Annotated in this window: 46 protein-coding genes and 2 pseudogenes (2 of these 48 cut by a window edge); 34 read left to right on the top strand and 14 right to left on the bottom strand. The window is 61.0% G+C overall.

Features of this window, described 5'->3' with window-relative positions:
- Positions 1-404, bottom strand: the 5' portion of a protein-coding gene (locus ACZ89E_RS20855) for a tRNA (cytidine(34)-2'-O)-methyltransferase (protein WP_133837827.1). The gene continues 52 nt to the left of window position 1, outside the view; the window shows 404 of its 456 coding nt (coding positions 1-404); the start codon lies at positions 402-404; its stop codon lies beyond the left edge, outside the window.
- On the opposite strand from ACZ89E_RS20855, the gene ACZ89E_RS20850 reads away from it, so the two are divergent.
- Complete coding sequence (locus ACZ89E_RS20850; protein ID WP_463259137.1) at positions 403-843, top strand: hypothetical protein; 441 nt, start codon at positions 403-405, stop codon at positions 841-843. The genes ACZ89E_RS20855 and ACZ89E_RS20850 overlap by 2 nt on opposite strands.
- Before the next feature lie 558 nt (positions 844-1,401).
- Here ACZ89E_RS20850 and ntrC read toward each other — a convergent pair.
- The 5 genes from ntrC to glnA form a co-directional block, all read right to left on the bottom strand.
- Positions 1,402-2,838, bottom strand: coding sequence for a nitrogen regulation protein NR(I) (ntrC, locus tag ACZ89E_RS20845; RefSeq protein ID WP_133837829.1), 1,437 nt, complete (start codon positions 2,836-2,838; stop codon positions 1,402-1,404).
- Entirely contained in the window at positions 2,835-3,920 is a 1,086-nt protein-coding gene (gene glnL / locus ACZ89E_RS20840; protein WP_149659111.1) for a nitrogen regulation protein NR(II), read from the bottom strand. Before glnL ends, ntrC begins: the two co-directional genes overlap by 4 nt.
- 231 nt (positions 3,921-4,151) lie before the next feature.
- Entirely contained in the window at positions 4,152-4,763 is a 612-nt protein-coding gene (locus tag ACZ89E_RS20835) for a DUF4124 domain-containing protein (RefSeq protein ID WP_476257066.1), read from the bottom strand.
- 11 nt (positions 4,764-4,774) lie between these two features.
- Positions 4,775-5,284: a DUF4124 domain-containing protein gene (locus tag ACZ89E_RS20830; RefSeq protein ID WP_149659113.1), complete on the bottom strand. Its 510-nt coding sequence runs from the start codon at positions 5,282-5,284 to the stop codon at positions 4,775-4,777.
- Between the two features lie 291 nt (positions 5,285-5,575).
- The gene (glnA, locus tag ACZ89E_RS20825) at positions 5,576-6,982 is read right to left on the bottom strand and encodes a glutamate--ammonia ligase (RefSeq protein ID WP_149659114.1); all 1,407 of its coding nucleotides are present in this window, start codon (positions 6,980-6,982) and stop codon (positions 5,576-5,578) included.
- 330 nt (positions 6,983-7,312) lie between these two features.
- Here glnA and thiI point away from each other — a divergent pair, with 330 nt between their 5' ends.
- On the top strand, positions 7,313-8,767 hold the full coding sequence (thiI, locus tag ACZ89E_RS20820) for a tRNA uracil 4-sulfurtransferase ThiI (protein ID WP_149659115.1): 1,455 nt from the start codon (positions 7,313-7,315) through the stop codon (positions 8,765-8,767).
- 139 nt (positions 8,768-8,906) lie between these two features.
- Positions 8,907-10,727, top strand: coding sequence for a translational GTPase TypA (gene typA / locus ACZ89E_RS20815; RefSeq protein ID WP_064675456.1), 1,821 nt, complete (start codon positions 8,907-8,909; stop codon positions 10,725-10,727).
- 201 nt (positions 10,728-10,928) lie between these two features.
- On the opposite strand, the gene ACZ89E_RS20810 is transcribed toward typA, so the two are convergent.
- The gene (locus ACZ89E_RS20810; RefSeq protein WP_149659274.1) at positions 10,929-11,369 is read right to left on the bottom strand and encodes a YkgJ family cysteine cluster protein; all 441 of its coding nucleotides are present in this window, start codon (positions 11,367-11,369) and stop codon (positions 10,929-10,931) included.
- 260 nt (positions 11,370-11,629) lie between these two features.
- Here ACZ89E_RS20810 and ACZ89E_RS20805 point away from each other — a divergent pair, with 260 nt between their 5' ends.
- From ACZ89E_RS20805 to ACZ89E_RS20785, 5 genes are all read left to right on the top strand, one after another.
- Complete coding sequence (locus tag ACZ89E_RS20805; RefSeq protein WP_149659116.1) at positions 11,630-14,080, top strand: glycogen/starch/alpha-glucan phosphorylase; 2,451 nt, start codon at positions 11,630-11,632, stop codon at positions 14,078-14,080.
- A gap of 259 nt (positions 14,081-14,339) precedes the next feature.
- Positions 14,340-17,966 (top strand): DUF2339 domain-containing protein, encoded by a 3,627-nt coding sequence (locus ACZ89E_RS20800; RefSeq protein WP_476256360.1) that lies wholly within the window; start codon positions 14,340-14,342, stop codon positions 17,964-17,966.
- The gene (locus ACZ89E_RS20795) at positions 17,963-19,336 is read left to right on the top strand and encodes a DUF3999 domain-containing protein (RefSeq protein WP_476256359.1); all 1,374 of its coding nucleotides are present in this window, start codon (positions 17,963-17,965) and stop codon (positions 19,334-19,336) included. The genes ACZ89E_RS20800 and ACZ89E_RS20795 overlap by 4 nt, the downstream gene beginning before the upstream one ends.
- Before the next feature lie 286 nt (positions 19,337-19,622).
- On the top strand, positions 19,623-20,633 hold the full coding sequence (locus ACZ89E_RS20790; protein ID WP_149659120.1) for a class 1 fructose-bisphosphatase: 1,011 nt from the start codon (positions 19,623-19,625) through the stop codon (positions 20,631-20,633).
- Positions 20,634-20,636: 3 nt separating this feature from the next.
- A complete protein-coding gene (locus tag ACZ89E_RS20785) occupies positions 20,637-21,239 on the top strand; it encodes a DUF924 family protein (RefSeq protein WP_476256358.1) in 603 nt (200 codons plus the stop codon).
- A 125-nt stretch (positions 21,240-21,364) separates the two neighbouring features.
- On the opposite strand, the gene ACZ89E_RS20780 is transcribed toward ACZ89E_RS20785, so the two are convergent.
- Both ACZ89E_RS20780 and ACZ89E_RS20775 read right to left on the bottom strand, forming a co-directional pair.
- A complete protein-coding gene (locus ACZ89E_RS20780) occupies positions 21,365-22,129 on the bottom strand; it encodes a methyl-accepting chemotaxis protein (protein ID WP_371927683.1) in 765 nt (254 codons plus the stop codon).
- Positions 22,130-22,222: 93 nt separating this feature from the next.
- Positions 22,223-23,245 (bottom strand): annotated as a pseudogene (locus ACZ89E_RS20775) (HAMP domain-containing protein); the annotation flags it as partial.
- A gap of 297 nt (positions 23,246-23,542) precedes the next feature.
- On the opposite strand from ACZ89E_RS20775, the gene ACZ89E_RS20770 reads away from it, so the two are divergent.
- Together ACZ89E_RS20770 and ACZ89E_RS20765 are read left to right on the top strand one after the other, a co-directional pair.
- Complete coding sequence (locus ACZ89E_RS20770) at positions 23,543-23,797, top strand: outer membrane protein assembly factor BamE (RefSeq protein WP_149659123.1); 255 nt, start codon at positions 23,543-23,545, stop codon at positions 23,795-23,797.
- A gap of 31 nt (positions 23,798-23,828) precedes the next feature.
- Positions 23,829-24,398 (top strand): lipocalin family protein, encoded by a 570-nt coding sequence (locus ACZ89E_RS20765; protein WP_149659124.1) that lies wholly within the window; start codon positions 23,829-23,831, stop codon positions 24,396-24,398.
- Positions 24,399-24,531: 133 nt separating this feature from the next.
- On the opposite strand, the gene ACZ89E_RS20760 is transcribed toward ACZ89E_RS20765, so the two are convergent.
- Positions 24,532-25,896: a formimidoylglutamate deiminase gene (locus ACZ89E_RS20760; RefSeq protein ID WP_476256357.1), complete on the bottom strand. Its 1,365-nt coding sequence runs from the start codon at positions 25,894-25,896 to the stop codon at positions 24,532-24,534.
- A gap of 146 nt (positions 25,897-26,042) precedes the next feature.
- On the opposite strand from ACZ89E_RS20760, the gene hutC reads away from it, so the two are divergent.
- The 24 genes from hutC (at position 26,043) to ACZ89E_RS20640 (ending at position 54,189) form a co-directional block, all read left to right on the top strand.
- The gene (gene hutC, locus ACZ89E_RS20755) at positions 26,043-26,753 is read left to right on the top strand and encodes a histidine utilization repressor (protein ID WP_154505298.1); all 711 of its coding nucleotides are present in this window, start codon (positions 26,043-26,045) and stop codon (positions 26,751-26,753) included.
- A complete protein-coding gene (locus ACZ89E_RS20750; protein WP_149659126.1) occupies positions 26,750-27,319 on the top strand; it encodes a HutD/Ves family protein in 570 nt (189 codons plus the stop codon). Before hutC ends, ACZ89E_RS20750 begins: the two co-directional genes overlap by 4 nt.
- Positions 27,320-27,807: 488 nt before the next feature.
- Complete coding sequence (gene hutU, locus ACZ89E_RS20745; protein ID WP_149659128.1) at positions 27,808-29,505, top strand: urocanate hydratase; 1,698 nt, start codon at positions 27,808-27,810, stop codon at positions 29,503-29,505.
- Between the two features lie 147 nt (positions 29,506-29,652).
- Entirely contained in the window at positions 29,653-31,125 is a 1,473-nt protein-coding gene (locus ACZ89E_RS20740) for a purine-cytosine permease family protein (protein WP_476256356.1), read from the top strand.
- 70 nt (positions 31,126-31,195) lie between these two features.
- Positions 31,196-32,164 carry an ABC transporter substrate-binding protein gene (locus ACZ89E_RS20735; RefSeq protein WP_476256355.1) on the top strand — a complete coding sequence of 323 codons (969 nt, stop codon included), beginning with the start codon at positions 31,196-31,198 and terminating at the stop codon, positions 32,162-32,164.
- A 70-nt stretch (positions 32,165-32,234) separates the two neighbouring features.
- The gene (locus ACZ89E_RS20730) at positions 32,235-33,086 is read left to right on the top strand and encodes an ABC transporter permease (protein ID WP_133837848.1); all 852 of its coding nucleotides are present in this window, start codon (positions 32,235-32,237) and stop codon (positions 33,084-33,086) included.
- Positions 33,083-33,913: a quaternary amine ABC transporter ATP-binding protein gene (locus ACZ89E_RS20725; RefSeq protein WP_054054680.1), complete on the top strand. Its 831-nt coding sequence runs from the start codon at positions 33,083-33,085 to the stop codon at positions 33,911-33,913. The genes ACZ89E_RS20730 and ACZ89E_RS20725 overlap by 4 nt, the downstream gene beginning before the upstream one ends.
- Before the next feature lie 158 nt (positions 33,914-34,071).
- Entirely contained in the window at positions 34,072-35,595 is a 1,524-nt protein-coding gene (hutH, locus tag ACZ89E_RS20720; RefSeq protein ID WP_476256354.1) for a histidine ammonia-lyase, read from the top strand.
- 114 nt (positions 35,596-35,709) lie between these two features.
- The gene (gene hutH / locus ACZ89E_RS20715) at positions 35,710-37,242 is read left to right on the top strand and encodes a histidine ammonia-lyase (protein WP_149659132.1); all 1,533 of its coding nucleotides are present in this window, start codon (positions 35,710-35,712) and stop codon (positions 37,240-37,242) included.
- Between the two features lie 145 nt (positions 37,243-37,387).
- The gene (locus ACZ89E_RS20710; RefSeq protein WP_476256353.1) at positions 37,388-38,797 is read left to right on the top strand and encodes an amino acid permease; all 1,410 of its coding nucleotides are present in this window, start codon (positions 37,388-37,390) and stop codon (positions 38,795-38,797) included.
- A gap of 16 nt (positions 38,798-38,813) precedes the next feature.
- A complete protein-coding gene (gene hutI / locus ACZ89E_RS20705; RefSeq protein ID WP_476256352.1) occupies positions 38,814-40,019 on the top strand; it encodes an imidazolonepropionase in 1,206 nt (401 codons plus the stop codon).
- 10 nt (positions 40,020-40,029) lie between these two features.
- The gene (gene hutG / locus ACZ89E_RS20700) at positions 40,030-40,830 is read left to right on the top strand and encodes an N-formylglutamate deformylase (RefSeq protein WP_476256351.1); all 801 of its coding nucleotides are present in this window, start codon (positions 40,030-40,032) and stop codon (positions 40,828-40,830) included.
- Between the two features lie 211 nt (positions 40,831-41,041).
- Entirely contained in the window at positions 41,042-41,989 is a 948-nt protein-coding gene (locus tag ACZ89E_RS20695) for a choline ABC transporter substrate-binding protein (RefSeq protein WP_149659136.1), read from the top strand.
- Positions 41,990-42,179: 190 nt separating this feature from the next.
- Complete coding sequence (locus tag ACZ89E_RS20690) at positions 42,180-43,097, top strand: alpha/beta hydrolase (RefSeq protein ID WP_476256350.1); 918 nt, start codon at positions 42,180-42,182, stop codon at positions 43,095-43,097.
- Positions 43,098-43,200: 103 nt separating this feature from the next.
- A complete protein-coding gene (gene pip / locus ACZ89E_RS20685) occupies positions 43,201-44,172 on the top strand; it encodes a prolyl aminopeptidase (protein WP_149659138.1) in 972 nt (323 codons plus the stop codon).
- Positions 44,169-44,606: a D-aminoacyl-tRNA deacylase gene (gene dtd / locus ACZ89E_RS20680; RefSeq protein ID WP_463259150.1), complete on the top strand. Its 438-nt coding sequence runs from the start codon at positions 44,169-44,171 to the stop codon at positions 44,604-44,606. Before pip ends, dtd begins: the two co-directional genes overlap by 4 nt.
- 275 nt (positions 44,607-44,881) lie before the next feature.
- The gene (locus ACZ89E_RS20675; RefSeq protein ID WP_149659140.1) at positions 44,882-46,705 is read left to right on the top strand and encodes a glucan biosynthesis protein G; all 1,824 of its coding nucleotides are present in this window, start codon (positions 44,882-44,884) and stop codon (positions 46,703-46,705) included.
- Positions 46,698-49,268, top strand: a complete 2,571-nt coding sequence (gene mdoH, locus ACZ89E_RS20670) for a glucans biosynthesis glucosyltransferase MdoH (RefSeq protein ID WP_463259152.1) — start codon at positions 46,698-46,700, stop codon at positions 49,266-49,268. The genes ACZ89E_RS20675 and mdoH overlap by 8 nt, the downstream gene beginning before the upstream one ends.
- Before the next feature lie 302 nt (positions 49,269-49,570).
- Positions 49,571-50,368 (top strand): transporter substrate-binding domain-containing protein, encoded by a 798-nt coding sequence (locus ACZ89E_RS20665; protein ID WP_149659143.1) that lies wholly within the window; start codon positions 49,571-49,573, stop codon positions 50,366-50,368.
- A 138-nt stretch (positions 50,369-50,506) separates the two neighbouring features.
- Positions 50,507-51,466: an amino acid ABC transporter permease gene (locus ACZ89E_RS20660; RefSeq protein ID WP_476256349.1), complete on the top strand. Its 960-nt coding sequence runs from the start codon at positions 50,507-50,509 to the stop codon at positions 51,464-51,466.
- On the top strand, positions 51,459-52,193 hold the full coding sequence (locus ACZ89E_RS20655; protein ID WP_123402566.1) for an amino acid ABC transporter ATP-binding protein: 735 nt from the start codon (positions 51,459-51,461) through the stop codon (positions 52,191-52,193). Before ACZ89E_RS20660 ends, ACZ89E_RS20655 begins: the two co-directional genes overlap by 8 nt.
- A 221-nt stretch (positions 52,194-52,414) precedes the next feature.
- Positions 52,415-52,618: a hypothetical protein gene (locus tag ACZ89E_RS20650; protein ID WP_476256348.1), complete on the top strand. Its 204-nt coding sequence runs from the start codon at positions 52,415-52,417 to the stop codon at positions 52,616-52,618.
- Positions 52,619-52,688: 70 nt separating this feature from the next.
- Positions 52,689-53,657, top strand: a complete 969-nt coding sequence (locus tag ACZ89E_RS20645) for a ThiF family adenylyltransferase (protein ID WP_427631553.1) — start codon at positions 52,689-52,691, stop codon at positions 53,655-53,657.
- Positions 53,658-53,718: 61 nt separating this feature from the next.
- Complete coding sequence (locus ACZ89E_RS20640; RefSeq protein WP_149659147.1) at positions 53,719-54,189, top strand: HIT family protein; 471 nt, start codon at positions 53,719-53,721, stop codon at positions 54,187-54,189.
- Between the two features lie 35 nt (positions 54,190-54,224).
- Here ACZ89E_RS20640 and ACZ89E_RS20635 read toward each other — a convergent pair whose 3' ends face one another.
- The 4 genes and pseudogenes from ACZ89E_RS20635 to tatC form a co-directional block, all read right to left on the bottom strand.
- The gene (locus ACZ89E_RS20635; RefSeq protein ID WP_476257065.1) at positions 54,225-54,929 is read right to left on the bottom strand and encodes a methyl-accepting chemotaxis protein; all 705 of its coding nucleotides are present in this window, start codon (positions 54,927-54,929) and stop codon (positions 54,225-54,227) included.
- A gap of 201 nt (positions 54,930-55,130) precedes the next feature.
- Positions 55,131-56,012: pseudogene (locus ACZ89E_RS20630) on the bottom strand (methyl-accepting chemotaxis protein); the annotation flags it as partial.
- A gap of 336 nt (positions 56,013-56,348) precedes the next feature.
- Positions 56,349-57,056: a 16S rRNA (uracil(1498)-N(3))-methyltransferase gene (locus ACZ89E_RS20625; protein WP_149659149.1), complete on the bottom strand. Its 708-nt coding sequence runs from the start codon at positions 57,054-57,056 to the stop codon at positions 56,349-56,351.
- A protein-coding gene (tatC, locus tag ACZ89E_RS20620; protein WP_149659150.1) for a twin-arginine translocase subunit TatC crosses the window boundary here: on the bottom strand, positions 57,053-57,671 show its 3' portion. It continues 182 nt past the right edge of the window; 619 of the gene's 801 nt are visible here — the last part of the coding sequence; its start codon lies beyond the right edge, outside the window; it ends in the stop codon at positions 57,053-57,055. Before tatC ends, ACZ89E_RS20625 begins: the two co-directional genes overlap by 4 nt.

Raw genomic sequence — 57,671 nt, 5'->3', positions numbered from 1 at the left:
TTCGACAGGTTCAGGCTGCGGCAGCCTTCGCGCATCGGCAGGCGCAGGCGTTGTTCGCCGGGCAGGGCGTCGAGCACGTCGGCGGGCAGGCCACGGCTTTCCGGGCCGAACAGGAAGGCGTCGCCCTCGGCGAAGCTGGCATCATGGAACGGTCGCGAGCCCTTGGTGGTGAACGCGAACAGCCGTGGATGGCCCAGGCTTTCCAGGCAGCTGGCGAGGTCGGCGTGGCGTTGCAGGGTGGCGTACTCGTGGTAATCGAGGCCGGCCCGGCGCAGGCGCTTGTCGTCCATCTCGAAGCCCAACGGCTCGATCAAATGCAGGTGGCAGCCACTGTTGGCGCACAGCCTGATAACGTTGCCGGTATTCGGCGGAATTTCTGGTTGGAAAAGGATGACGTGAAACATGCACGGCTCCGAAGGTAAAGATGAGCGGCATTCTACGCCGCCCGTGGACAACCGTTCGAAACTATTCCCGCGGGTGATCGGTTCGCTGGCGATTGTCGGGATGATGGTCGGGCTGATGATCGGTCGCCTGACCACTCCCGACCCCAGCGAATTGCAGCAGGTCGAGGTCACCGGCGATGGGTTGGTGGTGTGGTTCAACAACGAACCCAAGACCCACGGCGAGGTTGTGGACGGCAGCGTTGCGTTGCTGTTTGAGGCTGAAGGCAAGGCGCAGAAAGGCCAACTCAAGGTCAACGGCAAAGACGTGAACTGGCGCGTGCGGTTGAGTGATGGGGGGTTGTTGCTGACGGTGGTGGCGGCCCGGCCACTGCTGGGCGAGTGGGCCGGTCGCGAGGTCGACGACCGCTGGCGGCTGGAGATCCATCTCCGGGAGCAATAAAAGAGGGAATCCCCGGCCTGCCTGTACCAAGGTTCCCAAAACGGCAGGGACTCGCGCATTGCGTGCAAGTCCCGGTGTAAAGAAGGAACCCCTGACCTGCCTGTATCAAGGGCCCCAAAACGGGTTGGGCTCGTCGCCAGTGCGGTGTGAGCCCGATGTAAAGATGGGAATCCCCGGCCTGCCTGTACCAAGGTCCCCGAAACCGGGTAGTGAACTGAATCACTGAATGGACTATTGCAGGGGGCGTGCCAGGTTTTAATAAAATGAAACACAAAGCCGTGTTAAAGCGCTGAAAGCCCCGTTATCCGGGGCTTTGCCATTTTTGTAAGTTGGGTTTCATTGCGAGGGAAGGCGGGATTTGAGATCGGTCGCCGTGCGCGATTGCGGTTCACGGTGCATTGCGGCGGTGCACGATGGGCCCGCGAACACAATGATTGATCGTTCCCACGCTCTGCGTGGGAATGCCTCAATGGACGCTCTGCGTCCGCTTTGGGACGCGGAGCGTCCCGGGCTGCATTCCCACGCGGAGCGTGGGAACGATCAAGATTTAAAGGCTGTTTAACCCTCTTCCGCCTCATCATCATCCCCACCATCAACCTTCATCCCCAATTCCTTGATCTTGCGCGTCAGGGTATTGCGCCCCCAACCCAGCAAAACCGCAGCATCGCGGCGGCGGCCGGCGGTGTGTTTGAGGGCGGTTTCGATCATGATCCGCTCGAACGCCGGCACGGCGCTGTCGAGCAGGCTCGACTGGCCGCGAGCCAGTGCCTGATCAGCCCACTGGCGCAGCGCTTGCTCCCAGTTGGTCACCGGCGCCGAGTCCTGCGGCAGGTTCAGCAACTCCGGTGGCAGGTCGCTGATGTGCACTTCGCGACCCGAAGCCATCACCGTGATCCAGCGGCAGGTGTTCTCCAACTGACGCACGTTGCCGCCCCACGGCAGGTTCTTCAGGTATTCCTCGGTCTCGCTTTTGAGCAGCTTCGGCTCCACCGCCAGTTCTTGCGCGGCGCGGCTGAGGAAGTGCTTGGCCAGGGTCGGGATGTCTTCGCGACGGTCCGACAGCCGTGGGATGTGAATGCGGATCACGTTGAGGCGGTGGAACAAGTCCTCACGGAATTTCCCGGCGTGGACCAGGGTTTCCAGGTTCTGGTGGGTCGCAGCGATGATGCGCACATCGACCTTCACCGGCGTATGACCGCCGACGCGGTAAAACTCGCCGTCAGCCAGCACCCGCAGCAAACGGGTCTGGGTGTCCGCCGGCATGTCGCCGATTTCATCGAGGAACAGCGTGCCGCCGTCCGCCTGCTCAAAACGCCCGCGACGCAGGTTGGCCGCGCCAGTGAACGCGCCTTTCTCATGGCCGAACAGCTCGGATTCCATCAGATCCTTGGGGATCGCCGCCATGTTCAACGCAATGAACGGCGACGCCGCCCGAGGGCTGTGGCGGTGCAGGGCGTGGGCCACCAATTCTTTACCGGTGCCGGATTCGCCGTTGATCAGCACGGTGATGTTGGAGTGGCTCAAGCGCCCGATGGCACGAAACACTTCCTGCATCGCCGGCGCTTCACCGATGATTTCCGGGGTGCGGGTCAACGCGACCGGGACTTCCAGGCCTTGCTGTTCCTGAGCGTGCTGGTTGGCGCGCTTGACCAGGGACACCGCTTCATCGACATCAAAGGGTTTTGGCAGGTATTCGAACGCGCCGCCCTGATACGAGGCCACCGCGCTGTCGAGGTCGGAGTGGGCGGTCATGATGATGACCGGCAGCCGTGGGTGTTGTTCGCGAATCCGCGCCAGAAGGTCCAGGCCACTGGCACCCGGCATGCGGATGTCGGAGATGATCACGTCCGGCTGCTGGCGCGCCAGGCGGCTCATCACACCATCGGCGCTGTCGAAGCTTTGCGTGGTCATGCCTTCTTGCTGCAAGGCCTTTTCCAGGACCCAACGGATAGAACGGTCGTCATCGACGATCCACACGGTTTCACTACGGCTCATGTCGATGTGGCTCCTTGTTCCAGTGGCAGAAAGATCGAGAACGTGGTGTGGCCTGGGTGGCTGTCACACTCGATCAGGCCCTGGTGCTGGCTGATGATGTTCTGGGTAATGGCCAGGCCCAGCCCGGTACCGTCCGGGCGGCCGCTGACCATGGGAAAGAAGATGGTTTCCTGCAACTCCGCAGGGATGCCAGGGCCGTTGTCGATGATCTCGATCTTGGTCACCAGGCGATGGCGCACATGGCCGATGGTGAACTGGCGCATGGCGCGGGTGCGCAGGCTGATGCGGCCCAGGCGCAGTTCGTTCTGGCTGCTGATGGCCTGCATTGCGTTGCGCACGATATTGAGGACGGCCTGAATCATCTGTTCGCGGTCGATCAGGACGTCGGGAATGCTCGGGTCGTAGTCGCGCACCAAGGTGATGCAGCCCTGGCTTTCGGCCTCGACCAACTGACTGACCCGCTCCAGCACCTCGTGAATGTTGCACATGGCCAGGGACGGCAGCTTGTTCGAGCCAAGCATGCGGTCCACCAGGTTTCGCAGGCGGTCGGCTTCTTCGATGATCACGTTGGTGTAGTCGCGCAGGCTTTCTTCCGGCAGCTCACGGGCTAGCAGTTGTGCGGCGCCGCGAATCCCGCCCAGCGGGTTCTTGATTTCGTGAGCGAGGCCGCGCACCAGCATCTTGCTGGTTTCCTGCTTCGACAGCTGCGCCTCTTCCTTGGTGATGCGCAGCAAGCGGTCACGGGGATGCACTTCCAGCAACAGCATCGTGTCGCCATTGCTCAGGATCGGCGTGACCGCGTAATCGACGGTCAGGGTCTGGCCGGTCAGGGCGGTGAGCATCGCTTCGCGCTTGGTGAACGGGTGCGCCTGCTCGACCGCCTGGCGCAGGGAATTCAGCGCTTCGGTGGATTCGGTGAACAACTCACTGATGAACTGCCCATGGCTGCGCTGGCCGCTGATGGCCAGGAGCATCTCCGCCGCCGGGTTCATGTACTCGAGGCGCAGTTCGGCGTCGAGCAGGATGGTGGCGGTGGTCAGGTTGTCGAGTAATAGCCGATGCAGTGCGTCGCTAATGGTCATCCGGACCTCTTTTGGAGCAGGGGCGCGCCCATGAACTGAGCGCTGATGCGGGGAAAATGCAAAAACCAAACCAAAGCTCCGAAAAGAAGCGTTTAAGGCCTGAAACGGGCGTTTAGCGCTCGATCGCGTGGCGTTCTGCCAGCTTTCGCGGGTACTTTCGAACCAAAATGGGTTTCGATGTGGGTACGGTGCAACCGATTGCACCAATATAGTGCGCAAAGCTGAACGAGGTTAGAAGAACTTCAGGAAGGGGTTTTTTTCTTCAGGAGGTTTGTCTTTGAGCGGACATTCCGGCCGTTGGCCGTAGTCGGTGAGGGTGCAGGGCTTGACCTGGCGCTTCTGCGCCAGCGAGATGCGCAGCATGTGGAAGGGTTGATTGGCCGTGCGCTCGACGGTGCGACCCTGTTCGTCGAGGATTTCTACCGACAGGTTGTGACTGCCACGGTCGAGATTGCTCAGGGCGAACACCGGACTGAGGCCCGGCTCGGCGGTGGGCTGGCCGTCGAGTAGCAAACGGTAGCGATGCCCCGGTTGCAGGCCGGGTTCGCTGGTAACGCTGACAATCACCTCGCCGGCGCTGCTGCGGATTGTCGCGTCGGGTTCTGGCACCAGTACGCGCAGCATGTCGTAGTGGAACGGCGGTTTTACTTCGGACTTTTGTGCGGCGATCACCGGCGCTGCCTTGGTCGGGTTGGCCGACATGCGATTGCTGGTGGCCAGCGGCACACGCTTGGCGTTGCCGGGGCGCGGTTGATCGGTGAAGACCCGATTGCCCTGGGCGTCGACGTAGGTATAGACGTCAGCCATCGCTGTCAGGCTGCTGAACAAAAGCAGTGCGCCCATCAGCCAGCGGCTCAAGGCGTATGCACCCGCTGCACGGTGAAGGTCACGCTGGGGCTTTGCTGGATGACGTCCTCTCCGCTGATCACCTGGACCGCGAGGCTGTGTTCGCCGCGATCCACATTCACCAGTTGCAGGATCGGCACGTTGCTCGGCTGGCCATAAGGCTGCTCGTCCAGCAACAACCGGAACTGATGCGGGCCTTGCAGGCGCGGCTTGATCAGCACATTGACGGTGAAGGTGCCGTTGTTGGCGCGCAGGGCTTCGGTGGTGGGCAGGCCCGTCAACTCCAGCACCTCGTAGGCGTGGCGGGGTTGTTCACGGCTGCTGGCCTCGACGGGAGCGGCGGGCGGCGCCGAGGGCGCGACGCTGTTGAGCGGCGGCAACTCCACCGGCTGCGCTTTGACGCCATCGGGCGGTTGATTGCTGTAGGCGGTGTTGCCGTTGGCGTCGGTGTACTTATAGATCTGCGCTGCGGCGGGCAGGGCGATCAACAGCAGCATCAGGAGAAAACCACGACCCATAAAAATCGACCGGAAGCGAAGGCGTTGGGTTGCAGCATAGGTCAGGGCTGGCGATAGACCCAAGTTGTAAACATCTTGGAATGGAAAAGCAGGATTGATCGTTCCCATGCTCTGCGTGGGAATGCCTCAAGGGACGCTCCGCGTCCAGTGACGCGGAGCGTCACGGGCTGCATTCCCACGCGGAGCGTGGGAACGATCACCAACAGGGCGATCAGGTAAACGAGCGCCCACAAAAAAGGCCTCCCGAAGGAGGCCTCTTTTTGTCACGCCGCGTAGCGCAGCGCTACCGGATCAGCAGCTGTAGTACAGCTCATATTCCAGTGGGTGTACGAAGGTGCGGACCTTGATTTCTTCTTCGCTTTTCAGAGCGATGTAAGCGTCGATGAAGTCGTCGGAGAATACGCCGCCTTTGGTCAGGAACGCGCGACCCTTGTCCAGCTCTTCCAGGGCTTCTTTCAGGCTGCCGCAAACTTGTGGGATCTCTTTCGCCTCTTCAGGCGGCAGGTCGTACAGGTTTTTGTCAGCTGCGTCGCCAGGGTGGATCTTGTTCTGGATGCCGTCCAGGCCAGCCATCAACAGTGCAGCGAAGCCCAGGTATGGGTTGGCTGCCGGATCCGGGAAGCGGGCTTCGATACGGCGAGCGCGAGGGCTGGACACGTAAGGAATACGGATCGAAGCGGAACGGTTGCGCGCCGAGTAGGCCAGCATTACCGGAGCTTCGAAACCTGGGACCAGACGCTTGTAGGAGTTGGTCGACGGGTTGGTGAAGCCGTTCAGGGCCTTACCGTGCTTGATGATGCCGCCGATGAAGTACAGGGCGGTGTCGGACAGGCCGGCATAACCTTCGCCAGCGAAGGTGTTCTTGCCATCTTTGGCGATGGACAGGTGAACGTGCATACCCGAACCGTTATCGCCGTACAGAGGCTTAGGCATGAAGGTCGCGGTGCGGCCGTAAGCCACAGCTACGTTGTGCACGCAGTACTTGAGGGTCTGAACTTCGTCAGCCTTGGCGACCAGGGTGTTGAACTTCACACCGATTTCGTTCTGGCCGGCAGTCGCCACTTCGTGGTGGTGAACTTCGATGACCAGGCCCATTTCTTCCATGGCGTTGCACATGGAGGTACGGATTTCGTGGTCGTGGTCGAACGGAGGCACCGGGAAGTAGCCGCCTTTGATACCTGGACGGTGGCCGTGGTTACCGCCTTCGATGTCCTGGTCGGACATCCACGAACCCTGTTCGGAGAAGATTTTGAACATCGAGCCGGAGATGTCGGACTTGAACTTCACCTGGTCGAAGATGAAGAACTCAGGCTCTGGACCTACGAATACGGTGTCGCCGATACCGGTCGACTTCAGGTATTCCTCGGCACGCTTGGCGATCGCACGCGGGTCGCGATCGTAGCCTTGCATGGTCGAAGGCTCGATGACGTCGCAAACGATGATCAGCGTTGGGTCTTCGGTGAACGGGTCGAGAACGGCAGTGCTGTCGTCCGGCAGCAGGATCATGTCGGAGGCTTCGATGCCTTTCCAGCCAGCGATGGAGGAACCGTCGAACATTTTGCCTTCTTCGAAGAAAGCTTCATCCAGCGCATCGCGAGCCGGCATGGTCACGTGGTGCTGAGTGCCTTTGGTGTCCGTGAAGCGCAGATCAATCCACTTGACGTCATGATCTTTGATGAGTTGAACCGACTTCGACATAGTGTCCTCCGGGTGGCTTCGGGCTTAGTAGTGGATGCCCTTAGAATGTGGGTGATGCCGGCGCGAATACTCTGCCAAGGCAACCTGCCTCACAAGGGAGCAAATTGCATGCCAGTGCCCCACCATGGGTTTTTTGCCCCAATTTCACGCTTATAGAGGTGCAAAGCGTCGCAAAGCTGAAATAAGCGCCCTGTAATGTAGCGTCTATTTCCACAAATGACCCGTTTTGGTGCGCGCGAAACCTTCTGCATATTAACTGGTTAAACCTTGAGCAATTTCCGCTATAATCCGCGCCCCCCTTTTTCGGCTGGCCCAGCGCGCGCTGTTTTCATGAAACTAATCGTAAAAGTCTTTCCCGAGATCACCATCAAGAGCCGCCCGGTACGGATGCGTTTCATCCGCCAGTTGGCCAAGAACATCCGTGCCGTGCTCCGCGATCTGGACCCGGCTGTGGTGGTGAACGGTGTGTGGGACAACCTCGAGCTGGAAACCCGCGTCACTGAGCCCCGGGCCCTGAAGGAGATGACCGAGCGCCTGAGCTGCATGCCGGGCATCGCGCATTTCCTGCAGGTCGACGAATACCCGCTGGGTGACTTCGACGACATCGTGGCCAAGTGCAAAGCGCACTACGGCGATGCCTTGGCCGGGAAGATCTTTTCGGTGCGCTGCAAGCGCGGCGGGCACCACACCTTCACGTCCATGGACGTGGAGAAATACGTCGGCAGCCAGCTGCGTCGTCAGTGCGGCGCCGCCGGGATTTCCCTGAAAGAGCCGGAAATCGAAGTTCGCATCGAAATTCGCGACCAACGGTTGTATGTGATCCACAGCCAGCACAACAGCATCGGCGGTTATCCGCTGGGAGCGCTGGAACAGACGCTTGTACTGATGTCCGGCGGCTTTGACTCGACAGTCGCCGCCTACCAGATCATGCGCCGTGGCCTGATGAGCCATTTCTGCTTCTTTAACCTGGGCGGCAGGGCCCATGAACTGGGCGTCATGGAAGTCGCGCACTTCATCTGGAAGAAGTACGGCAGCTCCCAACGCGTGTTATTTGTCAGTGTGCCGTTCGAGGAAGTACTGGGAGAAATTCTCGGGAAAGTCGATAACAGTCATATGGGCGTAGTTTTGAAGCGTATGATGTTGCGCGCTGCATCGAAGATTGCCGATCGGCTCGATATCGATGCGCTGGTCACCGGTGAGGCGATCTCCCAGGTTTCGAGCCAGACGTTGCCGAACCTGTCCCTGATCGACTGTGTGACCGAGAAGCTGGTCTTGCGCCCGCTGATCGCCAGTCACAAGCAGGACATCATCGACCTGGCCAACGAAATCGGCACCGCCGACTTCGCCAAGCACATGCCCGAATACTGCGGGGTCATCTCGGTGAACCCCAAGACCCACGCCAAGCGCAACCGCGTGGAGTACGAAGAACAACAGTTCGACATGGCGGTCCTCGAGCGTGCGCTCGAAAACGCCAAACTGGTGCCGATCGATCGCGTGATCGACGAATTGGGCCAGGACTTGCAGATCGAAGAAGTCAGCGAAGCTCTGGCGGGCCAGATCATCATCGACATCCGTCACCCGGATGCCGCTGAAGACGAGCCGCTGGAACTGGCTGGCATTGAGGTACAGACGATGCCGTTTTATGCATTGAACGCTCGTTTCAAGGAACTGGACCCTACTCGCCAGTACCTGCTGTATTGCGACAAAGGCGTGATGAGTCGCCTGCATGCCCACCATTTGCTCAGTGAGGGGCATGCCAATGTGCGCGTTTATCGACCGAGCTAAGTGCCCGGGGCTGTTTGCCTGTGGCCTGCGTCACCGGCCCCCCGACGCCGCCGTCAAGCTGTAACGGCTTTGCCGGACTCTACTGTTAATCGCTGCCAAGACTTGTCAGCACACCGAATCCTCTGATCGAGATACACAAGTGATCGAAAATCTACGCAACATCGCCATCATTGCTCACGTTGACCATGGTAAAACCACCCTGGTAGACAAACTCTTGCGTCAATCCGGCACCCTGGAGCGCAACGAGCTCAACGACGAGCGCGTGATGGACTCCAACGACCAGGAGAAAGAGCGCGGTATTACCATTCTGGCGAAAAACACCGCCATCAACTGGAACGGCTACCACATCAACATCGTGGACACCCCGGGCCACGCCGACTTCGGCGGCGAAGTTGAACGCGTAATGTCGATGGTTGACTCCGTTCTGCTGCTGGTTGACGCTCAAGACGGCCCTATGCCGCAAACCCGTTTCGTGACCAAGAAGGCTTTCGAAGCCGGCCTGCGTCCAATCGTGGTGATCAACAAGGTCGACCGTCCAGGCGCGCGTCCGGACTGGGTTCTGGACCAGATCTTCGACCTGTTCGACAACCTCGGTGCTACCGAAGAACAGCTGGACTTCAAAGTCGTCTACGCCTCGGCCCTGAACGGCATTGCCGGTCTGGAACACACCGACATGGCTGAAGACATGACCCCGCTGTACCAGTCGATCGTCGACAACGTACCAGCACCGAAAGTTGACCGTGACGGTCCGTTCCAGATGCAAATCTCGGCACTGGACTACAACAGCTTCCTGGGCATCATCGGCGTTGGCCGTATCGCTCGTGGTCGCGTCAAGCCGAACACCCAGGTTGTGGCGATCGATGCCGACGGCAAGCGCCGTAACGGCCGTATCCTGAAGCTGATGGGTCACCACGGTCTGCACCGTGTCGACGTTGACGAAGCAGCTGCCGGCGACATCGTCTGCATCAGCGGCTTCGATTCGCTGTTCATCTCCGACACTCTGTGCGACCCACTGAACGTTGAAGCGATGAAGCCGCTGACCGTTGACGAACCAACCGTTTCGATGACCTTCCAGGTTAACGACTCGCCGTTCTGCGGCCGTGAAGGCAAGTTCGTCACCAGCCGTAACATCAAAGAGCGTCTGGACAAAGAACTGCTCTACAACGTTGCCCTGCGCGTTGAAGAAGGCGACACCGCCGACAAGTTCAAAGTCTCCGGCCGTGGTGAGCTGCACCTCTCGGTACTGATCGAAACCATGCGTCGCGAAGGCTTCGAAATGGGTGTTGGTCGTCCGGAAGTGATCATCCGTATGGTTGACGGCGTTAAGCACGAACCGTACGAAAACGTGACCATCGACCTGCCAGAAGAATCGCAAGGTTCGATCATGGAACAGATCGGTATCCGTAAAGGCGACCTGACCAACATGGTTCCGGATGGCAAGGGCCGTGTGCGCCTTGAGTACAACATCCCGGCTCGTGGCTTGATCGGTTTCCGTAACGAGTTCCTGACCCTGACCTCCGGTGCAGGCATCCTGACCTCGATCTTCGACCGTTACGACGTGATGAAGTCCGGCGACATGTCCGGCCGTCAGAACGGCGTGCTGGTTTCGGTGGCTACCGGTAAGGCGCTGACTTACTCGCTGGAAACCCTGCAAGCTCGCGGCAAACTGTTCCTGGGTCACGGCGAAGACGTGTACGAAGGTCAAATCGTCGGCATCAACAGCCGCGACAACGACCTGGGCGTCAACCCAACCAAAGGCAAGAAGCTCGACAACATGCGTGCCTCGGGTAAAGACGAAACCATCGCTCTGGTTCCGCCTATCCGTTTCACCCTGGAACAAGCGCTGGAATTCGTTCAAGAAGACGAATTGTGCGAAGTCACTCCTAAGTCCATCCGTCTTCGCAAGAAGATCCTGGGCGAAAGCGAGCGTACCCGCGCTGCCAAGAAGTCCGGTAACTGAGTTACTTAGTTAGCTGACAAAAAAACGCCCCCGACCGCAAGGTCGGGGGCGTTTTTGTTTGTCTGGCGGAAGATGATCGTTCCCACGCTCTGCGTGGGAATGCCTCAATGGACGCTCCGCGTCCGCTTTGGGACGCAGAGCGTCCCGGGCTGCATGCCCACGCGGAGCGTGGGAACGATCATCGGGCAGTGAGATTGCGGATCAGAATTTCTCGAGGGTACGCCGGCTCTCGCTGCTCTCACGCGCCACTGCTTTGGGCTTGTAAGCGCAATACCCCGGCCGCGGCCCGATTTTCGGGTGGTTGCGGCAAGTATCCGGGCGCTTTTCATAAATAGTGCACAGACGGCTCTTACGATCCAGGTACAGGCAATCGTTGTTGCTCATGCGCTGGAGAGTGAAGATCTCGGACTTCTGGTTGTAACGCTCGACGATCCCTTCCTTCTGCAAGCGCTTGGCGATGTTCTTCGCCGGCTCGCCACGTTCGAACTCGTCGACGATGCCGATGCGGATCAGATCCTTGATCTTGACCTCGACCGGCAAGGTGCAGCAGCTCGACACGCAGGAACCGCACATCGGGGCAGAATATTTGGCCCAGGTATCGAGGCGGTCGATCTCCGCGGCGGCGATCAGGTTGGACTTCATCATCGGTTGTTACCAGCGTGTGCATCAGGGCGCGCGATCATACCGGGACTGGTGGATTTTTGAACAACCTTTCGCCAGTTTTTTTCTGAAAGGCCCCATAAACACCGTTAATCCGGCACGGCCCCTGCATTGATTCAGGCACGTGCCAATGTAATGCCGACCTATCTCGCACTATCAGGAAAAACTGCCGAACCAGAGCCCATACCGCCTGTCAGACCGTCTAGGCTCAGACAACTCAAAGCTCGCTCGAGGTCTTATCGATGACTCAAGAACCACTTGTTCGCGAAGCAGAGGTGGCCGCATTCCGCGACGCCGTCTTGACCAAACTCACCTACGCGGTGGGCAAAGACCCGGACCACGCCTTCGACCACGACTGGTTCGAAGCCATTGCCCTGGCAGCGCGCGACCACATGGTCGAGCACTGGATGGACCACACCCGGCAGATCTACCGCAAAGGGCAGAAACGGGTGTACTACCTGTCCCTGGAATTTCTCATCGGCCGCTTGCTCTACGACAGCCTGAGCAACCTCGGCCTGCTCGACGTCGCCCGCGAAGCGCTGACCGAGCTCGGCGTCGACCTCGAACGCATCCGCCTGCTGGAGCCCGATGCGGCGCTGGGCAACGGCGGCCTCGGTCGTCTGGCCGCCTGCTTCATGGAAAGCATGTCGACCCTCGGCATCGCCGGCCACGGCTACGGCATTCGTTATGAGCACGGTTTGTTCCGCCAGGCCATCGTCGATGGCTGGCAGCAGGAGCAGACCGAACACTGGCTGGATTTCGGTAACCCGTGGGAGTTCGAACGGCCAGAGGTCGTGTACCCGATCGGCTTTGGCGGCAGCGTCGAAACTGTCACCGACGATACGGGCAAGTCCCGGCAAGTCTGGACTCCGGTGGAAACCGTGCGGGCGATTGCCTACGACACCCCGGTGGTCGGCTGGCGCGGTGCCAGCGTCAACACCCTGCGCTTGTGGCGCGCCCGCGCCGTGGAAGATTTGCACCTGGAACGCTTCAACGCCGGTGACCACTTGGGCGCCGTGGCCGAAGTCGCCCGGGCCGAAAGTATTTCCCGCGTGCTTTACCCGGCGGACAGCACCGAAGCCGGCCAGGAACTGCGCCTGCGCCAGGAATACTTCTTCGTCGCCGCGTCCCTGCAGGATTTGCTGCGCCGCCATCGCAACATGCACACCTCGGTGCTGACCCTGGGTGACCACGCGGCGATCCAGCTCAACGACACTCACCCATCAATCGCCGTGGCCGAGCTGATGCGTCAGTTGGTCGATGTCTACGATGTCGCGTGGGATGCCGCGTGGCAGGTCACGGTCGATACGCTGTCGTACACCAACCACACGCTGCTGCCGGAAGCGCTGGAAACCTGGCCGGTCGGCTTGATGGAACGCATGCTGCCACGACACATGCAGATCATTTACCTGATCAACGCCCAGCACATCGATTCGCTGCGGGCCAAAGGCATCCACGACTTCGACGTGCTGCGCGCGGTGTCGCTGATCGAGGAAGACAATGGCCGCCGCGTGCGCATGGGCAACCTCGCATTCCTCGGTTCCCACAGCGTCAACGGTGTATCCGCATTGCACACGCAACTGATGCGTAAAACCGTGTTCTCCGAACTGCACAAGCTCTACCCGGAACGGATCAACAACAAAACCAACGGCATCACGTTCCGCCGCTGGCTGTATCAGGCCAACTCCGAACTGACCTCGATGCTGGTCGATGCGCTGGGTCCTGACTTGCTGGATAACCCGGAAGAGCGCTTGCTCGATCTGCAGCCGTTCGCCGAGAAACCCGCGTTCCGCAAGGCCTTCGCCGAACAGCGCCTGCACAGCAAGAAAGCCCTGGCGTACCTGATTCACGAACGGCTGGGCATCGCGGTCAACCCGGCGGCGATGTTTGACGTGCAGGTGAAAAGGATCCACGAATACAAGCGCCAGTTGCTCAACCTGCTGCACACCGTCGCGCTGTACCAGGCGATTCGTGCCGAGCCGGAAATCGACTGGGTGCCGCGCGTGAAGATCTTCGCCGGCAAGGCCGCGGCGAGTTATCACCAAGCCAAGTTGATCATCAAGCTGACCAACGACATCGCCCGGGTGGTCAACAACGACCCGACCGTGCGCGGCTTGCTCAAGGTGGTGTTCCTGCCCAACTACAACGTCAGCCTGGCGGAGAGCATCATTCCGGCGGCGGATTTGTCGGAGCAGATTTCCACCGCCGGTTTCGAGGCGTCGGGCACCAGCAACATGAAGTTCGGCCTCAACGGCGCGCTGACCATCGGCACCCTCGATGGCGCCAACGTCGAAATGAGCGAGCGCATTGGCGTGGAGCACATGTTCATCTTCGGCCTCAGCGCGCAACAGGTCGAAGCGCGCAAGCAGAACCATGAGTTCAACGCCGCGCCGGACATTGCCGCGTCCCATCGCCTCAACGACGTGTTGCAAGCGATTCGCGGCGGGGTGTTCTCGCCGGATGATCCGTCGCGCTACACCGGGCTGATCGATTCGCTGATCGACTACGACCGCTTCCTGGTCTGCGCCGATTTCGACTCCTATTGGGACGCACAGATGCGCGTTGAAGCGCACTGGCATGACTCCCAGGCATGGTGGCGGTCGGCGGTGCTGAACACGTCGCGGATGGGCTGGTTCTCGTCGGATCGGACGATTCGTGAGTACGCGACCGATATCTGGAAGGCTTTGGAGTAACTTTTAGCAATAATTGCGAGCAAGGCCCAACGTACGTTGGGCCGGATCGATATACTAAGCGTCAGTTTTGCCGGATGTTTCAGTGGCGTCTGCGCGAACGCTTTCGCGGGCAAGCCTCGCTCCTACAGGTTTTGCGTGTGCCATGGATTGGGCCACGACACATAACCTGTAGGCGCGAGGCTTGCCCGCGAAGACGTCAGCACAGACGACGCCAGGCTTCTGGACTTGCCCGCCAATGGGCCGCTTAGGGATATCGACCATGCAATGGATTTTCATGCTGATTGGCTTGGTGCTCGGCTGGGTACTCGATGAGTCACTCAGCGATGCGCTGTTGGGCGGGTTGCTCGGGTTGGGCATTGGCCAGGCCATTCACATTGCCCGTTTGCACGCGCAAGCGGCCCGGCACCATCAACTGCTTGAGCAGACGCAGGTTGCGCTCAATACGTTGCTGCAACGGGTCAGGACGCTAGAGGCGTCCGGCGTCATGCCGCCGCACGCCACGCCAGCCGAAGCCGCTCAGGCTGACGTCAGCGAACCCGTCGCCACCCCCGAATTCATCCTCGACGACGTTCACCTCGACATCCCCGTCAAAGCCCCCGCCCAATCCCCGGAACTGGTGTGGACACTTCCGCCCGAACTCCAATCGATCACCGCCACCCCCACCGAGGCCAGCCGTCCGCTGCCCGCCGATGTCTGGACCCCGGAGCCGGTCGCCCGTGAACCGCGTCAACCGGCGGCCCCACGCGAACCTAATGTGTTCGACCGCGCGATCATGGGCGCGCGCAACTGGCTGTTCGGCGGCAACACCGTGCTGCGGGTGGGCGTGGTGCTGTTGTTCCTCGGTCTGGCCTTCCTGCTGCGCTACGCCACTGAAGGCATGGTGGTGCCGATCGAGATGCGTTACGCCGGGGTTGCCGCCAGTGCCCTGGGCTTGCTCGGTCTGGGCTGGTGGCTGCGCCATCGCAACAGCCAATACGCGCTGATGTTGCAAGGCACCGGGATTGCCGTGTTGTACCTGACGGTGTTCGCCGCCATGCGCTTGCATCCGCTGCTCGACCCAACGGCAGCCTTGGGCTTGCTGGTGGCGGTGACGGTGTTCTCGGCGATCCTGGCGATCACCCAGGATTCCCTGGCCCTGGCCTGCGTCGCTGCACTGGGCGGTTTCGCCGCGCCGATCCTGACGTCCACCGGCTCCGGTAACCACGTCGCGTTGTTCAGCTACTTCGCGCTGCTCAACACCGGCATCCTCGCCATCGCCTGGTTCAAGGCCTGGCGTCCGCTCAACCTGATCGGTTTTGTCGGCACCTTCGGCATCGGTTTCGCCTGGGGGGTGCGCTCCTACACGCCGGAACTGCTGTGGAGCACCGAACCGTTCCTGATTCTGTTCTTCCTGATGTACCTGGGCATTGGCCTGCTGTTTACCCGGCGCAAGCTGTTGGAGATGACCGACGCGCCGGAAGACGACAGCCGTCAGGCGTTGCTGCATTGGTCGGCGCGCAAGGGCGATTACGTTGACGGCACGATGCTGTTCGGGCCGCCGCTGGTGGGTTTCGGCTTGCAGTTGGCGTTGGTCCAGCATCTGGAATTCGCCGCCGCGTTCAGTGCGTTGGCGCTGGGCATGCTCTACATGGGCCTGGCCCGCTTGCTGATGGGCGGTCGCGCGTTGCTGCTGGCGGAAACTTGTCTGGCGCTGGGCGTGATCTTCACCAGCCTCGCGATCCCCTTGGGCCTCGACGCACGCTGGACCGCTGCCGCCTGGGCCGTGGAAGGCGCGGGGATTTTCTGGCTCGGCCTGCGTCAGCAACGGCCGCTGGCCCGGGCTTTCGCCTTGCTGCTGCAACTGGGCTCGGCGCTGGCCTTTCTCAGCGAATTGCAGCCCGGCGAAGGCAGCCTGTTGGACGGTTCCTGGCTCGGCGCGCTGATGCTCGGCGTGGCGTTGCTGTTCAGTTTCTACCAATTGCGCCAGGCCCCGCCGGAGCAGACTTGCGCCTGGGAACGCCAGGGCTTGCCGGTGTTGACATGCCTGGGCCTGACTTTCCTGTACCTGCTGGCGCCGTTGTTTTTCCTGACCCACGGCACCGCGATCAGTTGGGCGCTGGCCGGGCTGGCGACGCTGTTCGTCGGCCTGCGCCTGCAATCGCGCACGTTCCTGTTCACCGCGTTTGCCGTGCAATTGCTCGGCGGCGCGTTGTTCCTGCTACGGCTGAAAGGGGCGAGCGGCGATTCGGCGGCGGTGCTCAGCGCGGGCTGGAGCGGATTGCTCAGCGCCTCGCTGATCGGTCTGGCGTTGATCGGCGGCATGTTGCTGGCGGCTCGCGACGAGATGGTGCGCAACGATCCTCGATTGCTGCGCGGCTTGTCAGTGATCCTGCTGGCGGGTCTGGTGCTGATCAACCTCGCGGTGCTGTTCGTGCTGCCGTGGCAAACCGCGAGTGCGGTGTGGGCTGCCAGCGGGTTGTTCATCATCTGGCTGAGTCTGTACCTCAAGCAGCGGGTGAGTTTTGTCTTTGGCCTGCTGTTGCAGGTGATCGGTGGCGCGGCGTTCCTGTTCGCCGGGCCGGACCTTCTGGGGCCGCTGGCCAGTGAAGGCTTGAAGCCGCTGGCGCATAGCGGTTTCTGGACACCGTTGGTGCTCGGCCTGGCCGCGTTGGTCGGTGCGTGGCGCTTGCAAGTGGGCAATCATGCGTCGGCGTTTGATGCGCTGAGCCTGAATCGCTTGTCCGAATTGCTCCTGATGTGGGGCGCGGGCTGGTGGACGTTGGCGTGGCTCAGCGAAGTGCTGCGCTTTGCCCCGCTGAATCTGCAAGCGACCTTGCTGCTGGCCGTCGCGGCGCTGAGTGTGGCGCTGTGGACGGTGTTGGCGCTGCGCCTGAAATGGTCGGCGCTGGGCTTGCTCTGCACCTTGCTGATTCCGGCGGCGGGCCTGGTGCTGGTCGCCGCATGGCAGTCGCGTTATCACCCGGCGGCCAACTTCGGCTGGCTGGTGTGGGCGGCGGTGTTCGTCGTGCATTTCATCTCCCTGCGGCGCCTGGCGCCGATGCTGCCGGCACGCGCCCTCAGCACCGCCCATGTGCTCGGCTGCTGGCTGTTGCTCGGTGTGCTGGCCCTGGAGCTGCGTTATGGCTTGCTGCTGTTGTCCGAGCAGTACAACGCCTGGCGCTGGTTGGGCTGGGCGATTCTGCCGAGTCTGTATCTGGTGCTGGCTGCCGCGCCGCGTGCGTGGCCATGGCCGGTGTCGGCGTATTCCCGCGAGTACCGTGTTTACGCTGCGGCGCCGTTGGCGTTGTTGATGCTGGGCTGGTTCTGGCTGGCGAACGGCGTCAGCGACGGCACCGCCGAGCCGCTGCCGTACGTGCCGCTGATCAACCCGCTGGAATTGGGCCTGCTGTTCGCGCTGTTCGGGGTTTACGTGTGGTCGCGTAGCGCCGTGACGCAATTTGCCCTGCCGAAGGTGTACGCCGAGAACGCCACGCAGCTGATCGCCGGGGCTTCGTTGTTCGTGTTTTTCTCCGCCGTGGTCACGCGCACCGCGCACCATTGGGGCGGCGTGCCATTCGAGCTGGATCAACTGCTGGTGTCGATGCAGGTGCAGGCCGGTTTGTCGATCGTCTGGACCTTGATGGCGCTGGGCTTGATGATCGGCGGCCATTTGCGCCATCGCCGTGAGGTCTGGCTGATCGGTGCCGCGCTGATCGGGCTGGTGGTGGCCAAACTGTTCTTTGTCGAATTGAGTAACCGTGGCGGACTCGCCCGGATCGTCTCGTTTATCGGCGTGGGCGTGTTGCTGTTGGTGGTGGGCTATTTCGCCCCGTTGCCACCCAAGCGCGCCGAAGCCGAGCCGGAGCCTGAAAAACCGGCCCCTGAAACCGAAGGAGTGTCGTCTTGAGTCAGAAGCTGAACCTGGGGTGGTTGGGCGCTGTTGCGCTGGGCGTGGCGATGTCGGCCAGCGCCCTGGAAAAACCGTCGGACTTCAGCACCCAAGTGCCGTTGTCCGTGAGCGGCGAGGGGCCGTGGTATCGCCTCGAACTGCCGCTGAGCGTGCAACTGAACGCACGACAGACCGATCTCAGCGACGTGCGCGTGTTCAACGCGGCCGGTGAGCCCCAGGCCTATGCCTTGGCCCGGGAAACCGCGCAGTCCGCCGAAAGCCGTACCACCACCGACGTGAAATGGTTCCCGCTGTACAGCTCGGCAGATGCCACCGAACGTGCGCCGAGTGTGCGGGTGCAGTCGAGCGCCAACGGCACGCTGGTGGAAGTGCAGCCGTCGACTCAACTGGAGGCGGGCGAAGAAGTGTTGCGCGGCTGGTTGCTCGATGCCAGCGGGATCAAGGCGCCGTTGCAGCAGTTGATCCTCGACTGGACCAGCGAGCGCGAAGGTTTCCAGCGTTTCAGCATCGAAGCCAGCGACGACTTGCAGCACTGGCAGTCGTGGGGCGAAGGCCAGGTGGCGCGGCTGTCGTTTGCCGACGAGCGGGTCGAGCAACATGAAGTCGGCCTGCCGGGGCAATCGGCACGCTATCTGCGTTTGCTGTGGAACGCCCCGCAATCGGCGCCTACCTTGACCTCCGCACAACTGGAAAGCGCCAGCACCCGCAGCCTGCCGCTGCCGTTGGTCTGGTCGCCACCCTTGGCCGGCAGCAGCGCGAAGGCCGGTGAATACACCTGGCAATTGCCGATGGGCCTGAATCTCGAGCGAGTGCAGATCGAGTTGAATCAGCCTAACAGCCTGGCGCCAGTGACCTTGTCCGGGCGCCGCGAGAGCAGTCTGCCGTGGCAGCCGCTCAGTGGCGGTTTGCTGTATCGCCTGAACCAGAATGGTCAGGACGTGGTGCAGAACGAATTACAGCTGTCGGGGCAAACCGTGCAGCAATTGAAACTGACGGTGGACGAGCGCGGTGGCGGCTTGGGTGCTGAGGCGCCGAGCGTGAAATTCGCGGTGCGCTCGACGCAAGTGGTGTTCCTGGCCCGTGGCGCCGGGCCGTATACCCTGGCGCTGGGCAATGCCACGGTGAAGACGGCGAACCTGCCGCTGTCGACGTTGATTCCGGATTACAGCGCGGCGAAGTTTGCGTCGTTGGGCAAGGCCTCGGTCGAGGGCGGGGCGGTGGTCACGGTCGCGCCCCCAGCGGTGGCGGCGGCGACGGCGGACACCCACTGGAAGAAATTCGGGTTGTGGGCGGTGTTGTTGCTCAGTGTGCTGTTTTTGGCGGTGATGGCGTTCAGTCTGTTGCGCAAGCCGCCGGTCAAACCTTGAGAATGGCCGGCGCTGCGCGCCGTTCGCGGGCAAGCCTCGCTCCTACAGGTTCGCGTCGTGCCAATTTCCGCGAACGACACAAAACCATAGGAGCAAGGCTTGCCCGCGATGGCGTCCTTGGAGTCAGCAAAAATCTTGAAACCGCCATTTGATCTGGTCGGTTTCGAACTACGCTCAACCCCGCACATGAACTCTATTGGGCGTATCACGTCTGATAGGAGGAAATACGCCCCGACTCGCGTTAAACTGCGCGGGTTTTTAGCCCCCCATTCCACCGGAGCCTTCCATGTCCCGCGTTACCCTGAGTCGCTATTTGATTGAGCAGACCCGTAGCAATAACACCCCTGCCGATCTGCGTTTCCTGATCGAAGTGGTGGCGCGTGCTTGCAAAGAGATCAGCCACGCCGTGTCCAAAGGCGCCCTCGGTGGTGTTCTGGGCAGCATGGGCACTGAAAACGTCCAAGGCGAAGTGCAGAAGAAGCTCGACGTGATCTCCAACGAGATCCTGCTCGAAGCCAACGAATGGGGCGGTCACCTGGCCGGCATGGCGTCCGAAGAAATGGACAATGCCTACCAGATCCCGGGCAAATACCCGAAAGGCGCGTACCTGCTGGTTTTCGACCCGCTGGACGGTTCGTCGAACATCGACATCAACGCCCCGGTCGGCACCATCTTCTCGGTGCTGCGTTGCCCGAACGAATACCTGAGCCAGAACGAAGCGCTGAACGAAAAAGCCTTCCTGCAACCAGGTACCGAGCAAGTTGCCGCCGGTTATGCCATCTACGGCCCGCAAACCATGCTGGTACTGACTCTGGGCGACGGCGTGAAGGGCTTCACCCTGGACCGCGAAATGGGCAGCTTCGTGCTGACCCACGAAGACATCCAGATTCCGGAATCCACTCAGGAATTCGCGATCAACTCGTCTAACCAGCGTCACTGGGAAGCGCCGGTTCAACGCTACGTCAGCGAATTGCTGGCCGGCGATGAAGGCCCGCTGAAAAAGAACTACAACATGCGCTGGGTGGCCGCGATGGTTGCCGATGTGCACCGCATCCTGACCCGTGGTGGCCTGTTCATGTACCCACGTGACAGCCGCGAGCCCTCCAAGCCGGGCAAACTGCGTTTGATGTACGAAGCCAACCCGATGTCGTTCCTGGTCGAACAGGCCGGCGGCGCGTCCACCGATGGTCACCAGCGCATCCTCGACATCAAGCCCGATGGCCTGCACCAGCGCGTAGCGGTGTTCCTCGGCTCGAAAGAAGAAGTCGCCCGTGTCACGGCTTACCACAAGGAATAAACCATGACCGCGCCCTGGCAGCCGTTGCTCGAATGGTGGTTCGGAACCCTCGAATCCCCCAACGACATAGCGGCTGACAGAGGCAAGTTGTGGTTCGGCAAGCGCGATAGCCAGGACCGCGAAGCGCGCGAGCGTTTCGGGGACTGGGTCGAGCAGGCACTGGCCGGCGGTTTGACCGAGTGGGCGCAACGCCCCGAAGGTTGGCTGGCCTTGGTGCTGCTCCTCGACCAACTCCCGCGAATGATCTTTCGCGACACCCCCAAATCCTTCTCCGGTGACCTCCGGGCCCAAGCCCTGGTGGCGCAAGGTATTGCTGCGGATTTTGATCGGCAGTTACGACCGATCCAGCGGGTATTCATCTACCTGGTGTTTGAGCATTGCGAGAATTTGGCGGTGCAGAATGAGGCGGTTTCGCGGTTTATCGCGTTGGTTGATGAACAGCCAGAAGCGGATCGCGCGGTGTTCGCCGATAACCTGGACTATGCCGAGCGGCATCAGAAGGTGATTGCGCGGTTTGGACGGTTTCCCCATCGCAATGCGGTGTTGGGGCGCGAGTCTACGGCTGAGGAGATTGAGTTTCTTTCGGGGCCTGGGTCCAGGTTCTGATTCTTTGTTGTGGCTGATGCCGTCTTCGCGGGCAAGCCTCGCTCCTACAGGTGGCGCGCTGTTCAAAATGCAGCGCTGATCCTGTAGGAGCGAGGCTTGCCCGCGAAGGGGCCCGCAAGAACGATCTAGATCCTGAAACTACCCACCAACTGCTTCAACCGCGCCGCCTGCTGTTCAAGGTCCGAGCACGCACGCAACGTCGCCTGCAAGTTCTCCACCCCTTCCTGGTTCAGGGTGTTGATTTCGGTGATGTCGACGTTGATCGATTCCACCACGGCGGTCTGCTCTTCGGTGGCGGTGGCGACGGATTGGTTCATGCCGTCGATTTCGCCGATGCGCTGGGTCACGCTGCCCAGGCGTTCGCCGGCCTGGTTGGCGATGCCGACGCTGCTTTCGCTCTGGCGCTGGCTGTCGGTCATGGTGCTGACCGCTTCCCGGGCGCCGACTTGCAGTTCTTCGATCATCTTCTGCACTTGCTGCGCCGAATCCTGGGTGCGGTGGGCGAGGTTGCGCACTTCGTCGGCCACGACCGCGAAACCGCGTCCGGCTTCACCGGCGCGGGCGGCTTCGATGGCGGCGTTCAGTGCCAACAGGTTGGTTTGCTGGGAGATGCTGGTGATCACTTCCAGAATCTGCCCGATGTTCACCGTGTTGCTGTTGAGCGTTTCGATGTTGCCGCACGAATCGCTGATCTTCGCCGACAGCTGCTGCATCGCGGCGATGGTTTTATCCACCACTTGCTGACCGTCTTCGGCCAGGGCGCGAGCGTCGCTCGAATGCTGGGAGGCGAGGGCGGCGTTCTGCGCAATTTCCTGGGCGGCGGCCCCCAGTTCGTTGATCGCCGCGGCGACGCTGCTGGTGCGCGAGGCTTGCTGGTCGGAGTTGAACATCGACGAGTTCGACGCCGCCACTACGCGCAGGGCGACTTCGTTGACCTGGCCGGTGGCCGAGGCCACTTCGCGGATCGAGGTGTGGATCCGCTCCACAAAACGGTTGAACGAGGTACCCAGGGCGCCGAATTCATCGTGGCCGTGGATGGTCAGGCGTTTGGTCAGATCGCCTTCACCCTCGGCGATGTCATGCATCGCGCGGCCCATGGTCAGCAGCGGTTGCATCAGGAAGCTGATCAGCATGCCCAGCAGCGCGATGATGATCACCACGGCGATGACCATGGCGATGATCGCCGAGGTGCGGAATTCGCTGAGCATTGCGAACGCGGTGTCCTGATCCAGCACCAGTGCCACGTACCAATCCGCCGACGGCACGCCGTTGACGTGGGTGAAGGAGATGAACTGCGACTTGCCGTCGACCTCGACTTCTTTCATGCCCGGGCTGACCCGTGGCGCACCGTTCGGGTAGGCCTCGGCCAGGGTTTTGAGCACCAGTTTACTGTCCGGGTGGATCAGTATCTTGCCGTCGGCGCTGACGATAAAGGCATGGCCGTGACCGCCGAAGTTCAGCGAGTTGATGATCGCGCTGACGCTGGACAGATCAATGTCCGCGCCGGCGACGCCGATCATCTTGTTCTCGTGCTGCACCGGCGTGGCGACGGTGATCACCAGTTTGCCCGACGACGCAGCGATGTAGGGTTCGGTAACGATGGTTTGCCGCGCGCTGTCGGCCGCCTTGTACCAGCCACGGGCGCGAGGGTCGTAGTCGGCGGCGCGGTTGCCCGCCGGGATCGAGGTCATCACGCCTTCGGTGCTGCCGAAGTAGCTCAACTGGAAGTTGCCGGTGTAGGCCGGCAGGTCGATGGCGCGTTTCAGGCTGGCCGGGGCGCTGCCGTCCACGGCGATCTGTTGCGACAGCGATTGCAGCAACTGGATGCGCGCTTCCAGCCAGGTCTGGATGTTGCTGGTGGTAAGGCTACCGAGTTCCTGCATCGAGGATTCGGTACTGCTGCGCAGGGTCTGGCGCTGGCGGTAGTCGTTGAAGAGGATGAAACAGGCGAATGCAACGGCCACTACGAGGGCGGCAGCCAACAAAATCTTGTGGCTGAACTTCATGTTTCTGGTCATTAGGTGAACTACCGCAAAAGGGCTGGTCAACGAGGGAGCGGCAATTTGCCACAGTAGCGGGCTTTGCGCTGCCTCTATTTCGACTGACCAACGCCAAAGATTAGGCGTTATTCAGCAAAAACCGACGAATTGCCCAACGGCGCGAGAAAGTCGCTGATTTATCGGCGAAAGGCAGACGAGCGGCCCAACAAATAGCCGGGCAGTCGGGGAACCAGATGGGGGTTTTCTCTTCTAAGCTTCAGCTTGGCAGCCATGCCATTCCCCCTTCGCCCCAGGAGCTACACCATGTCGCTGCGATCTTTCGCCTTGCTCTCGTTCTGCGTGTTGTTGGTCGCGTGCAGCAAGGTCAATCAAGAGAACTACTCCAAGCTGTCGGCCGGCATGCCCAAGGCCGAGGTTGAAACCTTGCTGGGCAAACCCGCCGATTGCTCGGGCGCGCTTGGGATGTCCAGTTGCACCTGGGGCGACAAAAACAGCTTTATCAGCGTGCAGTACGCCGGTGACAAAGTGCTGATGTTTTCTGGCCAAGGCCTGAAGTAAACCGGGGCTACGCGCCCGCGGGAGAAAAACAATGAAGCGGTTATTGATAGTACTTTTTGCCGGCCTGGTATTGGCCGGCTGCGCCTCTTCTGGCGTAGATCCGTTGGCACCCAAGACAGCCAACAGCGTCAATCTCAAGAAATACCAGGGGACCTGGTACGAGTTGGCCCGGCTGCCGATGTATTTCCAGCGCAATTGCGCGCAATCCGAAGCGCATTACACGCTCTTGCCTGACGGTAATGTGGCGGTGCTCAACCGCTGCCTGACCCCGGATTGGCAGTGGGAAGAAGCCAAAGGCACGGCCTGGCCGCAGGTGCCGGGCAAGACCGACAAACTGTGGGTCCAGTTCGATAACTGGTTTTCGCGTTTGATTCCGGGTGTGGCGAAGGGCGAATACTGGGTGCTGTACGTCAGCGACGACTACAAGACCGCTATTGTTGGCGACCCGAGCCGCAAGTACCTGTGGCTGCTGTCACGGACCCCGACCGTCAACGGTGTGGTGCGTGAAGAACTGCTGAGCAAGGCGCGGCAGCAGGGTTACGACACGACGCGGCTGATCTGGCGAGCGTCGGATACGAAGATGGCCAAGACCTCGAACTGATCACTCGGCTACTGATCGTTCCCACGCTCTGCGTGGTAATGCCTCAACGGACGCTCCGCGTTCGGCTTTGGAATGGGACGCGGAGCGTCCCGGCTGCATTCCCACGCAGAGCGTGGGAATGATCGGTCAGGGATTATCCGAGAAGATCGCGCAGGACCTGGGTGAACGCGCGGCTGCTTTCTTCTTCGCCGGCATGACGCCCATCCCGCACAACCCACTGGCCGTTGACCAGCACATCGCGCACCTGGCGATCGCCGCCAGCAAACAGCCAGCGATTCAGAATCCCGTCGCCACTGGCTGTCGCCAGGTACGGATCGTTGCCGTCGAGCACCAGCCAATCCGCACGCTTGCCGACTTCCAGTGCGCCGATCGGCTGCCCCAACGCCTGAGCACCGCCATCCAGCGCCGCGTCGTACAGCGTGCGGCCGACCATCGGCTGATCCGCGCCATACAAGCGATTGCGCCGCTGATCCCGCAACCGCTGGCCGTATTCCAGCCAACGCAATTCTTCCACCACGCTCAACGACACATGGCTGTCGGAACCGATGCCCATGCGCCCGCCCTGAGCGAGGAAGTCCACCGCCGGGAAAATCCCGTCGCCGAGGTTGGCCTCGGTGGTCAGGCACAGGCCGGCGATGGCGCGACTCTTGGCCATCAGCGTGACTTCTTCCGGGTTGGCGTGGGTCGCGTGGACCAGGCACCAGCGCTGATCGACTTCGGTGTTTTCGTACAGCCATTGCAGTGGGCGACGACCGCTCCAGCTCAGGCAGTCATCGACTTCCTTCTGCTGTTCGGCGATGTGAATGTGCACCGGGCACTGCTTGTCGCTGGCGGCCAGCACGTCGCTGATCTGCTGCGGCGTGACGGCGCGTAACGAGTGGAAACACAGCCCCAGCGACTGCGCCGGTTGCTGCGCCAGGATCGGCTGCAAGCGCGACTGAAGCGTGAGGTAGTTTTCGGTGCTGTTGATAAACCGGCGCTGACCGTCGTTCGGGGCCTGGCCGCCGAAACCGGAATGGCTGTAGAGCACCGGCAGCAAGGTCAAACCGATGCCGGCCGAGCTGGCGGCCTGGCTGATGCGCAGCGCCAGTTCGGCGGGGTCGGCGTAAGGCTGGCCATTGGTGTCGTGGTGCACGTAATGAAATTCCGCGACCGAGGTGTAACCGGCCTTGAGCATTTCGATGTACAGCTGACGGGCGATGACGCCGAGTTGGTCGGGGCTGACTTTTCCGACGAGGCGATACATCAAGTCGCGCCAGGTCCAGAAACTGTCGTTCGGATTACCCGCCACTTCGGCCAATCCGGCCATCGCCCGTTGGAAGGCGTGGGAGTGCAGATTGGGCATCCCCGGCAGCAGCGGACCGCTTAGCCGTTCGGCGCCATCTGCATTGGAATCGGCCTGGATATGGGTCAATACGCCGTCGGCGCTGACCTCAAGACGTACATTGTTGGCCCATCCACTAGGCAGCAGCGCGCGTTCGGCAAAGAAGGCGGACATGGTTCAGCACCCCATCGTGTGTTATTTGTATATACATATACAGACGTTTGCCTGCTCGGTAAACTCCGGCAAGCTAGCAACCCTTATCAAACGAACAAGGATTAACCGTGCCGACTCCGCCTGCAGTGTCACCGTTGGCCGCGAACATGGGCGACAGTCCGGCGCCCTTGTACGCCCGCGTCAAACAGATGATCACCCAGCAAATCGACAGTGGAAACTGGCCGCCGCACTACCGCGTTCCGTCGGAAAGCGAGCTGGTCAGCCAACTGGGTTTCAGCCGCATGACCATCAACCGCGCCCTGCGCGAGATGACCGCCGACGGCCTGCTGGTGCGCATGCAAGGTGTCGGCACCTTCGTCGCCGAGCCGAAAAGCCAGTCCGCGCTGTTTGAAGTGCACAACATCGCCGACGAAATCGCCTCCCGTGGCCATCGTCACACTTGTAAGGTCATCACCCTCGAAGAAGAGGCCGCCGGTTCCGAGCGCGCGTTGGCCCTGGACATGCGCGAAGGGCAACGGGTGTTCCACTCGTTGATCGTGCATTTCGAGAACGATATCCCGGTGCAAATCGAAGACCGTTTCGTCAACGCGCTGGTCGCCCCGGATTACCTCAAGCAGGACTTCACCCTGCAAACGCCTTACGCCTATTTGAACCAGGTTGCGCCGCTGACCGAAGGCGAGCACGTGGTCGAGGCGATTCTCGCCGAGGCGTCCGAGTGCAAGTTGCTACAGATTGAAAAGGGCGAGCCGTGCCTGCTGATCCGCCGCCGCACCTGGTCCGGCCGCCAGCCCGTGACCGCCGCCCGTTTGATCCACCCCGGTTCCCGTCATCGTCTGGAAGGTCGGTTCCATAAATGAGTGAGATGAAAGTTTTACGCGCCAAAGATTACCCGCGCATGCCGTGGAAAAACGGCGGCGGCAGCACGGAAGAAATCACCCGCGATGCGGGTACCGGCCTTGATGGTTTCGGCTGGCGCCTGTCGATTGCCGATATTGGTGAGTCGGGCGGCTTCTCGACATTCGCCGGCTACGAGCGGGTGATTACCGTGCTGCAAGGCGACGGCATGACCCTGCGCGTTGACGGCCAGGACACACGGCCGTTGTTACCGCTGGACCCGTTTGCCTTCAGCGGCGAGAGTCAGGTGTCGTGCACCTTGCTCGGCGGACCGATTCGCGATTTCAACCTGATTTATGCACCGCAGCGCTATAGCGCGCGGTTGCAGTGGCTGGAGGGCGAGCAGCGGTTTTTCAGTTCGGCGGGGACTGTGCTGGTGTTCAGTGTCACCGAGGCGTTAGAAGTGAAAGTCGGTAACAGCGACGCACAACTGGGGCGCCATGATTGCCTGCAACTCGACCGCAATACCGGCCTGCTGGAAGTCTGCGTCAGCGGCCAATGCTGCGTGATCGAACTGATCGCCCGCTGATCCAACTGTTTAGAACATCTCTGTGGCGAGGGGGCTTGCCCCCGTTGGGTGGCGAAGCCGCCCTCGATGTTCGCATCAAATTTTGCGACTGCTGCGCAGTCGAACGGGGGCAAGCCCCCTCGCCACAAAAAGCGGTCCCTCCTGTTCCCCGAAGCGCACCACTTTGTTACCGAACGCCCCAGCGTGGCGCAAAACCACGCTCAAGTAACAGCCGCCACGCCCACGCAAAATCCCCGCGAAAAATTTCATCATCCTCAAAACCCTTGATCTACAAGCTTTCCAGTCCTCCAGAAACTTTTCTTGAATGCCCATCCAACAAGTTGGCCGCTTGATTGCATATGCTTGTATGTACAAGTAAAGACGTATGCGTATGAGTCGACCGAGACTCCTCGCAGCGTCCACTGATTCGCTTGTGGCGCTGTGACGCGCACAGGCTGGCTTGCCCACCGCCAGGGTTGGTTTGAATTGATCGCTGAGGAGTCTTTTTCGTGACTGACAATAAATCTACGACCGCTTCTTTCACAAAGCATCGTGACGTCGAAATCCGCGCTGCCCGCGGTAACAAGCTGACCGCCAAGAGCTGGCTGACTGAAGCGCCGCTGCGCATGTTGATGAACAACCTCGACCCGGAAGTCGCCGAGAACCCTAAAGAACTGGTGGTTTACGGTGGTATCGGGCGTGCGGCGCGTAACTGGGAGTGCTACGACAAAATCGTCGAAAGCCTGACCAACCTGAACGACGACGAGACCCTGCTGGTGCAATCCGGCAAGCCGGTCGGCGTGTTCAAGACCCACACCAATGCACCGCGCGTGCTGATCGCCAACTCCAACCTGGTGCCGCACTGGGCGAGTTGGGAACACTTCAACGAACTCGACGCCAAAGGCCTGGCCATGTACGGCCAGATGACCGCCGGCAGCTGGATCTACATCGGCAGCCAGGGCATCGTCCAGGGCACCTACGAAACCTTCGTCGAAGCCGGTCGCCAACACTACAACGATGACCTGAAAGGTCGTTGGGTCCTGACCGCCGGCCTCGGCGGCATGGGTGGCGCTCAGCCTCTGGCTGCTACCTTGGCCGGCGCCTGCTCGCTGAACATCGAATGCCAGCAGGTCAGCATCGATTTCCGCCTCAACAGCCGTTACGTCGACGAGCAAGCCAAAGACCTCGACGACGCCCTGGCCCGCATCGAGAAATACACCAAAGAAGGCAAGGCGATCTCCATCGCGCTGCTGGGCAACGCGGCGGAAATCCTGCCGGAACTGGTCAAGCGCGGCGTGCGCCCGGACATGGTCACCGACCAGACCAGCGCCCACGACCCGCTCAACGGTTACCTGCCAGCCGGCTGGACCTGGGAAGAGTACCGCGCTCGCGCCAAGACCGAGCCAGCCGCTGTCGTCAAAGCAGCCAAGCAATCCATGGCCGTGCACGTCAGAGCGATGCTCGACTTCCAGAAAATGGGCATTCCGACCTTCGACTACGGCAACAACATCCGTCAGATGGCCCAGGAAGAAGGCGTCGAGAACGCCTTCGACTTCCCAGGCTTCGTACCGGCGTACATCCGTCCGCTGTTCTGCCGTGGCATCGGTCCATTCCGTTGGGCTGCACTGTCTGGCAACGCTGAAGACATCTACAAAACCGACGCCAAGGTCAAAGAACTGATCCCGGACGATGCCCACCTGCACAACTGGTTGGACATGGCCCGCGAGCGCATCAGCTTCCAGGGTCTGCCGGCACGTATCTGCTGGGTTGGCCTGGGCCTGCGTGCCAAGCTTGGCCTGGCGTTCAACGAAATGGTGCGTAGCGGTGAATTGTCCGCGCCAATCGTGATCGGTCGCGACCACCTGGACTCCGGTTCGGTGGCCAGCCCGAACCGCGAAACCGAGTCGATGCAGGACGGTTCCGACGCTGTGTCCGACTGGCCACTGCTCAACGCTCTGCTGAACACCGCGAGCGGCGCGACCTGGGTTTCCCTGCACCACGGCGGCGGCGTCGGCATGGGCTTCTCCCAGCACTCGGGCATGGTGATTGTCTGCGACGGTACCGACGAAGCGGCCGAGCGTATTGCCCGCGTGCTGCACAACGACCCGGCGACCGGCGTGATGCGTCACGCCGATGCGGGTTACCAGATCGCGATCGACTGCGCCAAGGAACAGGGCCTGAATTTGCCGATGATTACCGGCAAATAAAACGGGCTGGCTTAACGCAATACCTGTAGGAGCGAGGCTTGCCCGCGAAGGCGTCATAACTGACACACCGCGGTGCATTCTTCGCGGGCAAGCCTCGCTCCTACAGGGATTCCACTAACACCGACAACAATCCACAGAGGTTGAATCATGGCTGTTAACACCGATCGTGCAAGCAACAAACCGTTGATCGAGAAACGTTCGATCGACTACATCCCGGAAGCGGAAAGACACGGTCGTCTGTTAAGCCAGTTCACCCTGTGGATGGGTGCCAACCTGCAAATCACTGCGATTGTCACCGGGGCCTTGGCCGTGGTGTTGGGCGGTGACGTGTTCTGGTCGTTGATCGGTTTGCTGATCGGCCAATTGCTCGGCGGCGGTGTGATGGCGTTGCATGCGGCGCAAGGACCGAAGCTTGGCCTGCCGCAGATGATCTCCAGCCGGGTGCAGTTTGGCGTGTATGGCGCCGCGATTCCGATCGTGCTGGTGTGCTTGATGTACCTCGGTTTCACCGCAACCGGAACCGTGCTGTCCGGCCAGGCGCTGGGCCAGTTGTTTGGCGTCAGCGACAGCGCCGGCATTCTTCTTTTCGCCAGTGTCATCGTGCTGGTCACGGTACTCGGTTATCGAGTGATCCATTGGATCGGCCGTATTGCCAGTGTCATTGGTGTGATTGCTTTTGTTTATCTGTTCAGCCGTCTGATGAGCCAGGTTGATGTTGGCGCACTGTTGCAAATCCGCCACTTCAGCTGGAGCAGTTTCTTGCTCGCGGTATCGCTCGCGGCGTCCTGGCAGATCGCCTTCGGCCCTTATGTGGCTGACTACTCTCGCTACCTGCCGAGCAAGACGTCCTCGGTGAAAACCTTTTTCGCCGCAGGCGCAGGTTCGGTCATTGGTGCGCAGGTTGCGATGGTCCTCGGCGTGTTCGCTGCCGCATCGGCCAACGGCCAATTCGCCGGCCACGAAGTCGCCTACATCGTGGGCCTGGGCGGTACCGGTGCCACCGCGGCGCTGCTGTATTTCAGCATCGCATTTGGCAAGGTCACCATCTCCACGCTGAACTCCTACGGCAGCTTCATGTGCATTGCGACCGTCATCAGCGGCTTCCGTGGTGATCTGAAAGTATCGCGCTTGCAGCGTCTGGTCTTCGTGCTGGTGATCGTCGGTGCCGCGACCCTGATGGCGTTGCTCGGTCAGCACTCGTTCCTCGGTGCGTTCAAGTCCTTCATCCTGTTCCTGCTCGCGTTCTTTACGCCCTGGAGCGCGATCAACCTGGTGGACTACTACTGCATCACCCGCGAGCGCTATGACGTACCGGCGCTGGCCGATCCGAACGGTCGCTACGGCCGTTGGAACATCCTTGGCATCAGCGTCTATGTCTTCGGTGTGCTGGTGCAATTGCCGTTCATCTCCACCAAGTTCTACACCGGTCCGCTGGTCGCGGCCCTGGGTGATGTGGATATTTCCTGGATCATCGGCCTGGTGATTCCCGCCGCGCTGTATTACGTGTGCGCGAAAAAATGGCACAGCGCAGTACCTGATCACCTGATTCTGCCAGTCGAGCAGGACAGCGATGCAGCACCTATAAAAAGCGGGGCCGGTCGCGCTGCGGCGCAGGCCTGACGGGATGTGGACAGGGCTTGGATGCCTCTTGACTGCCGTAAGCCAACTCATGATTAGGAGCGTCACTACAATGAAATCGAACAAGACCCTGCTGACCACATTGCTTTCCATGGGCCTGCTCGCCAGCGCCGGCGCCACCCAGGCTGCCGGTTGGTGCGAATCGGGCAAACCGGTGAAATTCGCCGGCCTGAACTGGGAAAGCGCCATGCTGCTGACCGACGTGCTGCAAGTCGTGTTGGAGAAAGGCTACGACTGCAAGACCGACAGCCTGCCGGGCAACTCCATCACCATGGAAAACGCCCTGAGCAGCAACGACATCCAGGTGTTCGCCGAAGAGTGGGTTGGCCGCAGCGAGGTCTGGAACAAGGCCGAGAAGGCCGGCAAAGTCGTCGGTGTCGGCGCTCCAGTGGTGGGCGCAGTCGAAGGCTGGTACGTGCCGCGCTACGTGATCGAAGGCGACGCCAAGCGCAAGCTGGAACCCAAGGCACCGGACCTGAAAAACATCGCCGACCTGGCCAAGTACGCCTCGGTGTTCAAGGATCAGGAAGAGCCGTCCAAGGGCCGTTTCTACAACTGCCCGGCCGGCTGGACCTGTGAACTCGACAACAGCGAAATGCTGAAAAGTTATGGCCTGGAAAGCACCTACACCAACTTCCGCCCAGGCACCGGCCCGGCGCTGGATGCGGCCGTGCTGTCGAGCTACAAGCGTGGTGAGCCGATCCTGTTCTACTACTGGTCGCCAACCCCGCTGATGGGCCAGGTGGACCTGGTCAAACTCGAAGAGAAGCCAGGCGTCGACAAGCGCGTGACCATCAAGGTCGGCCTGTCCAAGGTGTTCCACGAGCAGGCCCCGGAACTGGTGGCCGTGCTGGAAAAGGTCAACCTGCCAATCGACCTGCTGAACCAGAACCTGGGGCGCATGACCAAAGAGCGGATCGAATCGCCAAAACTGGCCAAGATCTTCTTGAAGGAACATCCTGAAGTCTGGCACGCATGGGTGAGCGACGACGCAGCCAAGAAAATCGACGCGGCCTTGTAGGTTGAGCCTCTCCGACTGCTGGCGACGGCAGTCGGACGCTTGATCGCAACCCCTTGATTGAGAGTCTCTTATGTTTCCCGAAAGCTTTACCTTTTCCATCGCCGACTGGGTCAACAGTTGGGTCGATTCGCTGGTCACCAACTACGGCGACGTGTTCCGGCACATCTCCGACACCCTGTTGTGGGCCATCGTCAATCTTGAAGGCATGCTGCGTGCGGCGCCGTGGTGGCTGATGCTGCTCATCGTGGCGGGCGTGGCCTGGCACGCGACCCGTAAAGTCGTGACCACGGCGGTGATCGTCGGCCTGCTGTTCCTGGTCGGCGCGGTCGGCCTCTGGGACAAGCTGATGCAAACCCTGGCGCTGATGATGGTGGCGACGATCATTTCGGTGCTGATCGGCATCCCCCTGGGCATTCTCTCGGCGCGCAGCAATCGCCTGCGTTCGGTGCTGATGCCGCTGCTGGACATCATGCAGACCATGCCGAGTTTCGTGTACCTGATCCCGGTGCTGATGCTGTTCGGCCTGGGCAAGGTCCCGGCGATTTTCGCCACGGTGATCTACGCCGCACCACCGCTGATTCGTCTGACTGACCTGGGCATTCGTCAGGTCGACGGCGAAGTGATGGAAGCGATCAACGCCTTCGGTGCCAACCGCTGGCAGCAACTGTTTGGCGTGCAACTGCCGCTGGCCCTGCCGAGCATCATGGCCGGGATTAACCAGACCACCATGATGGCCCTGTCGATGGTGGTGATTGCCTCGATGATCGGTGCCCGTGGCCTGGGCGAAGACGTGTTGGTGGGGATTCAGACCCTCAACGTCGGACGTGGCCTTGAAGCCGGTCTGGCGATCGTGATTCTGGCAGTGGTGATCGACCGCATTACGCAAGCGTACGGTCGGCCACGGCATGAGGTGAGCAAATGAACGACGCAACCGTGAGCAAAATCGAAGTCAAAAACGTCTTCAAGATTTTCGGCAACCGTTCCAAGGAAGCCCTGGGCATGATTGGCCAGGGCAAGACCAAGGATCAGGTGCTGGCCGAAACCGGCTGCGTGGTCGGCGTGAACGATTTGTCGTTGAGCATCGGCACCGGTGAGATCTTCGTGATCATGGGCCTGTCCGGTTCCGGCAAATCGACGTTGGTGCGTCACTTCAATCGCCTGATCGATCCGACTAGCGGCGCGATCCTGGTGGACGGCGTGGACATCCTGCAATACGACATGGAAGCCCTGCGCCAATTCCGTCGCCACAAGATCAGCATGGTGTTCCAGAGCTTCGGCCTGCTGCCGCACAAGACCGTGGTCGACAACGTCGCCTACGGCCTGAAAGTGCGTGGCGAGAGCAAGCAAATGTGCTCCGAGCGTGCGCTGCACTGGATCAACACCGTGGGCCTCAAAGGCTACGAAAACAAATACCCGCACCAGCTCTCGGGTGGCATGCGCCAACGTGTGGGCCTGGCCCGCGCCCTGGCGGCAGACACCGACATCATCTTGATGGACGAAGCGTTCAGCGCCCTCGACCCGCTGATCCGTGCCGAGATGCAGGACCAGTTGCTGGAACTGCAAAAGACCCTGCACAAGACCATCGTCTTCATCACCCACGACCTCGACGAGGCCGTGCGCATCGGTAATCGCATTGCGATTCTCAAGGATGGCCGGTTGATTCAGGTCGGCACGCCGCGAGAGATCCTGCATTCGCCGGCGGATGAGTATGTTGACCGCTTCGTGCAGCGGCGGGCTGCGGTGGTTTAACAGTCGATCGTTCCCACGCTCTGCGTGGGAATGCATCCCGTGACGCTCCGCGTCACCCCTGCGCCGGGCTTGAACCTTGCGCTGAACACGGGACGCGGAGCGTCCCAGGCGGCATTCCCACGCAGAGCGTGGGAACGATCAACTTCAAGAGGTCAAAGATGTCCCAGGCTGAAAAAATCGTTATCGCCGACGCCCCGTTGCGTTGGCAGGATGTGGTCGCCGTCGCCCGTCATGGCGCGCAGCTTGAGCTGTCGGCCGAGACCTGGGCACGGATCGACAATGCCCAGGCCATCGTGCAGCGCATCGTCGCCAGCGGTGAGCGTGCGTACGGCGTCAACACCGGCCTCGGCGCCTTGTGCAATGTCTCGCTGAAAGACGAACAACTCAGCCAACTGTCGCGCAACACGCTGCTCAGCCACGCTTGCGGCGTTGGCGCGCCCTTGGCCGACGAACAGACCCGCGCCATCATCTGCGCCGCGATCCGCAACTACAGTCACGGCAAATCCGGCATCCATCGCCGGGTGGTCGAGGCCTTGCTGGCGCTGCTCAATCGCGGCATCACCCCGCAAGTGCCGTCCCAGGGTTCGGTGGGTTACCTGACCCACATGGCCCACATCAGCATCACGCTGCTGGGCGTCGGCAATGTCAGCTATCGCGGGCAGATCGTTTCCGCGCAGCAAGCCCTGGCCGAGGAAGGTCTGGAGCCGGTTCAACTCGGCGCCAAGGACGGTTTGTGCCTGGTCAACGGCACGCCGTGCATGACCGGTCTGAGCTGCCTGGCCCTGGCCGATGCGACGCGCCTGGTGCAATGGGCCGACGTGATCGGTGCCATGAGTTTCGAAGCCCAGCGCGGTCAGATTGCGGCGTTTGATGCCGAGATCATCGCGCTCAAGCCACACCCGGGCATGCAGCACGTCGGCGTCAATCTGCGGGCGCTGCTCGATGGCAGTGAAGTGATTGCTACAAGCCTCGGCATTCGCACGCAAGATGCTTTGAGCATCCGTTCGATTCCGCAGGTTCACGGCGCCGCTCGCGATCAGCTTGAGCACGCGAAAAAGCAGATTGAAACCGAACTCAACTCGGTCACCGACAACCCGATGCTGCTGGGCACGCCGGACAACTTCCGGGTGATGTCCCAGGCCAACCCGCACGGCCAGTCCGTGGCGATGGCGGCGGATCTGCTGGCGATGGCCATGGCCGAAATCGGCTCGATTGCCGAGCGGCGTCTGGATCGCTTGATCAACCCGCACGTCAGCGGTCTGCCGGCGTTTCTGGTGGCCAATCCGGGGGTGAACTCCGGGATGATGATCGTCCAATACGTCGCCGCTTCGCTGTGTGCGGAAAACCGCCAGTTGGCGCAACCGGCGGTGCTCGACAACTACGTCACCTCTGGCCTGCAGGAAGACCACCTGAGCCTCGGCACCAACGCCGCGCTGAAGCTGCACCGCGCCCTGGAAAACGTCACGCAGATCCTCGCCATCGAGTACCTGCTGGCGGCCCAGGCGTTTGAATTCCTCAAGGAACAACGCTTCGGCGCCGGCACCGATACCGCTTGGCGTCTGCTGCGCGAACGGGTTCCGGCCTACGACCAGGACCGTTGGCTGGCACCGGACATCGCCGCCGCTGCCAGCGTGCTGAAAGACCCGATTTTGCTGCAAATGGCTTTACCCAATCTGAACTGAAATCCACAACACCAGCGTGCCAAGGCGCGTCTCCCCACAAACGAGACGCGACGGACAACGGACATCTCCGGAGCGTCTGGTGAGTTAATAAAAAACTCTCAAAAGGAGAACGATGTGACTGCGCTTAATTTGATTCCCGGCCAACTGAGCCTTGCCCAACTGCGTGATGTGTATCAGCAACCGGTGAAACTCACCCTCGACAACAGCGCCTCGGCCCAGATCGAAGCCAGCGTTGCCTGCGTGGAACAGATCCTCGCCGAAAACCGCACCGCCTACGGCATCAACACCGGTTTCGGCCTGCTGGCCTCGACCCGCATCGCCAGCGAAGACCTGGAAAACCTCCAGCGCTCGCTCGTTCTGTCCCACGCCGCCGGCGTCGGCGAGCCGATCAGCGACGCACTGGTGCGCCTGGTCATGGTGCTCAAGGTCAACAGCCTGAGCCGTGGTTTCTCCGGGATTCGCCGCGTGGTCATCGACGCGCTGATCGCCCTGATCAACGCCGAGGTTTACCCGCACATTCCATTGAAAGGTTCGGTCGGTGCATCCGGCGACCTGGCGCCGTTGGCGCACATGTCCCTGGTGCTGCTGGGCGAAGGCAAGGCGCGCTACAAGGGCGAGTGGATGGAAGCCACCGAAGCGCTGAAAGTCGCCGGCCTGACGCCGCTGACCCTCGCGGCCAAAGAAGGCCTGGCGCTGCTCAACGGCACCCAGGTGTCGACCGCTTATGCACTGCGCGGTCTGTTCGAAGGCGAGGACCTGTTCGCCGGCGCCCTGGCCATTGGCGGCATGACCGTTGAAGCGGTGTTGGGCTCGCGCTCGCCGTTCGACGCACGCATTCACGCCGCCCGTGGCCAAAAAGGCCAGATCGACGCCGCTGCTGCTTACCGCGATCTGTTGGGCGAGCGCAGTGAAGTGTCCGATTCGCACCAGAACTGCGAAAAGGTCCAGGACCCGTACTCTCTGCGCTGCCAGCCGCAAGTCATGGGCGCCTGCCTGACCCAGTTCCGTCAGGCGGCCGAAGTGCTGGCCGTCGAAGCCAACGCCGTGTCCGACAACCCGTTGGTCTTCGCCGCTGAAGGCGACGTGATCTCCGGCGGTAACTTCCACGCCGAGCCAGTGGCCATGGCCGCTGACAACATGGCATTGGCTATCGCGGAAATCGGTTCCCTGAGCGAGCGTCGTATCTCGCTGATGATGGACAAGCACATGTCGCAACTGCCGCCGTTCCTGGTGGCCAATGGCGGCGTGAACTCCGGCTTCATGATCGCCCAGGTGACGGCGGCGGCCCTGGCCAGCGAGAACAAGGCGTTGTCCCATCCGCATTCGGTGGACAGCCTGCCGACATCTGCCAACCAGGAAGACCACGTGTCCATGGCGCCGGCCGCTGGCAAGCGTCTGTGGGAAATGGCCGAAAACACGCGCGGCGTGTTGGCGGTCGAGTGGCTGGCGGCGGCTCAGGGCCTTGATCTGCGTGACGGTCTGAAGACCTCGACCAAACTGGAAAAGGCCCGCGCCATCCTGCGTGCCGAAGTGCCGTTCTATGAGAAGGACCGCTTCTTCGCGCCGGACATCAATGCGGCGAGCGAGTTGTTGGCGACCCGTTGCCTGAACGAGCTGGTAGCGGCGAAGTTGTTGCCGAGCCTGTAAGTCTGTTGGTGATCGTTCCCACGCTCTGCGTGGGAACGCAGCCCGTGACGCTCCGCGTCACTGGACGCGGAGCGTCCCCAGAGGCATTCCTTTGCTGCGCATGGGTACGATCAACTCCACCAATAAAAATAATTAAGGACGAGCAATGCAACCGCAAGCAAAAGGATTAAAACGCGGGCTCTCTGCCCGACATATTCGCTTCATGGCGCTGGGGTCGGCGATCGGCACCGGGCTGTTCTACGGCTCTGCCTCGGCCATTCAAATGGCCGGGCCTGCGGTACTGCTCGCCTACCTGATGGGTGGCGCGGCGGTGTTCATGGTCATGCGCGCCCTCGGTGAGATGGCGGTGCACAACCCGGTGGCCGGCTCGTTCGGTCACTACGCCAGCACCTACCTGGGGCCGATGGCGGGCTTCATCCTCGGTTGGACCTACGCGTTTGAAATGGTCATCGTCGGCATGGCTGACGTCACCGCGTTCGGTATTTACATGGGCTTCTGGTTTCCGGAAGTCGCGCGCTGGATCTGGGTCCTGGGCATCGTTTCGGTGGTCGGCGGCCTGAACCTGTGCAACGTCAAAGTCTTTGGCGAAATGGAGTTCTGGCTGTCGCTGCTCAAGGTCGCGGCCATCGTCGCGATGATCCTCGGCGGCTTCGGCATCATGCTGTTCGGCATCAGCACCGCCCCTGGCGCCCAGGCGACTGACATCAGCAACCTCTGGAGCCATGGCGGTTTCATGCCCAACGGCGTGGGTGGCCTGATTGCCTCGTTCGCCGTGGTGATGTTCGCCTTTGGCGGCATTGAAATCATCGGCGTCACCGCCGGCGAAGCCAAGGACCCGCAGCACGTGCTGCCCCGGGCGATCAATGCCGTGCCGTTGCGCATCCTGCTGTTCTACGTGCTGACCATGTTTGTGCTGATGTCGATCTTCCCGTGGCAGCAGATTGGCAGCCAGGGCAGCCCGTTCGTGCAGATTTTCGACAACCTGGGCATCAGCTCGGCAGCGACCATCCTCAACATCGTGGTGATCTCGGCGGCGGTGTCGGCGATCAACAGTGACATCTTCGGCGCGGGTCGGATGATGTACGGCCTGGCCCAGCAAGGCCACGCACCCAAGGGGTTCGCCCGCTTGTCCGGCAACGGCGTGCCGTGGATGACCGTGGTGGTGATGAGTGTCGCGCTGCTGTTGGGCGTGCTGCTGAACTACCTGATCCCGGAGAACGTGTTCCTGCTGATCGCCTCCATCGCGACCTTCGCCACGGTGTGGGTCTGGCTGATGATTCTGTTCACCCAGGTGGCGATGCGCCGTTCCATGAGCGCCGAACAGGTCGCGCAACTGAAATTCCCGGTGCCGTTCTGGCCTTATGCGCCGATAGCGGCGATTGCGTTCATGCTGTTTATTTTCGGCGTGCTCGGCTACTTCCCGGATACCCAGGCCGCGCTGGTCGTTGGCGTGGTCTGGATCGTGTTGCTGGTGCTGGCCTACCTGACCTGGGTCAAACCCGCGGCCGGTAAAGCTGCATTAGTGACGCGAAACCCTGATTTTTCTCATCGATAACCTAACGGAGGCCAGGATGAAAACGCTCTGGCAACACTGCAACGTCGCAACCATGGCGCAAGGCGTCTACTCGATCATCGAGGATGCGGCCATCGTGACGTCCGGTGCGCACATCGAGTGGATCGGCCCACGTGCTCAATTGCCGTCGGGTGACTACCCGGCGGTCAACGACTTGAAAGGAGCCTGGGTCACGCCGGGCCTGATCGACTGCCACACCCACACGGTGTTCGGCGGTAACCGCAGCGGTGAATTCGAACAGCGTCTGCAAGGCGTCAGCTATTCGGACATCGCCGCGGCCGGTGGCGGCATCGCCAGCACCGTACGCGCCACCCGTACGGCCACTGAAGATGACCTGTTCGTCAGCGCCGCCAAGCGTTTGAAAAGCCTGCTGCGCGACGGCGTGACCACGGTCGAAATCAAGTCCGGTTACGGTCTGGACCTGGTCAACGAACGCAAAATGCTGCGGGTCGCGCGTCGCCTCGGCGCCGAGTTGCCGGTCAGCGTGCGCAGCACGTGCCTGGCGGCGCACGCCTTGCCGCCGGAATACAAGGATCGCGCCGACGACTACATCGATCACATCTGCGCCGAGATGCTGCCGGCTCTCGCCGCCGAAGGGCTGGTGGATGCGGTGGATGCGTTCTGCGAATACCTGGCGTTCTCGCCGGCGCAGGTCGAGCGCGTATTTATCACCGCACAGGCACTCGGTCTGCCGGTGAAGCTGCATGCCGAGCAGTTGTCGCCCTTGCACGGTTCGAGTCTGGCCGCGCGTTACCACGCGCTGTCCGCCGATCACCTGGAATTCATGGACGAAGACGACGCCATCGCCATGGCCCAGTCCGGCACCGTCGCGGTGCTGCTGCCGGGGGCGTTCTACTTCCTGCGCGAAACCCAGTTGCCGCCCATGGAGGCCCTGCGCAAGCACGGGGTGAAAATCGCCATCGCCAGCGACCTCAACCCCGGCACCTCGCCGGCGTTGTCGCTGCGCCTGATGTTGAACATGGCTTGCACCTGTTTCCGCATGACCCCGGAAGAAGCCCTGGCCGGCGCAACCATTCATGCCGCTACCGCGCTGGGCATGGCTGATACCCATGGTTCGCTGGAAGTCGGCAAAGTTGCGGATTTCGTCGCCTGGCAAATCGATCGTCCCGCCGACCTGTCGTACTGGCTGGGCGGCGACCTGGAAAAACGCGTCGTGCGTCACGGCGTCGAGACAAGTCTTTAGGAGAGCAGTTGTGGATAAGGTTCTGAACTTCAAACAAGGCCGCGTGCCGCTGCTGATCAGCATGCCCCACGCCGGCCTGCGCCTGACGCCTGTGGTCGAAGCCGGGTTGATCCCCGACGCGAAAAGCCTGCCGGACACCGACTGGCACATCCCGCAGCTTTACGATTTCGCCACCGAACTGGGCGCCAGCACCCTGGCCGGCGAGTACTCGCGGTTTGTCATCGACCTGAACCGACCGTCCGACGACAAACCGATGTACGTCGGCGCCACCACCGGCCTGTACCCGTCGATACTGTTCGATGGCATTCCATTGTTCCGCGAGGGCATGGAGCCGACGGCGGCCGAGCGCGCGACCTACCTGGAACAGATCTGGACGTCGTATCACCGCACCTTGCAGAGCGAACTGGCACGCTTGAAGGCCGAGTTCGGCTACGCGCTGCTGTTCGATGCGCACTCGATCCGCTCGATCATCCCGCACCTGTTCGACGGCAAACTTCCGGACTTCAACCTCGGCACCTTCAACGGCGCCAGTTGCGATCCTCAGTTGGCCACGCAACTGGAAACGATCTGCGCCAAACACACCGAGTACAGCCATGTGCTGAACGGACGCTTCAAGGGCGGCCACATCACCCGCCATTACGGCAACCCGGCCGAAAACATCCACGCGGTGCAACTGGAGTTGGGGCAGTGCACGTATATGGAAGAGTTTGAGCCGTTCCGCTATCGCCCGGACCTGGCGGCGCCGACGCAGGTGGTGCTCAAGGAATTGCTGGAAGGGTTGTTGGCTTGGGGCCAGAAGCACTACGCGTAACCGGCCGCCGACCGTTCCCACACTGAGCGCGCTGATCGTTCCCACGCAGACCAGAGCGTGGGAACGATCAGCACTTCGCTATCAAGTCGCCACCGTGCAAATCTCGGTCGCCACAGTTCGCTTTTACCGCTCGTCTGCTGCGTAATGTTCTGGGCACGGTGCACAAAGACGCCGAATCCCACAATAATTGCTGCCGCACGAGATCCCTCCGATGAAAAGACTGTTCACCCGCTGTCTCTCAATCCTCTGCGGCACCGCTCTCCTGAGCACCAGCGTCATGGCCAGTGACGACGCGTCCTGCAAAGCCGTGCGCATGGGCGTGGTCAACTGGACCGATGTGATCGCCACCAGCGGCATGGCTGATGTGCTGCTCAATGGCCTGGGCTACGACAGCAAGCAAACCAGCGCCGTGCAGCAAATCATCTTCGCCGGCATCCGCGACAAGCGCCTCGATATCTTCCTCGGTTACTGGAAACCGGCGATGGACAAGAACATCGCCCCGTTCGTGGCGGCCAATCAGGTCAAGGTCATGGACAAGCCGAGCCTGGCCGATGCCCAGGCAACCCTCGCCGTACCTGAATACGTGGCAGCGGCCGGGCTGAAGACTTTCGCGGATATCGCCAAATTCAAAGACCAGTTGGGCGGCAAGATCTATGGCATCGAGCCGGGCAGCGGCGCCAATACCACGATCAAGACCATGATCGAAACCAATCACTTTGGCCTGAAGGATTTCAAACTGATCGAGTCCGGTGAGGCCGGCATGCTCGCCGCCGTACAACGGGCGGTGAACCGCAAGGAATTCGTGGTGTTCGTCGGCTGGACCCCGCACCCGATGAACATCAACATGAACATCACCTACCTGACCGGCAGCGAAGACGTCTACGGCCCGAACGAAGGCGCGGCGACCGTCTCCACCGTCACCGCCCCGGACTACGCCGAGCGCTGCCCGAACGTGAATCGCCTGCTGCAAAACCTGACCTTCACCGCGTCCCAGGAAAGCCAGTTGATGGTGCCGATCATGGAACGCAAGACGCCGCAGGACGTTGCCAAGCAGTGGTTGCGTGAGCATCCGGAAGACCTTCAGCGTTGGCTGGCGGGGGTTAGCAGTTTTGATGGTAAAGAGGGTGTGGCGACGGTGCAGGCCAGCCTCAAAAACTGATCGGCAGGTGTGCGCACATTGTGGCGAGGGGGCTTGCCCCCGTTGGGCGGCGAAGCAGCCCCAAAACCATTCAGCCGAGTAGCATCAGATGCACTCTGCCAGCCGGTTTTACGACGGCTGCGCCGCCGAACGGGGGCAAGCCCCCTCGCCACAAAAGCACCTCAATTTATCCGTGACTAAAGGCCGGTCCATGGCTCCTTACCCTCTTTCTATCCAAATGTCGGCCTTCGTCGAGAAAACCCTCGGCTTCAACAGCACCGACAGCAGCCTCACCGGGTTGCGCCAGGCCTACAGCGAGATGTGCCGGGCGTTTACCCCGCCCCGGCCCGTCGGGCTTGAGGTCACCGACTTCACCCTCGCGGGCGTGGCGGTGCGTTCCTATCGTCCCCCGGTGACGCCGCCGACCAGCGGCTGGCCGTGCATCCTGTATCTACACGGCGGTGGCTGGGTGGTCGGGGATCTGGATTCCCATGACTTCATCTGCGCCGAACTGGCATCGGTGACGGGAGCGATGGTGGTCGCGGTGGATTATCGGTTGGCGCCCGAGCATCCGTTCCCGGCCGGGTTCGACGATTGCCTGAAGGTCTGGCAGGCGCTTCGGTCAGGGCCGTTCTGGTTCGACCCGGAGCGAATGGTCGTCGCCGGAGACAGCGCCGGTGGCAATCTCGCCGCCGCGTTATGCCTGGCGTTACGCGACGCGGGCGAGCCGTTGCCCACCGCACAAGTGCTGATTTACCCGGGCCTGGGTGGCGATCACCGTCTACCGTCCCGCAGCGAATGCGCCGACGCGCCGTTGCTCAGCGGCCGCGACGTGGATTGCTATCACGCCCTTTACTTGCGCGGCAACGCACCACCGAGCGCCTACGCCATGCCCCTGCTTGCCGACGATCTCAGCGGTTTGCCCCCTGCATGGATCGCCGTGGCGCAATTCGACCCGCTGCGCGACGACGGTGTGCGCTATGCCGAGCGACTCAATGCCGCGGGCGTCAGTGCAACGCTTTACTACGGCGAAGGGCTGGTGCACGGCTGCCTGCGGGGTCGCGGGCAGGTCGCCGAGGTCGACCGACTGTACGAAACGCTGGTCGGGTTTCTGGCTGACAGGCTCTGACGTTGCAAGGGCATGCTCATTGACGTAATTCGGGTTTATGATGCCGGACGGCAGAATAATAGAAGTCCCCCCAGGGATGACCCGACCCCTTACGGAGCGCGCAATGCAGACTTTGTTCCCGCAGATCAAACCCTACGCCCGGCACGATCTGGCCGTCGATAAGACTCACACGCTGTACGTCGACGAAAGCGGTTCCCCGGAAGGTTTGCCGGTGGTGTTCATCCATGGCGGCCCCGGCGCCGGGTGTGATGCCCAAAGCCGTCGGTATTTCGATCCGAACCTGTATCGCATTGTCACCTTCGACCAGCGCGGCTGCGGTCGCTCCACGCCCCACGCCAATCTTGAAAACAACACCACCTGGGATCTGGTCGCCGACCTGGAACGGATCCGCAAGCACCTGAATATCGAAAAATGGGTATTGTTCGGCGGCTCCTGGGGCTCGACCCTGGCGCTGGCCTACGCGCAAACCCACCCCGAGCGTGTGCACGGCCTGATCCTGCGCGGGATCTTTCTGTGCCGTCCGCAGGAAATCGAGTGGTTCTACCAGGCCGGCGCCAGTCGCCTGTTTCCCGACTACTGGCAGGACTACATCGCGCCAATTCCGCTGGACGAGCGCGGCGACTTGCTCACCGCTTTCCACAAGCGCCTGACCGGCAACGATCAGATCGCCCAGATGCACGCGGCCAAGGCCTGGTCCACCTGGGAAGGCCGGACCGCGACCCTGCGCCCGAACCCGCTGGTGGTCGATCGTTTCTCCGAACCACAGCGCGCTTTGTCGATTGCCCGCATCGAATGCCACTACTTCACCAACAATGCGTTCCTTGAACCGAACCAGCTGATCCGCGACATGGGCAAGATCGCCCATTTGCCTGGCGTGATCGTCCATGGCCGTTACGACGTGATCTGCCCGTTGGACAACGCCTGGGAATTGCACCAGGCCTGGCCGAACAGCGAACTGCAGGTCATCCGCGATGCCGGCCACGCCGCCTCCGAACCGGGCATCACCGATGCATTGGTACGTGCCGCCGGTCAGATGGCCCGACGCTTGCTTGATCTGCCGCCTGAAGAAGCATGAAGGGTCTGTTGCAGCGCGTGCGAGGCGCGCGTGTCGAGGTAGCGGGGGAGGTGGTCGGTGCCGTCGACCAGGGTTTGCTGGTATTGGTGGCGGTCGAGCCCGGGGACACTCGGGCCAGTGCCGACAAACTTCTGCATAAGATGCTTAACTATCGTGTATTCAGTGACGCCGAGGGCAAGATGAATCTGTCCCTGGTGGACGTTGGCGGTGGGTTGCTGCTGGTCTCGCAATTCACCCTGGCGGCCGACACCAAGAGTGGGCTGCGCCCGAGTTTTTCGACCGCGGCACCTCCGGCTCTGGGTGAAGAACTTTTCGACTATCTATTAGGCAAAGCGAAAGAGGTGCATGGCACTGTGGCATCAGGTAGATTCGGCGCGGATATGCAGGTGCATCTGGTCAATGATGGCCCGGTCACCTTCCTGTTACAGGCCTGAAACGCCCTGAAACCTGTTTTTCAGGGCGTTTCGACTGAAAACAGGGGTTTTGCGCGATAAATACTTTGTTACCCCCTGATGCTTTGTAACGCGGCCTACTAGATAATCGCGCGCTACGGGGATCAGCGTTCGTTGGCCCATTTGACTTATGTAGAGACTTGCCCGGACCTGTTGGGGAATCATTTAGCCCCATAGGAGTCGGAACAATGCTCGCCAACCTGGCATATAGATAGCTGGCCGTTGGTTTTTTGATCTGTTTTCGGCGAGGGTTGCTCGTGATTGTTAGTCCCTGTAATGCACCAAAATTGTCTGCCCAACGGTTCCGAAGCGCTCTGGTAGCGGGCTCTGCACTGCTGTGCCTGCTCAGCGCCGGCCAGCTTTGGGCATTCAACCTGGATGATGTGTCGGTCAAGGCGAAAGAGCTGGCCGGGCAGAAATACGAAGCCCCGCGCAGTAACCTGCCGAACGAATTCCGCGAAATGAAATTCGCGGACTATCAGAAAATTCGTTTCCGCACTGAAAAAGCCGAGTGGGCCGATCAGAAAACCCCGTTCAAGCTGTCGTTCTATCACCAGGGCATGCACTTCGACACCCCGGTGAAAATCAACGAAATCACGGCCAACACCGTCGAAGAGATCAAATACGACCCAAGTCGTTTCGATTTCGGCGATGTCTCGTTCGATCCTAAAGCCACCGAACAACTGGGTTATGCCGGTTTCCGTGTGCTGTACCCGATCAACAAGGCCGACAAGCAAGACGAAATCATGACCATGCTCGGCGCGAGTTACTTCCGCGTGGTTGGCAAGGGTCACACCTATGGCTTGTCCGCTCGCGGCATGGCCATCGACACCGCCTTGCCGTCCGGCGAAGAATTCCCGCGTTTCACCGAATTCTGGATTCAACAGCCCAAGCCAGGTGACAAGCACCTGGTGATCTTCGCCCTGCTGGATTCCCCGCGTGCCACCGGTGCTTACCGTCTGACCCTGCGTCCAGGCAGCGACACCGTGGTCGACGTCAAGGCCAAGATGTTCCTGCGTGACAAAGTCACCAAGCTTGGCGTTGCGCCGCTGACCAGCATGTTCCTGTTCGGCGCCAACCAGCCGTCGAAAGTGCTGAACTATCGCCGCGAACTGCACGACTCCAGCGGTCTGTCGATCCATGCCGGCAACGGCGAGTGGATCTGGCGCCCCCTGAACAATCCAAAACACTTGGCGGTCAGCAACTTCGCCATCGAAAACCCGCGTGGCTTCGGCTTGCTGCAGCGTGGTCGTGACTTCAGCCACTATGAAGACCTCGACGACCGCTACGACAAGCGCCCAAGTGCGTGGATCGAGCCAAAAGGCGATTGGGGCAAGGGTTCTGTAGACCTGGTGGAAATTCCGACCGCCGACGAAACCAACGACAACATCGTTGCCTTCTGGAGCCCGGAAAAACTGCCTGAACCAGGCCAGCCACTCGACGTCGCCTATCGCATGCACTGGACCATTGACGAAGCCTCGATTCACGCACCGGACAGCGCCTGGGTCAAACAGACCCTGCGTTCCACCGGCGACGTCAAACAGTCGAACCTGATCCGTCAGCCGGATGGCAGCGTTGCCTACCTGGTGGACTTCGAAGGCCCGTCCCTGGCCGCTTTGCCGGAAAACGCCGACGTGCGCAGCCAGGTCAGCATTGGCGACAATGCCGAACTGGTCGAGAACACCGTGCGCTACAACCCTGAAACCAAGGGCTGGCGCCTGATGCTGCGCATGAAAATCAAGGATCCGAGCAAGGCCACCGAGATGCGCGCGGCACTGGTCCAGAAGATCCAGCCTGAAGATCTGGCCAAGTCGTTGGTGCCTTCCTCCAGCTCCTCTGTTGCCAAGGCCGACAAAGTCGCCGCCAAGCAGCAAGAGAAAGTGGACAAGGAAACCAAGGACGCCAAGCAGGCAGACGCCAAGCAGGCTGATGCCAAGCCAGTGACCGATGCCAAGAACAAGGACAACAAAGACGCCAAGCAGCCTGCTGCTGCGGACGCGGCCCCAGCCACACCGGAATCGAACGAGACTGAAGAAGTCCTGACCGAGACCTGGAGCTACCAGTTGCCTGCCGATGAGTAATTCTCAACTAAAGCCAGAGACTCTCTCCGAGTATCTGGCGCATTTACCGATGACCGACGAGCAGCGCGCGGAACTCGCAGGCTGCCAGTCCTTCAGTGAACTGCACCAGCGTCTTTCGTCTTCGACGTTCGACGCTCCTGCCGAGGCTGCACAAGCCTCGGTGGGCAAACGCTTGCTCCTCAACAGTGCTGAAGAGCTGGAAGAAGCGGAGATGCTGGCGCTTGACGCCAGTGGTCGTGTCGTACTCAAAGCGACTCCGCCGATCCGTCGGACCAAGGTCGTGCCGGAGCCGTGGCGTACCAACATCCTGGTGCGCGGCTGGCGCCGGATGACCGGTCGCACCAATCCACCAGCCCCGCCGAAGGATGAACGCGTGTTGCCAGCGGCTCGCTGGCGCACCGTCGGTTCGATCCGTCGCTACATTCTGCTGGTGCTGATGCTCGGCCAGACCATCGTGGCCGGCTGGTACATGAAAGGCATCATGCCGTACCAGGGCTGGTCGTTCGTCGACATGGACGAAATCATCAACCAGTCCCTGACGCAAACTGCGATGCAGGTCCTGCCTTATGCCTTGCAAACCAGCATCCTGATTCTGTTCGGGATTCTGTTCTGCTGGGTGTCGGCCGGTTTCTGGACTGCGCTGATGGGCTTCCTCGAGTTGCTCACCGGTCACGACAAATACCGCATTTCCGGTAAAAGCGCCGGCAATGAGCCGATCGCCAAGGACGCACGCACCGCACTGGTGATGCCGATCTGCAACGAAGACGTGCCACGGGTGTTTGCCGGTCTGCGCGCGACCTTCGAGTCGGTAGCGGCCACGGGTGACCTGGACCGCTTCGACTTCTTCGTCCTCAGCGACAGTAACGAAACCGATATCTGCGTCGCCGAGCAACAGGCCTGGCTGGACGTCTGCCGGGAAGCCAAGGGCTTCGGCAAGATTTTCTATCGCCGCCGTCGTCGTCGCGTCAAGCGTAAAAGCGGCAACCTCGACGACTTCTGCCGTCGTTGGGGCGGTGACTACAAGTACATGGTCGTGCTCGACGCGGACTCCGTGATGAGCGGCGAATGCCTGACCAGTCTGGTGCGCTTGATGGAAGCCACGCCGGACGCCGGGATCATCCAGACCGCGCCACGTGCGTCGGGCATGGACACCCTGTATGCGCGGATGCAGCAATTTGCGACCCGTGTGTACGGTCCGCTGTTCACCGCCGGCCTGCACTTCTGGCAGTTGGGTGAATCCCACTACTGGGGTCACAACGCGATCATCCGCATGAAGCCGTTTATCGAGCACTGCGCCTTGGCGCCGTTGCCGGGTAAAGGTGCGTTTGCCGGTGCGATTCTGTCCCACGACTTCGTCGAAGCCGCGCTGATGCGCCGTGCCGGCTGGGGCGTGTGGATTGCCTACGACTTGCCGGGCAGCTACGAAGAACTGCCGCCGAACTTGCTGGACGAACTCAAGCGTGACCGTCGCTGGTGCCACGGTAACCTGATGAACTTCCGCCTGTTCCTGGTCAAGGGCATGCACCCGGTGCACCGCGCGGTGTTCCTGACCGGCGTGATGTCTTACCTGTCGGCGCCGTTGTGGTTCTTCTTCCTGGTGTTGTCCACCGCGCTGTTGGCGGTGAACACCCTGATGGAGCCGCAGTACTTCATGGCGCCGCGCCAGCTCTATCCGTTGTGGCCACAATGGCACCCGGACAAGGCCGTCGCGCTGTTCTCGACCACCGTCGTGCTGCTGTTCCTGCCGAAGTTGCTGAGCATCATCCTGATCTGGGCCAAGGGCGCGAAAGAGTTCGGTGGCAAGTTCAAGGTGACGACGTCGATGCTGCTGGAGATGTTGTTCTCCATGCTGCTGGCGCCGGTGCGGATGATTTTCCACACCCGCTTCGTGCTCGCCGCGTTCCTCGGCTGGGCCGCGACCTGGAACTCGCCACAACGTGACGACGACTCCACGCCATGGAGCGAGGCGGTCAAGCGCCACGGTCCGCAAACCTTGCTGGGCTTCTTCTGGGCCCTGCTGGTGATCTGGCTGAACCCGAGCTTTCTCTGGTGGCTGGTACCGATCGTCGGTTCGTTGATGCTGTCGATCCCGGTGTCGGTGATCTCCAGCCGTGTCGGCCTGGGCCTCAAGTCCCGTGACGAGAGCCTGTTCCTGATCCCTGAGGAATACAATCCGCCACAGGCCTTGGTGGCGACCGACCAGTACACCCATGAAAACCGTTATCACGCGCTGAATGACGGCTTCATCCGGGCGGTGGTCGATCCACAGCAGAATGCGTTGGCGTGCGCGCTGGCGACGTCCCGTCACGGTCAGGCCGAGCCGATCGAGTGGTTGCGCGTCGAACGGGTTCGTCATGCGTTGAAGGCCGGCCCTGCCGGGCTGAACAACCATGAGCGCCTGCAATTGCTGAGCGATCCGGTGGCATTGGGTCGTCTGCATGACGCGGTCTGGAGCGAAGGTCACGCCGAGTGGCTGGACGCCTGGCGCAAATCGGTGAAAGCCGATCCCCATGCGCCGCTGTTGCCGCTCAAGCCATTGAGTGCACAGCCTCAGTTGGCGTAATGAAAAACCCCGCGAAAGCGGGGTTTTTTTTGGCCCGACTGATCGTTCCCACGCTCTGCGTGGGAATGCCTCCATGGACGCTCTGCGTCCGCTCTTGGGACGCGGAGCGTCCCGGGCTGCATTCCCACGCAGAGCGTGGGAACGATCAAATTCCTGCGCTAACCCTTGTGCAAACGAACGAGTGCGATAGGATCCGTCCCCGAATTGGTGCGCCCGGACAGCTTTCTGTTCGTATCTTCCGGTTTTCTAACGAAAACCGCCGATTGCGCGCCTCACACCGCAATGGTTTTGGGGACTTGATGATGAAGAAGTATCTCTCGATGCTGCTGGTCGGCGTCACGGCATTGGTTGCAGTCAACGCGGCGCAGGCCGGTGCCATCGATGACGCGGTCAAGCGCGGCACGCTGAAAGTCGGCATGGACCCGACCTACATGCCGTTCGAAATGACCAACAAGCGTGGCGAGATCATCGGCTTCGAAGTCGACCTCCTCAAGGCTATGACCAAGGCCATGGGCGTCAAGCTGGAGCTGGTGTCCACCGGATACGACGGCATCATCCCGGCCCTGATGACCGACAAGTTCGACATGATCGGCAGCGGCATGACCCTGACCCAGGAACGCAACCTGCGCCTGAACTTCAGTGAACCGTTCATCGTCGTCGGCCAGACCCTGCTGATCCGCAAGGACCTGGAAGGCACCATCAAGTCCTACAAAGACCTGAACACCGACGAGTACCGCATCACCTCCAAGCTCGGCACCACCGGTGAGATGGTCGCCAGGAAGCTGATCGCCAAAGCCAAGTACCACGGCTACGACAATGAGCAGGAAGCCGTGCTCGACGTGGTCAACGGCAAGGCCGACGCCTTCATCTACGACGCCCCGTACAACGTGGTCGCGGTGAACAAGGTCGGCGCCGGCAAACTGGTGTTCCTCGACAAGCCGTTCACCTACGAGCCGCTGGCCTTCGGCTTGAAGAAGGGCGACTACGACAGCCTCAACTTCATCAACAACTTCCTGCACCAGATCCACGAAGACGGCACCTACGACCGCATCCATGACAAGTGGTTTAAAGACACCGCTTGGCTCAAGGACATGGAATAAGGCTCGGTCAGCTAGACCGCGCCGCCCCATTCGCGGGCAAGCCTCGCTCCTACATTTGGAATGCGTTCCCCTGTAGGAGCGAGGCTTGCCCGCGAAGGCGGCCTCCCAGGCGACACAAATCCGGAATCTCCAAAGCAAATGAAACACAAGAAATCCCAACTGCCCTGGCACGTGTTAACGGTGCTGGTGCTGATCGGCCTGGCCGGCGCGTTGTATTACGCCACCTCGCTGATGGCCTACGAATGGCGCTGGAACCGCGTGCCGCAGTACTTCGCCTACCACGCCGAAGAATCCCAGCGCGCCGCCGATATCTCCACGGTCAGTGAACTGGTGCGCCAGGGCGACAAGGCCGAAGTCACCCTGCGCAATGACGCAGGTACAGAACAACACCTGATCGTCGATGAAAACAGCCTGCAAGTCGCCCGGGGCGATGACGTGGCGGAAGGCGACGTGATCGGTGTCACCCGGCATTGGGCCGCCGGACCGTTGCTGTGGGGCCTGTGGACCACGTTGTGGCTGTCCGTGGTGTCTGGCGTGCTCGGGCTGTTGATCGGCCTTGCGGCCGGCCTGTGCCGGCTGTCGAACAACCCGACCCTGCGCGACCTTTCGACCCTTTACGTCGAACTGGTGCGCGGTACGCCGCTGCTGGTGCAGATCTTCATTTTCTACTTCTTCATCGGCACGGTAATGAACCTGTCCCGGGAGTTCGCCGGGATCGCCGCGCTGTCGCTGTTCACTGGCGCCTACGTGGCGGAGATCATCCGTTCCGGCGTGCAGTCGATTGCCCGTGGGCAGAACGAAGCCGCGCGCTCGCTCGGCTTGAGCGCTGGCCAGTCGATGCGCCACGTGGTATTGCCGCAAGCCTTGAAACGCGTGCTGCCGCCGCTGGCCGGGCAGTTCATCAGCCTGGTGAAAGACACGTCGCTGGTGTCGGTGATCGCGATTACCGAACTGCTGAAAAGTGGCCGCGAAGTCATCACCACCTCGTTCTCGCCGTTCGAAATCCTGTTCTGCGTGGCCGGGCTGTACCTGTTGATCAACCTGCCGCTGTCGAAAATCGCCAGCCGGCTTGAGCGGAGGCTCGCGCAAAGTGATTGAAGTCCGCGATCTGGTAAAAGTCTTCGACACCCGTGGCCAGGTGGTGCGCGCGGTGGATAACGTGTCCACGACCGTGGCCAGGGGCGAAGTGCTGGTGGTGATCGGGCCGTCGGGTTCCGGCAAATCGACCTTCCTGCGCTGCCTCAATGGTCTGGAAGAGTTTGATTCGGGCTCGGTGAGCATCGACGGTTTGCAACTGGCCGACCCGAAAACCGACGTGAATGCCTATCGTCGGGAAGTCGGCATGGTGTTCCAGCACTTCAACCTGTTCCCGCACATGACCGTGCTGGAAAACCTCTGCCTGGCCCAGAAGGTCGTGCGCAAGCGCGGCAAAAAGGAACGCGAGGCCAAGGCCCTGGCGTTGCTGGAGAAGGTCGGCATCGCGCAAAAGGCCAACGAGTTTCCGTCACGCCTGTCCGGCGGTCAGCAACAGCGCGTGGCGATTGCCCGGGCGCTGGCGATGGAACCGAAGGTCATGTTGTTTGATGAGCCAACCTCGGCGCTGGATCCGGAAATGGTCGGTGAAGTGCTGGACGTGATGAAAACCCTGGCCGTGGAAGGCATGACCATGGTCTGCGTGACCCACGAAATGGGCTTTGCCCGGGAAGTGGCAGATCGGGTGTTGTTCTTCGATCACGGCAAATTGCTGGAAGACGCTTCGCCGGCCGAGTTTTTTGATGCGCCGAAGGATCCTCGGGCGCAGGCGTTTTTGCGGCAGGTTCTGTAACCCCGGCGCTAAAAAATCGCAGCCTTCGACAGCTTGGTTTTTATATAAAACTGCTTGTGTTGTCGAAGGCTGCGACGCGCGTGAGTTGTATTTAATTTTTAATTTACGTGAAGTCTAAATTTCTAACTGATCGTCGCGTTTATTGAAAGCGCATCAAGAAGTTGCGCATTCCACTTCAATTAACCCACTGTTGGTGAGCATTTATTCTTATGGAAAAGAAAATGTTTGGCCTTATCGCTCTGTTGGCAGGTGTGGCGGCTATTTCTTCTACCGTTCAGGCGGATGAAGTTAAACCGGCAAACCCATTCGTGGCCGAATACAAAATGCAACCGGGCAATAAAGTAGTTGCTTACGGTCAGCTCCCTTGCACTTCTCAGGAACTGGCGTATATGCGCAAGCATGGCTTCACCCCGCTCTGTAACTAAGACTTGAACCAAGACTTTCATGAGTGTTGACCTCGTCCCTTGCGGGACGAGGTTTGAGGGTGAGTGTGTGATGAACAATCAGGATGATTTTTTTGCCGGTTCAGGATTCATGGGCGTGGTTGCGCCCTCCACCCTGTACGGCATACACGATGGCGGAATGTACATCAGTGGTCCCTCGGGCGTCGTGCAACTGGCGGGGCAGGGGGAGACGGCGATGCTTGAGGCGCTGGACACCGCTGGTGCACTGGTTCCAGGATCAGCCTGCGCCATGCAGGGTGTACGTCAATTGCTTGAGGACCCACGTACCAGTCGCACCGTCAGCTATCTGCTTTGCAGCGCCCGCTCCTGTGAGGACGTGCTGGAAGACATGGCCACGTTACAGCGCTCGCGGATTTTGCTGTTTGGCTGCGGCGGCATTGGCAGCACTGCCAGCATGCTATTGGCGGGCAGTGGCATTGGGCATCTGACGCTGAGCGACGGCGACCGCATTGAAGAAAGCAACCTGAACCGGCAGTTGTTCTGGCGTCGAAGCGACGTTGGCGGGTTCAAGGCAGACGTGCTGCAGGAAATCCTGCAAGAAAAGTTTCCGGATATAAACGTCCAGACGATCAAGCGCCAACTTGATCTGGATGACGCTGATCGCTTGATCTCAGAGGGTTACGACGCCGTCGTGGTGACCGCTGACGAACCGGCCACGCTGGCCAGTGAGTGCAAGCGACTGGCCGATAAACATCGTATTCCTGTGGTCAGCGGCGGTTATCTGCATCGTATGTGCATGACTAATTTTTATAACGGTAGCGGCCATCAGGAGACTGATTCGATGGCCGGTGTCGGGACATCCGCTCGCTCATTCGAATGGCAGCGTTTGCCAAAGGGGATCATGCCCAGTTATGGCCCAAGTAATTTCGGCCTGGCTTCGATATTGGCGTCTTCGGTCATTGCAGCGCTGGCGTCTCGTACGCTCGGAAGTTCAGAACAACATAGCGTTGTCTGGGACGCCAATAGTGTGCCTTTGAAGTTCAATACGTTGTTAGGTTAGTGGGATGAAATCGTTTGTCTAACTGTCGAAAAATAAAGAGTACCGAGGGTGGTTCAATCACATGGAATGTATCTTTTGCAAGATGATCGACGGTCAGGCGCCGATGCATTTGATTTGGGAGGATGATGCCCATGCCGCATTCCTTTCCATTTATCCCAATACGCCGGGTTTTTCGGTGGTTGTTCCAAAGCGCCACTTTGGAAGTTATGCATTCGCGCAGTCCGATGAAGTGTTATCGGGGCTGATCATAGCGGCCAAGAAAGTTGCACTGCTGCTCGACGAATCCTTTGCAGATGTCGGTCGCACCGCACTGATGCTGGAAGGTTACGGAGTTGACCATTTGCACGCCAAACTCTTTCCCATGCACGGCACTGGTGACTCAAGCGCCTTCAAGCCCATCAGTTCGAACATCGACAAGTACTTTGAGCGTTACGAGGGTTACATCTCATCTCATGACTTCAAAGGCGAAACTACCCAGGACTTGGCATCCATGGCACGGCACATTCGCCGTGTCGCCGGGCTTGCAGAGTAAGTCGGGGGGCCTGGGTGCAGGCCCCTTTTCCCCTGTTAAACCTTGAACCGCCCAACCAACATCTGCAAATGCGTCCCCAACCGCGCCAGCTCAACGCTGGACGCCGCGGTCTCTTCGCTCGCCGCCGAGGTCTGCTCGGACACATCGCGCACGTTCAGCACGCTGCGGTTGATCTCTTCGGCCACGGCGCTCTGTTGCTCGGCGGCTGCAGCGATCTGCTGGTTCATCGACTGGATCGCTGACACCGTGCGGGTGATGCTTTCCAGCGAGCCACCGGCGCGGCGGGTCAGTTCGACGCTGCTGTCGGTCAGGCTGCGGCTGTTGTCCATGATGGTCGCGACTTGCTGGGTGCCGGTTTGCAGGCCGACGATCAACTCTTCGATTTCTTCGGTGGACTTCTGGGTGCGCTGGGCCAGGCTGCGGACTTCGTCGGCGACCACGGCAAAACCGCGTCCGGCTTCACCGGCACGGGCCGCTTCGATGGCGGCGTTGAGCGCCAGCAGGTTGGTCTGTTGCGCCACGGATTTGATCACGTCGAGCACGCTGCCGATCTTGTCGCTTTCGCGCTTCAGATCGCTCATGGCGACAGTCGAGTTACCGACTTCGATGGCCAGGCGTTCGATCTGGGCGATGGCTTCGCCGACCACTTTGTCACCTTCACGGGCCTGTTGATCGGCAGCGACGGCGGCTTCGGAGGCTTCTTCGGCGTTACGCGCGACTTCCTGCACCGTGGCGGTCATCTCGTGCATCGCGGTGGCCACCTGATCGGTTTCCACCTTCTGGCTGTTGACCCCGGCGCTGGTTTGCTCGGTCACGGCGGACAACTCTTCGGCAGCGCTGGCGATTTGCGTAACGCCATCGCTGATGCCGCCGATCAACTCGCGCAGGCCCAGGGTCATGCTCTGCATGGCGCGCTGGAGCTGGCCGAGTTCGTCCTGGCGTTCGGAGATCAGGTTGTGGGTCAGATCGCCCGAGGCGACGCGCTCGGCCACCTTGAGGGTCTGGCTCAGGGGAATGACGATCTGGCGAGTGATGGCCCAAGCGGCGAGCAGGCCGAAAGCCAGGGCGAGGACCGTGGCCATCAGCAGCAGGTTCTTGGCGTGGGCGGCATCGGTGTCACGCACGACGGTTTGCGAAATGGTCAGTTTCTTGCTGAGTTCGCGCAGATTGTCGCCTTGGTCAGCCATACGCTTGAGGGCGGCAGCGCTGGCGACCTGAGAGTCGCGGTACTGGCTGACAGCGGCACGGTAGGCCTTGAGCGAATCGGAGGCCTGTTGCAGGTTGGCGCTGAACTGTTCCGGCAGTTTGGCTGGCAGGCTCTCGAGGTTTTTCAGGGCGTTATCGATGGCGTCCAGCGCCGGCTGTTCGGCCTCGATTTTGGCGCTGTAGGTGTAGCCGCGTACCTGGAAGCGCGCTTGCTGGATCAGTTTGCTCAGGTCGATCACGCTGTTGAACTGGGCGACGCTGTCACCTTGCAGCAGTGCCTTCTCGACCTCAGACACCTTGGCCACGGCGTTGTCGGCGGTGGCACCGAGTTTGCTGCGGGCATCTTCGCGGTTGGCACCGGCCTGGATCATGGCGGTGAAGGCTTGCCGGTACTGGCTGACGCCGGCCAGTTGCTGGTCGATCATCGCGACGTCGGCGGGTTGCTCGATCATCTTGCGTGCAGTTTGCAGGCCGGCTTCGATCTGATCCAAATAGCCGTTGACCGCGCCCGGGCCTTGTTCGCCACGGCGCATTTCGTAGTCCAGGCGCGCCACGCGTAAATCCTTGGCCAGCTCATTGATGCTGGCAATGAACCCGAGCTTGTCGCCACGGCTCATCACACCCGTCAACCCGGTCCAGCCGGTGAATGTGATCAATAAGGTCAGGAGCAGGACGAGACCGAAGCCGACACCCAGTTTGCGATTAACGCTTACGTTTCCCAGTTTCTCGGCTAGCCAACGGTACATGCTGCTACTCCCCTCGGAACACAATTTGGTTTTATGGGAGCTGTATCGGCTGGCGGGCGGGAATCTGTAGGCGTACACGTGGGTTGGAGCGACGACATCCCCTGTAGGAGCAAAGCTTGCTCGCGATGGCGGTGTGTCAGCCAATAAAGGGCTGACTGACCGTCCGCTATCGCGAGCAAGCTTTGCTCCTACAGAAGAGGGGGGCGGTTAGAAGAGGCGTGCCAGCAGCGCGGTGACGGCGGTTTCAACCCGCAGAATGCGATCACCCAGTTGCACCGGATTCAGCCCGGACTTGCCCAGCAATTCGATTTCATAAGGAATCCAGCCACCTTCGGGGCCGATCGCCAGGGTCACCGGTTCATCCAGGCCGCGAGGGCAGGGCGGGTAGTTGCCAGGGTGGCCGACCAGGCCGAGGGTGCCTTCGGTGATCGCGGGCAGCCGGTCTTCGACGAACGGCTTGAAGCGCTTCTCGATGACGACTTCCGGCAGCACGCTGTCCCGGGCCTGTTCCAGACCCAGGATCAACTGCTCGCGAATCGCTTCAGGCTCCAGGAACGGGGTTTGCCAGAAGCTCTTCTCGACGCGGTAGCTGTTCACCAGCACGATCCGTGGCACACCCATGGCCGCCACGGTCTGAAACACCCTACGGAGCATTTTCGGCCGTGGCAGAGCCAATACCAGGGTCAATGGCAACTTGGTCGGTGGTTGTTGGTCGAGGACGACGCGCAATTCCGCTTCGCCGGCCTCCAGGCGCAGCACTTCGGCCGAGCCCATCAAGCCGCCGATCCGGCCGACGCGCATGCTGTCACCCACCACGCAGCGATGGACTTCCTGCATATGCGTCAAGCGCCGATCGCGCAGGATCACCCGGTCGGCCGCAATAAAGTCGGCCTCTTCGAGCAGCAGCAGGTTCACGGCTGGGTCGCTGGCGGCTGGTCGTTGTGATCGTCAGCCGGTTGATCGTCCGGGTGCTCGCCGCGCTTGCTGACCAGGCTGCCGAACAGGATGCCGATTTCGAACAGCAACCACATCGGTACCGCCAACAGGGTCTGGGAGAAGATGTCCGGCGGGGTCAGGATCATGCCGACCACGAAGCAGCCGATGACCACGTACGGGCGGATTTTCTTCAGGTAAGCGACGTTGACCACGCCGATCCACACCAGCAGCACCACGGCCACCGGGATCTCGAACGCCACGCCAAAGGCGAAGAACAGGGTCATGACGAAATCGAGGTAGCTGCTGATGTCGGTCATCATCTCCACGCCGGCCGGGGTGGCAGCGGCGAAGAATTTGAAGATCAGCGGGAACACCAGGTAATAGGCGAAGGCCATGCCGGTGTAGAACAGCAGGATGCTGGAGACCAGTAACGGCACCGCGATGCGCTTCTCGTGCTTGTACAGGCCCGGCGCGATGAAGCCCCAGATCTGATGCAGGATCACCGGGATCGCCAGGAACAGCGACACCATCATCGTCAGCTTCAGTGGCGTCAGGAACGGCGACGACACGTCAGTGGCAATCATCGTCGCGCCC

It is taken from the genome of Pseudomonas sp. TE3899 (assembly GCF_056279105.1).
Note: the sequence above shows the minus strand (reverse complement) of the source record. Positions and strands in the feature narration are given on the sequence as shown.

Bases quoted from the DNA above. Each gene is read 5' to 3' on its own strand.
- ACZ89E_RS20725 (WP_054054680.1), top strand. From the start codon at position 33,083: ATGAACGACGCAACCGTGAGCAAAATCGAAGTCAAAAACGTCTTCAAG.
- ACZ89E_RS20695 (WP_149659136.1), top strand. From the start codon at position 41,042: ATGAAAAGACTGTTCACCCGCTGTCTCTCAATCCTCTGCGGCACCGCT.
- ACZ89E_RS20780 (WP_371927683.1), bottom strand. From the start codon at position 22,129: ATGTTCAACTCCGACCAGCAAGCCTCGCGCACCAGCAGCGTCGCCGCG.
- ACZ89E_RS20785 (WP_476256358.1), top strand. From the start codon at position 20,637: ATGACCGCGCCCTGGCAGCCGTTGCTCGAATGGTGGTTCGGAACCCTC.
- pip (WP_149659138.1), top strand. From the start codon at position 43,201: ATGCAGACTTTGTTCCCGCAGATCAAACCCTACGCCCGGCACGATCTG.
- ACZ89E_RS20730 (WP_133837848.1), top strand. From the start codon at position 32,235: ATGTTTCCCGAAAGCTTTACCTTTTCCATCGCCGACTGGGTCAACAGT.
- glnA (WP_149659114.1), bottom strand. From the start codon at position 6,982: ATGTCGAAGTCGGTTCAACTCATCAAAGATCATGACGTCAAGTGGATT.
- ACZ89E_RS20765 (WP_149659124.1), top strand. From the start codon at position 23,829: ATGAAGCGGTTATTGATAGTACTTTTTGCCGGCCTGGTATTGGCCGGC.
- ACZ89E_RS20665 (WP_149659143.1), top strand. From the start codon at position 49,571: ATGAAGAAGTATCTCTCGATGCTGCTGGTCGGCGTCACGGCATTGGTT.
- ACZ89E_RS20835 (WP_476257066.1), bottom strand. From the start codon at position 4,763: ATGGGCGCACTGCTTTTGTTCAGCAGCCTGACAGCGATGGCTGACGTC.
- ACZ89E_RS20690 (WP_476256350.1), top strand. From the start codon at position 42,180: ATGGCTCCTTACCCTCTTTCTATCCAAATGTCGGCCTTCGTCGAGAAA.
- ACZ89E_RS20800 (WP_476256360.1), top strand. From the start codon at position 14,340: ATGCAATGGATTTTCATGCTGATTGGCTTGGTGCTCGGCTGGGTACTC.
- mdoH (WP_463259152.1), top strand. From the start codon at position 46,698: ATGAGTAATTCTCAACTAAAGCCAGAGACTCTCTCCGAGTATCTGGCG.
- ACZ89E_RS20805 (WP_149659116.1), top strand. From the start codon at position 11,630: ATGACTCAAGAACCACTTGTTCGCGAAGCAGAGGTGGCCGCATTCCGC.
- ACZ89E_RS20740 (WP_476256356.1), top strand. From the start codon at position 29,653: ATGGCTGTTAACACCGATCGTGCAAGCAACAAACCGTTGATCGAGAAA.
- ACZ89E_RS20660 (WP_476256349.1), top strand. From the start codon at position 50,507: ATGAAACACAAGAAATCCCAACTGCCCTGGCACGTGTTAACGGTGCTG.
- thiI (WP_149659115.1), top strand. From the start codon at position 7,313: ATGAAACTAATCGTAAAAGTCTTTCCCGAGATCACCATCAAGAGCCGC.
- dtd (WP_463259150.1), top strand. From the start codon at position 44,169: ATGAAGGGTCTGTTGCAGCGCGTGCGAGGCGCGCGTGTCGAGGTAGCG.
- ACZ89E_RS20810 (WP_149659274.1), bottom strand. From the start codon at position 11,369: ATGAAGTCCAACCTGATCGCCGCCGCGGAGATCGACCGCCTCGATACC.
- ACZ89E_RS20640 (WP_149659147.1), top strand. From the start codon at position 53,719: ATGGAATGTATCTTTTGCAAGATGATCGACGGTCAGGCGCCGATGCAT.
- ACZ89E_RS20710 (WP_476256353.1), top strand. From the start codon at position 37,388: ATGCAACCGCAAGCAAAAGGATTAAAACGCGGGCTCTCTGCCCGACAT.
- ACZ89E_RS20750 (WP_149659126.1), top strand. From the start codon at position 26,750: ATGAGTGAGATGAAAGTTTTACGCGCCAAAGATTACCCGCGCATGCCG.
- hutC (WP_154505298.1), top strand. From the start codon at position 26,043: ATGGGCGACAGTCCGGCGCCCTTGTACGCCCGCGTCAAACAGATGATC.
- hutH (WP_476256354.1), top strand. From the start codon at position 34,072: ATGTCCCAGGCTGAAAAAATCGTTATCGCCGACGCCCCGTTGCGTTGG.
- ACZ89E_RS20735 (WP_476256355.1), top strand. From the start codon at position 31,196: ATGAAATCGAACAAGACCCTGCTGACCACATTGCTTTCCATGGGCCTG.
- ACZ89E_RS20760 (WP_476256357.1), bottom strand. From the start codon at position 25,896: ATGTCCGCCTTCTTTGCCGAACGCGCGCTGCTGCCTAGTGGATGGGCC.
- glnL (WP_149659111.1), bottom strand. From the start codon at position 3,920: ATGACCATTAGCGACGCACTGCATCGGCTATTACTCGACAACCTGACC.
- ntrC (WP_133837829.1), bottom strand. From the start codon at position 2,838: ATGAGCCGTAGTGAAACCGTGTGGATCGTCGATGACGACCGTTCTATC.
- ACZ89E_RS20790 (WP_149659120.1), top strand. From the start codon at position 19,623: ATGTCCCGCGTTACCCTGAGTCGCTATTTGATTGAGCAGACCCGTAGC.
- ACZ89E_RS20635 (WP_476257065.1), bottom strand. From the start codon at position 54,929: ATGACCGCCACGGTGCAGGAAGTCGCGCGTAACGCCGAAGAAGCCTCC.
- ACZ89E_RS20645 (WP_427631553.1), top strand. From the start codon at position 52,689: ATGAACAATCAGGATGATTTTTTTGCCGGTTCAGGATTCATGGGCGTG.
- ACZ89E_RS20770 (WP_149659123.1), top strand. From the start codon at position 23,543: ATGTCGCTGCGATCTTTCGCCTTGCTCTCGTTCTGCGTGTTGTTGGTC.
- ACZ89E_RS20850 (WP_463259137.1), top strand. From the start codon at position 403: ATGCACGGCTCCGAAGGTAAAGATGAGCGGCATTCTACGCCGCCCGTG.
- ACZ89E_RS20830 (WP_149659113.1), bottom strand. From the start codon at position 5,284: ATGGGTCGTGGTTTTCTCCTGATGCTGCTGTTGATCGCCCTGCCCGCC.
- ACZ89E_RS20650 (WP_476256348.1), top strand. From the start codon at position 52,415: ATGTTTGGCCTTATCGCTCTGTTGGCAGGTGTGGCGGCTATTTCTTCT.
- hutI (WP_476256352.1), top strand. From the start codon at position 38,814: ATGAAAACGCTCTGGCAACACTGCAACGTCGCAACCATGGCGCAAGGC.